Genomic DNA, 40596 nt, shown 5'->3' on the forward strand with positions numbered 1-40596 from the left:
GTGGGTTGACGTGGTCGTACTTGCCGGTGACCCAGGTGAAAGTGTCTTCGGACGCCGCCTGGATCACGGCCTGATAATGCTTCGGCAGGCTGTTCCATTTATCGAGGTTCATGACGTTGTGGCCCTGGCCGGTGCCTTCCCACCAGCCCGGATAATAGTAGAACTTCGCGACCTTCACGAAGCCGAGCTTCTCGTCGTCATAGGGGCCGACCCATTCGGCGGCGTCGATAGTGCCTTTTTCCAGCGCCGGATAGATATCGCCGCCCGCGATCTGCTGCGGCACGCCGCCGACCTTGGCGATGATCGTGCCGGCAAATCCGCCGACGCGGAACTTAAGGCCCTGGAGGTCTGCCGTCGACTTGATCTCCTTGCGGAACCAGCCGCCCATCTGCGCGCCGGTCGAGCCGGTAGGTGCGCCGATGCAGCCATATTCCTTGAGCAGGTCGTTGATCAGATCCTGTCCGCCTCCCCATTGCAGCCACGAGATGTGCTGGCGCGTATTGAGACCGAATGGCAGCGACGTGCCGAACGTGAAGGCCGGGTTCTTGCCCCAGTAATAATAGAGCGCGGTGTTGCCCATCTCGACGGTGCCGTTCGACACGGCATCGAGCACCTGCAGGCCGGGCACGATTTCTCCGGCCGCGAATGGTTGGATCTGGAAGCGGTTATCGGTGATCTCGGCGACGCGCTTGCAGAAAAATTCGCAGCCGCCATAGAGCGTATCGAGCGCCTTCGGCCAACTCGCTGCCAGGCGCCACTTCACTTCCGGCATCGATTGCGCGACCGCGGGCGCAGCGATGGCGCTCGCGGCGAGCGAGATGCCGCCTGCCTTCAAGAACTCACGACGTTTCATGCGTTTCCCCTCTTGCTGGAGTCGATACTCGACAAGGGACAACGATCTTGAGTGTCGTTTTTGGCTTCGTCGGTGACCGACGCTGGATTGTGGTGATTAGGTTCGCAGGCCTTCAACAGGCTCTTGTTATCGGAATTCCGAAGTTTCCGGTTCCGACAGCGAGCATGACCGTTCGGGCACCGATAATCAAGCGCAATGCCTTATCGCAGTTGCGAAGGGCGCGCTGAATCTTCAGGCAGGCACGCGCTCGCCGCCTCCCGCCTTCGTCCCACCAAGCGCAGCTTCCATCGCCTTGCGCGTCTTGACCGTCTCGTTGCCAGTGTCGATCTCGACGTCGCTCCAGCGCACCACCGCGCCATGCGCGATATTGTTCGTCAGCTTCACGCGATGGGCGAGCCCGATCGGCAGCGCGCCGGCGGCAAGGCTCGCCTGCGCCGGCATCAGCTTGCCCCACACCGTGTAGCCGCCCTCGCCGTCGAGCTCTTCGCCCGCGCGCAGATCGCGCTTGGCGACCGCGGCGACGTCACCGCGAAAGCCGTGCGGCTGGCCGGTCGGCTCATGACGCAGTGCCGCCGACAGCACCGAGATGTTCAGCTCGAGCCCGATCAGATGATAGGGCTTGTACATCGCCGCGTAGCGGCCGGAGGCATCGGTCTTCAGCCCGTACTGCTTGAAGCAGTCGGCGGCATAGTCGTTCGGCGCCTCCAGCACGACATAGACGCCCCAGCGCAGGTCGCGGAAGACGGGCCGACCGTCGCGTTCGATCGACGACACCACTTCCACCACGCCTGACTTCTCCAGCACACCGCCTTTCTCACGCGGCCGCAGGATGTGCGGGAGATCGTCGACGCCGCAGGGTGGAAACAGCAGGCCGTCGGAGGGCACATCGAGGCCGGTGGCGTTTGCAATCGCCGCCATCTCGATCGCGGACTTGGTGCCGTCAAGGAACGAGTTGAACATCTGCGGATTCATGCCGGCGGATTGCGCCTCGCCCGCGGTGAGGCCGTAGTGACTCCAGACGCCTTCCGGCGTCACGTCATGATAGGCCGGCAGATACTTGGTGCCCTTGCCGGCGGCGACGACTCGAAAACCGGTTGCGCGTGCCCAATCGACCATCTCTGCCGTCAGTGCCGGCTGGTCGCCATAGGCGAGCGAATAGACCACACCCGCTTTGCGGGCTTCTTCCGCGAGCAGCGGGCCCGCCAGCACGTCGGCCTCGACATTGACCATGACGACATGCTTGCCGGCCGCGATCGCCGCGCGCGCATGCTTGATGCCGACCGCGGGATTGCCGGTTGCTTCCACCACCACATCCATCGCGCCGCCGGCAATGGCGCGCGCGCCGTCATCGGTGAACGTCGTGGCCTTGATCCGATCCTCGTCCCAGCCGACGGTGCGGCACGCCTCGCGCGCGCGATCGCGGTCGAGATCTACGATGATGGGCACCTCCAGTCCCGGTGTGTGCGGCACCTGCGACAGGAACATCGAGCCGAATTTTCCGGCGCCGATCAGCGCCACGCGAACCGGCTTGCCGGAGGCGGCGCGGGCTTTGAGGAGGTGGTGGAGGTTCATGGCGGGATGTCCGATGATCGTTGTTTTCGTCATTCCGGGGCACGCGAAGCGTGAACCCGGAATCCATCGGGCCGCATGCGCGAGCGGAGAAATGGATTCCGGGCTCGACGCTACGCGTCGCCCCGGAATGACAGTGTGACAGACTACTCCGCCGCCTGCCGCGGCGCACGCGCCAGCCGCAGCAGTGCGTCGTCTGCGACCGTCTGGATCGGGGTGAAATCGCGATGGGCAATGTATTCCGGCCGCGTCGGGGTGCGGATGTAGTTCGAGACCGCGTTCAGCGTCAGGTACACGATCTTGCGCGGGTAGGGCGTGATGTTGCCGCTCGATCCGTGCACAAGATTGCCGTGGAACATCAGCATGCCGCCGGCCTTGCCGGTCGGCGCGACAATGCCGCCGTCCTTCACCAGGCGTGTCACGGTCTCCTCGTCCAGCGTCCACAGCGGGTAGGAGGTGGTCTCGAGGTCATGCGCGGCCTTGAGGTCGCCGGCATGGTGGCTCTTCGGCACCAGCATCAAGGGGCCGTTGATCGGCATCACCTCGTCGAGGAAGATCGCGATATTCATCGCGCGCGGCTCCGGCATGCCGTCGTCGCGCTTCCAGGTGCCGTAATCCTGGTGCCACTGCCAGACGTCGCCGGTGAAGGCCGCCTTCGCGTTGATCTTGAACTGGTGCATGTAGACCTTCTCGCCGAAGATCTGCTCGATCGGCTCGATCATGCGCGGATGCGCGCCGAGCGCGCCGAAGGCCTCGTTGTAGAGATGCGCCGCAAAGGCGGTGCGCGGCGCGCCGCTCTTTTCACGCCACACCTCGGGGCGGTTGGCATCGTAGATGCTCACCGCCTCGCGGGCGAGGAAATCAACCTCTTCCTGGCTGAACAATTCGGGCAGAAACAGCCAGCCCTCGCGGTTGAAGAATTCGATCTGCTCTGGCGTCAGTTTCATGCTGCTTCCTCCTTTTGGGTTATCGTTGGTCTCTCGGTCGTGATGACGGAGCGTCACGCGGCGATCGTGGCTTGCCTCAGTCTTTGCTCCGTCATCCGTCCTGCGGTCTGCGCATGCGAAAGTGCTGCGGCTTCGGCCGCCTTCGCGTTGCCGGCAAGGATATGCGCGGCGATCTGCTCGTGCTCAGCCCAGGCGCTTTCGCGATAGTCGAGCTCGGCGAGCACGGTCGCCATCGAGCGGCGCATATGCGCCCATTGCGGCGCGATCATCTCCTCGATCGCGGGATTGCCTGACATCGCATAGATCGCGCCGTGGAAATCGACGTCGCGCGCGATCAGTTCCGAAAGCGGTGTATGTGCGTCGATCGCGCGTCCGGCCGTCAGCGCTGCCTCGAGCCGCGCGCGGCAGGACACGTCGGTCCTGCTGCGCCCGGCGGCGAGCTGCGCCGCCAGCGCATCGATCGCGCCGCGGACTTCGTAGAGCTGGCGGATGCGCTGCGGGTCGAGCTGGGTCACTTCGAAGCCGCGGCGGCCGCTTTCGGCGACCAGGCCCTGGCGATGCAGCAGATGCAGCGCATGCGACACCGGCTGGCGCGACACGCCAAGTTTTTCGGCCAGCTCGTTCTGGGTGATCCGCTGCCCCGGCAGCAGCGTGCGGTCGATGATCGCCTCCAGGATCCGCGCATAGACCTGGTCGATCAGGTTGGGTAGCGGCTCGAGCGGCAGCATGCCGAGCGTTTCCTTCGGAATACGGAATTCCGTATTCGGAAAGGCTACGCCCGGCGCTAAGTGCCGTCAAGGCGAAACCGGAATGCCGCTCGTCCTAATTACCCGGGCGCAACTCGACGTCGAATGCAGCGATGCGCTCGGCATCGGCAATGGCCTCGAACGCGGTGATCCTGTCGCCAGCAATGGTGAACCGCAGCACGATCCGCAATTGTCCCTCGAGGATGACCGCCAGTGCCGGCTCGCCGTCGACCAACGCGGGTTTTGCGGCCTGCGCCCGTCCCTTGAAGGTTTCGGCGACGGCCATCGCGCCGCGGATTTCCGCCAGCGATCCCAATCGGTGCGCCGCCGCATCGGCCCGGAACACGACATCGGGATCGAGCACCGCGAGCAGCCCTTCGAAATCGCCGTCGCGCGAGGCCGCCAGGAATGCCTCCACGATCCTGCGCTGCCGTGGCGCATCGCCATCGGCGGCCTCGCGGGAGCCCTGCACGCGGCGCCGGGCACGGCTCGCCAACTGGCGCGCTGCCGCCGGCGTACGGCCGACGATCGGCGCGATCTCCTCGAACGGAACGGCGAACATGTCGTGCAGCACGAAAGCGAGCCGTTCGGCAGGCGCGAGCGCATCCAGCACCACCAATAGCGCCGCGCCGACGGAATCGGCCATCTCGGCGTCGCGCTCGTGGCTATCGTGCGCGGCGGGCTCGGGCACGTGCGGCCCCATCGGTTCCTCGCGGCGCGCCTTGCGCGCGCGCAGCATGTCGAGACAGACGCGGGCGACCACGGTGGTGAGCCAGCCCGCCAGATTTTCCACCGCGGAGGCATCGGTGCGGCTCAGTCGCAGCCAGGTTTCCTGCACCGCATCGTCGACTTCGCTGGTTGAGCCGAGCATGCGGTAGGCCACCGCGCGCAGATGGCCTCGGTTGCTCTCGAACTGCGCGGCCAGAAAATTTTTCTCGTCCATCGGTCACACTCTTCATCTCGGGTCCGTCATGGACATGACGAAGCAAATCCGGCCGGTGTGACAGCAAATCGGCTGGACTGCGTCAAAGCCAATGGAATGGAGAACAATGATGCAAGCCCGCATGAACCACCCGGTCATGGTCATTCCCGACGCCATGACGACGCTGCAGACGCTCAGCAATCTGCCGCATGGCAGCCTGCCGGAGAAACTGCTCGAACTCGTGCACCTGCGCGCCAGCCAGATCAATGGCTGCAGCGTCTGCGTCGACATGCACCCGAAACTCGCGAAGAGGGCAGGCGAAACCGACGAGCGGCTGTTCTGCGTCGCCGCCTGGCGCGATGCGCCCTACTTCACCGACGCAGAGCGCGCCGCGCTCGCGCTGACGGAATCGCTGACGCGGCTCAGCGACCGCGAGGAGGGGGTGCCGGATGCGATCTGGCGCGAAGCCGACCAGCATTTCAACGAAAAGGAACTGGCGTCCCTGATCCTCGCGATCGCCATCATCAATGTCTGGAATCGCCTCAACGTCGCCGTGCGCCAGCCGGTCGGCGCATGGAAGGTGTGACCGTCGTAACGCGTCTTGCCGGTTAGAGCGTTTTCGAGCGAAGTGGACACCGGTTCGCGGGAAGAAAACGCGTCAAAACAAGAATCTAGAGCTTCGGTTCTGATTCAATCAGAACCGAAAATGCTCGATTGCCGGGGCTCCGGCTGTGCACCAGGGCCGGTGAGGAGCTTCTCTCGAAGCCTCTTTACCGGCCGCATCCAATTTCTGGAACTGTGCTAAGTTCACGGACGCCGATCAGAGGCTTGGTCCAGGTCTCGATCGGCCGCGCTTTTCATTCTCGCATTTGCCCCCGTTCTGACTTCGCAAATCCTGCCTGTCACGCCAGAGCACCTTTTCATGCTGCGACCGACCATCCGAAACCAGATCCTTGGCATCGCCATGGGCCTCATCGTGCTGATGGCCATCACCTCGATGTTGTCGACGGTGATGGCGAGGAGGATCGCCCATCAGCTCGACGAACTGACAACGAAATATGTCGAGGCCTACGGCCATCTGGCGCGCATGAATATCCGTTCGCTCGAGCAGGCCCTGGCCGTTCGCCGGATGGTGATTGCCAGGACGCAATCGCCGCCTGACGAGGCTGCCGTGGCTGAGCAGCAGAAGATTTACGAAACGAAGGGCCAGGACATCGACCAGGAGGCGAATGCAGCGCGTTCTCTCATCAACGCAATCATCACCGATATGTCCACCGCATCCGACGACGCCAGGCTCGGCCGGATCGATGATCGAATCGAAACCCTGAACAATGATCTCCGCCGCTATCTGGGCGAGGAGCACAAACGGCTGCTGCCGCTGCTCGAGGCCGGCAATCTTGCCGAAGTCAGGGCCAGTCTTGCCCGCACCGAGGCGCTGCGTGACGAGCTTAACCAGAAGGTGGACGAAGTCCGAAAGGATATGCTGGCGCAGGTGCGCGCGGATGCTGCGGTGACTGCGAGGGATCAGCAACGGGCAATTCTGATTTCCGTCGTTCTGACGGCACTTGCCGCGATACTGGGGCTGCTGTTCTCGTTCTTCGTCAGCACCGGAATTGCGCGGCCGGTCAGGCGCCTGCTGGAAGGGACCCGCGCGGTCGAAGCCGGCCGGCTCGATGGCTCGATCGACGTCACGACCCGGGACGAGATTGGCCAGTTGACCACGGCGTTCAACAAGATGGTCGAGCAGTTGCGCCATAAGGAGCGGATACGCGAGACCTTCGGCAGATATATCGATCCGCGGGTCGTGGAAGGGCTTATTGAGAAACACTCATTGACCGCGACCGATGGTCAGCGACGCGTCATGACCGTGCTGTTCTGCGACATGAAAGGCTTTACGAGCCTCAGCGAAGGCATGACGCCGCAAGGGCTGGTCAAGGTGATGAATCACTATCTCTCCACCATGTCCGGCCCGATCCGTAGCCATCAGGGCATCATCGACAAATATATCGGCGATGCGATCATGGCCTATTGGGGCCCGCCATTCAACGAGGGTGCCGAACAAGCGCGGCTTGCCTGCCTCGCCGCCATCGACATGGCCGATCGCGGTACCGCATTGCGCACCGAACTGCCCGAATTGCTCGGCGTGCGGTCGGTGCCGAGCGAATGCGACGTTCGCATCGGCGTTGCGACCGGCGAGGTGCTGGTAGGAAGCATCGGCTCGGAATTCATGATGAGCTACACCGTGATGGGTGACGCGGTGAACCTTGCCTCGCGCCTGGAGGGCGCGAACAAGATATACGGCAGCCACGCCCTGGTTTCGGAAGCGACCATGAAAGCGGCAGCCGATACAATCGAGTTTCGCGAGGTCGATCGGCTGGTCGTGGTTGGCCAGACGCGACCGGTCACGGTGTTCGAGGTCATAGGCCGCAAGGGCGACCTCAGCCCGGCGCAATTGACATTGTTGAAAAGATACTCCGAAGGACTTGCCGCTTATCGCGACCGCCATTGGGACCACGCGCTGCAGGCGTTCAGGGAGGCGCTTGAAGCGGTTCCGGCTGACGGGCCGTCGATGGCCTTTGTCAAACGCATCGATGGCTTCAAGACAAATCCGCCCGCCGATGCCTGGGATGGCTCATGGTATCTCGACCACAAATGATGTGGCGAATATGACCGGCCGTCACCCCGCCAGAAAATCCAGCACGATCTCGCAATAGCGCTGCGGGGCCTGCTCGAACATCGGATGCGTGGTGCCCGGGATCATTTCGGTGCGCGAGCCGTTCACATGGGCGGCCAGCGTGTGCAGCACCTTCGGGATCGCGCCTTTGGTATTGGCGCCGCCGATGAACAGTGTCGGCGTCCGGATCGCCTCGGCGTCCGCCTTCGAGAATGGCGGACGCTTGTCGCGCGTCTGGCCGATCAGGGTCGTCGCATTATCGCGCAACGGTTCTTTCACGGCAGCCGGCAAGCGTTTCCAGGCGCCGGGACCCTCCAGCGCGTCGATGAAGATCTGCAGTCCTCCATCGATATCGCCCTTGGCGATGACCTCAGCGGAGGCGGCGATCCGCGCCGCCAGCGGCGAGGGGCCCGGCTTGAAGTCGGGATCGAGCGTTTCATCCAGTTCGCCGCCGGGCTCGGCCAGGATCAATTTGCGCAACAGATCCGGCCGGCGCTGCGCGACGCGGAAGCAAACATGTCCGCCGCGCGAATGCCCCATCAGGTCGACCGGCTTCGGCTCGATCTGCTCGATGAAGGCGATGACGTCTTGGACATGCTGGGCGATCAAATAGGTGTCGCCTGTGCCGTCCCACCGGTCGGGGAAGAAATGCCGCAGGCTGACCGCGATCACGCGGTGGTTGCGCGTGAGCGGCCCCAGCGTCGCGGACCAGATCCGGAAATCGCAGAGCGAGCCGTGCACGCACACGAGCGGCGGGCCGTTGCCGACCTCGAGATAGGCCATGTCGTATCCGTTGACGCGAAGCGTTTGCATGGGGATGCTCTCAAGTTCCCGCGGGATTCGGGTGGATAGCAACATTCTCCAAGCCTAGATTCCATTGCAAGGATAAAGCTCGACGTGTCGAGCCTGAGATATGGAGCAAGCCATGACCGGCCAGCATTTTGCGATCTTCGACACCGCGATCGGCGCTTGCGGCGTGCTGTGGGGCGAGCGCGGTATCACCGGCGTACAACTGCCGATGGGGAGCGAGGAAAACACCCGCAAGCGCATCCGGCAGCGAAGCGGCGAGGTGACGGAAGCCGCACCGCCGGCGGAAGTGAGAAGCGCGATCGAGCGCATGATCGAACTGCTCGCGGGCAAGCCGAACGACTTCGCCGACGTCGTGCTCGATCTCGACGACGTCCCGGAGTTCAACCGCGGAGTCTATGACATCGCGCGCAAGATTCCTCCGGGCAAAACCATGACCTACGGCGAGATCGCCAAGCAGCTCGGCGGCGTCGAACTTTCGCGCGATGTCGGCCAGGCGCTCGGCCGCAACCCGTGCCCGATCGTGGTGCCCTGCCATCGCGTGCTCGCGGCCGGCAACAAGCCCGGCGGCTTCTCGGCGAATGGCGGCGTGGTGACGAAGCTGAAGATGCTCGAGATCGAAGGCGCGATCGTCAACCACACGCCGAGCTTGTTTGATTGAGGGAATTGCAGGGTAGGCAAGCGCGGCGTGCCCACCATCACGGCGGAGTCTCTCACAGTGGGCACGCTGCGCTTTGCCTACCCTGCGCAGCTACGCGACCGTCTCGCACGTGAACCCATCGCCCTTCCGCCGGATCTTGCCAACCGAGGGCGAGGGGAAATGCGCGGTGCAGCAGAGCGTGTCGGTGTCGCAATAGCGCTCCAGGAAATTGCGCCGCGTCTTCGCCGCCTGCGCCTGGTCGACGTCGAACCTCGCCGACAGTTCCGGATAGTGCGTCTGCAGCGGCGAGTGCATCAGATCGCCGGAGAACACGGCGTCGTCCTTGCCGCGCCCAAAGGTGAAGGCGACATGGCCGGGCGTGTGCCCGGGGGTCGGCAGGATGCGCGCATGGTCGCCGATGACGAAATCGTCGGTCACGATCGCCTCGCGCTTCGCCTCCACGACCGGCAGCACACTGTCGACGAAGGGCGGCACAGCAGCCTTCTCGTTCTGCTCAGTCCAGTAATCGAACTCGCCCTTGGCAAAGACGTAGCGCGCCTTCGGGAAGGTCGGCACCCAGCGGCCGTTCTCCAATCGCGTGTTCCAGCCGACATGGTCGACATGCAGATGCGTGCACAAGACGTAGTCGATGTCCTCAACCGAGAACCCGGCCGCGGCGAGGCCGCGCATATAGGTGTCATCGGTCTTCATGTTCCATTTCGGCCGCTGCGGACGCGGCTTGTCGTTGCCGATGCAGCTATCGATCAGGATGGTGTGGTGCGGCGTCTTCACGACGTAGGACTGGAAGCACAGCAGCAGCACGTCGCTGTCGTCGAGCGCGTTGGCCTCGCGCATCCAGGCCCGGTTCTCGGCCAGGACTTCCGCTGTCAAGCCCGGCAGCATGTCCAGCGCCGGCAGGAAGGCGGTCTCCTGCTCGATGATGCGATGGATGGTGAGGTCTCCGATCGAGAAGATGAGGCTCATGGCAGGCTCCACGTCACGCTGGCGGCGGCACCGTGATCTTGACTGATGGCCGCTCCAGCATCTTCTGGTTGAACGCATCAAGGTTCGGATAGGCCTTGCGCCAGCCGCAATCGGGGAAGCGGAAGTCGGCATAGCCAAGTACGCAAACCAATCCGATCTGCGCGACATTGAACGGGCCCGAGAGCACATCGTCGCGCTGCTCGAACCGCTCCATGCCGGCCCAGGCCCGGTTCCAGTGGTCGTCATACCAGGCCTGCCACTGCGAGCCCTGCGGCCGCGCCATCTTCTCGTAGCGGCACAACAGCATGGAATCGAGCATGCCCTGCAGCAGCGAGTGATCGGTCTTCGCCTTCCAGCGCGCCGGCCCGGACGCCGGAATCAATTTGCCGCCGCCGGCGAGATCGTCGAGATATTCGACGATGACATAGGAATCGAGGATGACGTCGCCGTCATCGAGGATCAGCACCGGCAGCTTCTTCAGCGGATTGACGTCGCGCATATAGGCATCATTCGCCGTGCCCGGCGCAACCGTGGTTGGGACCAGTTCGATCCTGTCGATCAGTCCGGTCTCGATCGCGGCAATGCGCACCTTGCGGGCAAACGGCGAGGCGGGCGCGAAGGTAAGCTTCATAAGATGCCTCTAAGTAAATGCCATGTCGTCATTGCGAGGAGCGCAAGCGACGAAGCAATCCACGCCTCAGCAAGGGGCGGCATGGATTGCTTCGCTCCGCTCGCAATGACGTAGAGAGAGCGGTGCAGTTGGACTCACCCTGTTCGGATGAGGACAGAGAACGTTACGCCGCGACGATTTCCTGCCGCTGCTCGCCGAGCCCCTCGATGCCGAGCGTCACGACGTCGCCGACATTGAGGTATTGCGGCGGCTTCATGCCGGTGCCGACGCCGGGAGGCGTGCCCGTGGTGACGATGTCGCCGGGCAGGAGCGTCATGAACTGCGAGACGTAGGAGATGCATTTCGCCATCGAGAAGATCATGGTCGAAGTCGAGCCGGTCTGCCGGCGCTGGCCGTTGACGTCGAGCCACATCGAAAGGCTCTGCACGTTCGGGATCTCGTCCCTGGTGACGAGCCACGGGCCGACCGGGCCGAAGGTGTCGTGCGACTTGCCCTTGGTCCATTGGCCCAGGCGCTCGATCTGGAAATTGCGCTCGGAGACGTCGTTGCAGACGCAATAGCCGGCGACATGGTTGAGCGCATCGGCCTCGGAGACATATTTGGCGCGGGTGCCGATAATGGCGGCGATCTCGACTTCCCAGTCGAGCTTGGTCGAGCCGCGCGGTTTTTCGACCGGATCGTTCGGGCCGGAGAGCGAGGTGTTGGCCTTCAGGAAGAAGATCGGCTCGGACGGAATCGGATTGCCGGTTTCCTTGGCATGGTCGGTGTAGTTCAGCCCGATGGCGACGAATTTCGAGATGCCGGTGACCGGCGCGCCGAGGCGCGGATTGCCGGGAACAGCAGGCAGCTTGGACGGATCGAGCGCGGCCAGCTTGGCAAGGGATTGTGGCGAATAGGTCTCGCCGGTGAGGTCCTTCACATGCGCCGACAGGTCGCGCAATTGGCCGGATTTATCGATCAGGCCGGGCTTTTCCTCACCCTTCGCGCCGTAACGAACAAGCTTCATTTTTGATCACTCCCTAAAGGGGTTTCTTGGGGCTTACGGACTTGGGACGCTTCATGGAACAGCGCGGGGCGAAATTCAACTGCCGAAAGCGCGGGGCGGCTAGGTCGGGTGAGCAAAGGCGCATTTGCGCCGTGCCCGCCATTCACATTCCGCTCGTGATGGTGGCACGCGGAGCCTGTCATCGGGCGCGCGTTCGCGCGACCCGTTGGCTTTGCCCACCCGACACATCAGGGCGCGTCCAGCGCGATGAACTTGAACGCGTCGCCCTCACGTCTGATGTGACCGGCGTTGAAGTGGCCGCCGATCACCAGCGTCGGTGTGTCGGCAAAGCGGGAGAACAATTCGCGCCGCGTCACCGCCGATTGCCTGGGGTCGGAATCCGCCGTCGAGGACCAGTCGAGATGGGCCATCTGGCACGGATGGTGGGCAACGTCGCCGGTGAGCAGCCCTTCCTCGCCGTCGGAGCGGATGTGGACGCTCATATGGCCCGGACTGTGGCCGGGCGTCGGGATCAGGGTGATCTCGTCCGTCAGGCGGTGGTCGGAAGGCACGAGATCGGCCTTGTCGGCATCCGCGATCGGCTTCACGGAGTCGGTGAACACCGCGATGTGGTCAGGCGATTTGCCGTGGTCGCGCCAATGCTCGAATTCGGTCCGGCCGAACACGTAGCGGGCCTTGGGGAAGGTCGGCACCCACTGGCCGTCGACGAGTTTCGTGTTCCAGCCGACATGGTCGACATGCAGGTGCGTGCACAATACGGTGTCGATGCTATCAGGGGGAAAGCCCGCCGCGGTCAGCGTCTCCAGAAAGGGATGCTTGCGGTTGTTCCAGTTCGGCACGTTGCGGCCCTGCTTGTCATTGCCGAGCCCGGTGTCGACGATGATCCGCCGTGCCGGCGTCTCCACCAGGAGCGAATGGATCGACATTTTCAGCCGGCCTTCGTCGGTGGCGAAATGGGGAATGAGCCAGGGCAGCTTCTGGATCTCTTCATTGGTCGCGAGCGGCAGGATGAAGCGGGTATGCCCGACCGTCTCCGATTCGACGACCTTCGTGATCTTGACCCTGCCTACTTTCCACTCCATCCGCCGTTCCTTCTTGTGATGCTTGTTGCCGCGAAGATGCTGGTTTCCGGTTGTCCGCGCAATGGATCATCTCGCCTGATCCGGCGTTATCGGATCGCGAAAACAGGAGCGCGCTATGCCCGAACTGTCGATATCGACCGATAAAGTCGGTTTTTTGATCGAGAAGGCGCGGGAATTCGATGTCAAGGAAGCGGCATCCGATCCGGATTCCGGCTCGAATGCCACTGACGACGAGATGGTCGACGTGCTGGAAGATAACGGTCGCGACCCGGTTGAGCGGGAAATCAGGGGCTTCATCCGCGCGCTTTCCGAAGACGAGCAGATCGATCTCGTCGCCCTGATGCGGCTTGGTCGCGGCGATCGTCCGATCGAGGAATGGGACGACCTGCGGCGAGAAGCCGCCGATCAATACAATAATCGCACCGCGCGCTATCTGCTCGGCGAGCCCATGCTGGGGGATTTGTTGGCGGAAGGCCTCGAAGCGTTCGGCCGTCCGTGGGACGGTGAGCGTACTTCGGCGGATTCCTCCAGCGAGAGCGAGCGCGATACCTAAAGCGTGAGCATGATCTCCGCGCAAACGCTTCGCGTTTGTCGCAGGGAAACCGGTACCCACTTTTCCGGATCACGCTCTAACGAGCGCAATCAACGATGACCGTGCCGAGCTTGTCGCCTTTCTCGACCGCCAGGTGAGCCTGCGCCGTCTCCGACAGCGCAAACTGGCCGGCGACGTTGTGAAGGCGCGGGGCGGCTGCGAGCCATTTCGTGATGTCGGCTTGAGCTGCGGCAAGCAGCGGTGGCGGCAGCGCGAACAGCACCAGCGCGCGCAGCGCGATGCATTTCTCCATCAATTCGCGCATCGGCACGATGGGATTGCGGTTGCCGTTGGTGGCATAGACGGCGATCGTGGAATTGACCGCCATCAGCTTCAGCGTGGTCGCGAGATTGCCGCCGAAATCGACGTCAACCACGCGGTCTACGCCGCGCTGACCGGTGAACGCCATCGTCTTCGCGACGACATCTTCCTCTTTGTAGTTGATCACGAGATCGGCGCCCGCGCGTCGTGCCTGCTCGGCCTTGAGCGAGGAACTGACGGTCGCGATGACCTCGGCGCCGCCCCATTTCGCCAGTTGCACGGCGTAATGGCCGACTGCGCCGGCGCCGCCGGTGACCAGCACCGTCTTGCCCGCGATCGGCCCGTCCGCAAACAGGCAGCACCATGCAGTCATGCCGGGGATGCCGAGCGTGGAGCCTTCCGCGAATGAGAGATGATCCGGCAGCGGCGTCACCAGGTGCTCGGCGAGGGCAATAAATTCCGCAGCGGTACCAAAGGCGCGGCCGTTGCGCTGGCCATTGAAAAGCCAGACCCGGTCACCCACCTTGAACCGCTTCACGCCGTCGCCGAGTTGGTCAATGAAGCCGGCGCCGTCGCTGTTCGGGACCACGCGCGGATATTCCATCGCCCGATAGTTGCCGCCGCGGCGGCCGACATCGGCGGGATTGACGCCCGAAGCTTCCAGGCGGATGCGCACCTCGCCCGCACCTGCCACCGGCGTCGGCATCTCGCCGAAGGTCAGGACCTCCGCCGCCGGTCCCGTCCGCTCGTACCAGACCGCCCTCACGGCGTGACCATCTTCACAGCGTACCTGGGAAGGCGCCGCCGTCGAGCAGGATGTTCTGGCCGGTGATGAAGCCAGCCTTGGCGCCGCACAGGAACGCGCAGGCGTAACCGAACTCCTCGGGATCGCCGAAGCGGCCGGCCGGATTGAGCTTGGCGCGCTCGGCCAGCAATTGCTGGGGCGTGATGCCGCGCTTGTCGGCCTCGGCCTTGGCGGTGCCGAGCAGGCGGTCGGTCTCGAATGGCCCCGGCAGCAGCGCATTGATGGTGACGTTGTTGATGACGGTCTTGCGCGAGAGGCCAGCGATGAAGCCGGTGAGGCCGGCGCGCGCGCCGTTGGAAAGCCCGAGGATCTCGATCGGCGCCTTCACCGCCGCGGAGGTGATGTTGACGATGCGACCGAATTTCCGCGCCATCATGCCGTCGACGGTGGCCTTGATCAGCTCGATCGGGGTCAGCATGTTGGCGTCGATCGCCTTGATCCAATCGTCGCGGGTCCAGTTGCGGAAATCGCCGGGGGGCGGACCGCCGGCATTGTTGATCAGGATGTCCGGCTCCGGGCAGGCCTTCAGCACCGCCTCGCGGCCGGCGGGCGTCGTAATGTCGCCGACGATCTCGGTGACGGTGATATCGGGGTTTGCTTTGCGGATCTCGTCCGCCGTCTTCTTCAGCGCGTCGGCGCCACGCGCCGTCAACGTGACATGGACGCCCTCATTGGCAAGCGCGATGGCGCAGGCGCGGCCCAGACCCTTGCTCGAAGCACAGACGATGGCGCGGCGGCCTTTGATCCCAAGATCCACAGTTTCGCTCCCGTGATGTCAGGTGAGTTTCTGAAAGGTTCGATCCCGGCACTTTAGCCAACGCTGCGCGCCCTGATAAGTCCTGCGGCGTTGCGCCGGTCGAAATCGTAGGTATCAATGCGCGCATATCAGAGTTCTGGGAAAGTCATCATGTCCGATCTGTTCGACGTCAGCCAGGAAACCATCTTGATCACCGGCGCGAGCCAGGGGCTGGGGCGGCAATTCGCCCGCGTCCTTTCCGCGCATGGCGCTGCCGTGGTCCTTGCGGCGCGCCAGGCCGGCAAGCTGAAGAGCCTGGAGGAGGAGATCAGGGGCAAGGGTGGTCGCGCCGCGGCCGTGCAGATGGATGTCACCGACATCGCCGGCATCGGCAAGGCGCTGGACGCCGCGGAAGCCGCATTCGGTCCGGTCAGCGTGCTGATCAACAATGCCGGCATTGCCATCGAGAAATTGTCGACCGAGCAGACCGAGGCCGATTGGGACGCCGTGATCAACGCCAATCTCAAGGGCGCCTATTTCCTGGCGACCGAACTGGCGCGGCGGATGATCGCGCGCAAGCAGGAGGGCAACATCGTCAACATCGCCTCGGTGCTCGGCCTCGGCGTGATGAAATTCCTTTCGCCCTACACGGTCTCGAAGGCCGGCATCATCCAGGCCACCAAGGTGATGGCGCTGGAGCTTGCCGGCAACAACATCCGCGTCAATGCGCTTGCGCCGGGTTATATCGACACCGAGATGAACCACGATTTCTGGGCGACGCCGGCCGGCGAGAAGCTGACCAAGCGGATTCCGCAGCGCCGGGTCGGCGCGGAGTCCGATCTCGACGGTGCGATCCTGCTGCTTGCCTCGAAGGCCTCACGTTACATGACCGGCAGCGTGGTGACGGTGGACGGCGGGTTTCTGCTGAATTGAGCCAAAGTCCGTAGCCCGAAGAAGCAAGGCCGGGGGCAGCACGTGCGGCGCCCGGTTGCGCGGGGACCACGGCATGAGCCTCGGACGAGCCGCTGAGTTCGCTTGCCTGCAGGCCGGTGCGGCGGTTGAGGTCCTGTCCCATTCCGGGAAGCAGGTGCGCTGGCGCGAAATGACCGCCGTTCCCTCGATTTCCCTGCGACGGGCTCCAGTTTTGTAGCCTTTTCGGCAGGTTCGGTTCCGAAAACCGATTTCGCGCACCAATCCTGTCCATTTGGCCGTCATAAAACCTCAAAAAACCTGTGTCGAAGGGCTTTCCAAAGCGGATGAGCATTGATACATACGCGTCGCGCCCGGTTGCCCTCGGCCCCGGGTCGCCTTCTCAGGAAGTTTTCGAACGGATCGAGCGGCGCCCTTTCAAGCGTTGTCCGCCTGACGTTCGGCCTCTCCCCATGCAAGGCGGACATTCGGTTTAACGCGGGGTGGAGCAGCCCGGTAGCTCGTCAGGCTCATAACCTGAAGGTCATAGGTTCAAATCCTATCCCCGCAACCAACCTGCCGCAGACTGCAGCGGCCTAGCCTGCGATCGCTCACGCTGGCCGCGCTGAATCCGAAAATTAAATCTCTACTCCTTGGCGTGCTGTTGAAATCGCTTCACCGGCCGCGCGCGGTTCGTTGGAAACCTTGTGTCCGATTCTCGGGAAGCAAGCGCGGGCGAGCTATGCGTCGGGAGAGCTGGACGCCGCGTCGCGTTCCCAAACGGCAGAACACGGGTGCAGGTGATCTGGACTCTCAGTGTCAAGCCGGTCGATGCGACGCATTGCGAATACACCAACAGCGTGATCGCTCACCCCACGCAGGCCTTTATGGATTTCATCGCTCAGCACGGGATTTTCGTTCGAACAGGCAGCAGCCGCGCGTCAGCGTGACGGCGGCGATCATAACCGATGCGAAACCCCGCTTTTCGCCGAAAGCATCGCACGGCACGCATTGTCGCGAAGCCGCTGAGATTTGCGGGCGGCGGTCAGCCGCTAAAGCGGATTGGCCGGGAGGCCGCCTTCATCCTCGGTTCGATGACATCCTCTGGAGGATGTCCTCGATCGAATGTGGGGAAATGCCAAGCTCGGCAAATCCAGGCATCTCCGGTGACGGCACGGTGTCGATCTGCATCAGCTCCACCTGATTGCGAGTAAGCGGTGGATCAGGGAGCATTTCGGAGGTCCATGCCAGCGCCTGCCAGACGACAAACGGGACCGGAAGCAGGAGAGGCGCGCGGCCGGCTTGACGGGCAATCGTCCTGAGCAGTTGCTCGTAAGAATAGCGGGTCGGGCCGCCGAACTCAAAGACCGTCGGGTGGGTCTCGGCTCGCTCCATGAGCAGCGCAACCGCTTCCGCAACATCTTCGACATAGACCGGCTGCAGTCCGGTCCGGCCGCGGCCGAACATCGGATAGATCGGAAACCGGCGAAGGAGCTTGAGGATCGTGTTGAGAAACGCGTCGTCCGGTCCGAACATCACAGCCGGGCGGACAACAAATGCATCGGGGAATTCCGCGCGGACCGCTTGTTCGCCTTCGCCGCGCTTTCGGACATAGGAGGACGGTGAGGCGGCATCGGCACCGATTCCCGAAACGTGGACGAGTCGTTTGACTCCGGCCAGGCGGGCCTGGGCTGCGACGCGTTGAGCGGCCTCGACGTGAACGGAGTGAAAGGTCTCCGCTCCGCGCTCGCGATAAAGGCTGACGGCATTTATAGCGCCGTAGGCGCCGACCAGCGCATCCGCGACCGATCGCTCGTCGTGAATGTTGGCCGCCATGAATTGAAGTTGCGGCGTCTCGGGATCAGACGAACCGTGTGTCCGGTCCGGATGTCTTGATGCGATCCGGACCGGAAATTCGTGATTGCGCAGATGGCGAACGATGCGGCTGCCGAGAAAGCCGGTTCCACCGAACACCGTGATGGTGCGACCGTTCGTTGCTAGCGTTCGTGGCTCCACGGGAAGAGGGACGCCGGGAAATCAGCCGCATAGCGATGACCTATCGGCGTGCGCGGCTGCTCTTCCAGTGGCGGATTCGGGTCGGGCTCCACCACCTTCCGATAAAGATGCCAGGTGGCATGACCGAGCACCGGCAGCACGACAGCAAGGCCGAGGAACAACGGCAGCGAACCGATCACCAGCAGCGCCGCAACGATCAGCCCCCATGCGGCCATCACGAACGGATTCTCCTTCACGGCCCGCAGCGACGTCCGGACGGCGTCGATCGCAGTGGCATGTCTGTCCAGCATCAATGGAAACGATACGACACTGATGCACAGGGACACGAGGGCGAACAGGAAGCCGACGCCACAGCCGATGATGATGAGCGACCAACCTTCCGCCGTCGTCAACACGCGCGTTGCGAAATCAGGGATGCTCGCGGCCGCGGCATAGCCGAAGATGGCAATGTAGATGGCGTCCGCGGCGGCGATCCAGACCCCGAACAGGACGAGCAGGAGCACGCCGAGGCCGAGAATGGCGCCGAAAGACGGTGCGCTCAGCACGTGCATCGCGTGCCACGCCGCGGCTTCCTCGCCGCGCTCGCGGCGGCGGCTGAGTTCGTAGAGGCCGAGCGCGGCAAAAGGACCGATCAACGCGAAGCCGGCGGCCAGCGGAAACAGCAGCGGCAGCACCGAGTAGCCAAGGACCAGTCTGAACAGGACAAGACCGAGAACGGGATAGATCACGCACAGTACGACGGCGTGAGTTGGTATCGCCTGGAAGTCTTCCCAGCCCAGGCGCAGCGCATCGCGCAAGTCGGAAAGGCCGATCTTGCGAACGACATAAGCGGTGGAAACGCCGAAGAACTGCAGGTGAGGTCTTGCAAAATACTGCGTAGCCATGGCTCCGGTTCTCCTTGCTCGTGTCGCAGGGCAACGGCGCGGCCTTCAACTCGCGCAAATTCGCCTCAAGCGCGAAAATCGCGACCGAGTCCCGGCAAACCAGATTCGACGAGAAGGAGCTTTGCCGGACGACACCTGTCGCGACCGGTAGCGGAAGCTTAGCGCCATGAGTGCGATAAGTGCAAGACAGCACTCACGGTTGGGCGGATTGTGCGTTTGCACAGTTGATTTGCTGCGCTGCATCGCAATCGATGCCCGCCGACGATTGCCGGTTTGCGCGAGCTCGGCGACGCGCCGCGCGGCATACTCCACTATTGACGCCCGGTTCGACGCGTACCATCTTGGTCCTAACGCCCCCAGCTCCTATGAGACTTGCGGTCGTGGCGTGCACACTGCGCCGCGATCGGGTGAATGGGCGAGGCAAGAGGCACGACGACAGCGGATGCGAGTCCGCCATCGCGACAGACGTGAGCTCCGCCCTCCGGTTGGTATCCGCAGCCTTTAGCGGCAAGGATGCATGAGGGATGGCTGTCGCAATCATACTGCTTCTGGTCGCAATCGCCTCGGTGGTGTTTCACCTCTTCAGCCCGTGGTGGTGGACGCCGCTTGCCTCAAACTGGAGCTATATCGACCACACCATCACCCTGACATTCTGGATCACGGGGGCGGTCTTTGTCGCGGTCGTCGCGTTCATGGCCTACTGCGTCTTCCGCTTTCGCCACCAGGAAGGAAGGCAGGCGGCCTACAATCCCGAGAACAAGCGGCTCGAATGGTGGCTCAGCGTCGGGACTGCAATCGGCGTCGCGGCGATGCTGGCACCCGGACTGGTGGTCTGGCACCAGTTCGTCACCGTTCCGGCCGGTGCGACCGAGGTCGAGGTCATGGGACAGCAGTGGCAATGGAGCTACCGGCTTCCTGGAAAGGACGGCCGGCTTGGGACCTCCGATGCCCGCCTCGTCAGTGCCGACAATCCGATGGGGTTGAATCCCGACGATCCCAACGGAAAGGACGACATCGTTATTCAAAACGACGATCTGCACTTGGTGCTCGGCAAACCGGTGAAGGTGCTGCTCCGCTCAATCGATGTCCTGCATGATTTCTATGTGCCCGAGTTCCGGGCGAAGATGGACATGATACCGGGCTCGGTGACCTATTACTGGTTCACGCCCACCCGCACCGGAACATTCGAGGTTCTCTGCGCAGAACTCTGCGGTGCCGCGCACGCGCAAATGCGCAGCAAGGTCGTCGTCGAGGAAGAGAAAGAACATCAGGCGTGGCTGGAGAAGCAGCGGACGTTCGCCGAGTTGTCGGAGCAGGGCAACGTATCGAAGGCGACTTACAGGATAGGTAGCGAATGAACATACCGACGAGGACAGGCCGGATTTCGTGAGGCCAACTCGTCGCTGAACAGAAGACCAAGGAGGCTATTCCGATGGTCGATGTCCGGTTTGATACGATCGCAGGCATTCCGCCCGCCGAGGTTGGTGAGGTCGACCTCTATCATCCGAGGAGCTGGTGGACGCGGTACGTCTTTTCGCAGGACGCCAAGGTTATCGCAGTCCAGTACTCGATCACGGCGATGGCAATCGGAATGGTCGCGCTGGTGCTCTCGTGGTTGATGCGACTGCAACTGGGATTTCCTGGCACATTCTCCTTCATCGATGCCAACCAATATCTCCAGTTCATCACCATGCACGGCATGATCATGGTGATCTACCTGCTCACCGCGCTGTTCCTTGGGGGTTTCGGCAACTACCTCATCCCGCTCATGGTCGGCGCCCGGGACATGGTGTTCCCATATGTGAACATGCTGAGCTATTGGGTGTACCTGCTCGCGGTCCTGGTGCTGGCCTCGACCTTCTTCGTGCCTGGCGGGCCCACCGGCGCCGGCTGGACGCTGTACCCACCGCAGGCGATTCTGTCCGGCACGCCTGGGCAGGATGGCGGCATCATTCTCATGCTGGCTTCCCTGATCCTGTTCATCATCGGATTCACGATGGGCGGGCTCAACTATGTGGTGACGGTGCTGCAGGCGCGCACACGCGGCATGACGTTGATGCGGATGCCCCTGACGGTGTGGGGCATTTTCACGGCCACCGTCATGGCGCTGCTGGCGTTCCCGGCGCTGTTCGTCGCCTCTGTGATGCTGCTGTTCGACCGCCTTCTGGGGACCAGCTTCTTCATGCCGACACTCGTGGAGATGGGCGAACTGACGAAATATGGCGGCGGCAGCCCGATCCTGTTCCAGCATCTGTTCTGGTTCTTCGGCCATCCCGAGGTTTATATCGTCGCCTTGCCGGCCTTCGGCATCATTTCCGATCTGATCAGCACCCACGCGCGGAAGAACATCTTCGGCTATCGCATGATGGTGTGGGCCATCGTGGCAATCGGCGCGCTCAGCTTCATCGTATGGGCGCACCATATGTATGTGAGCGGCATGCACCCGTATTTCGGGTTCTTCTTTGCCACCACGACGCTCATCATTGCCATCCCCACCGCGATCAAGGTCTACAACTGGGTGCTGACCCTCTGGCGCGGCGATATTCATCTCACCATCCCGATGCTGTTCGCGCTGGCGTTCATCATCACGTTCGTGAATGGCGGACTGACCGGCCTGTTCCTCGGCAACGTGGTCGTGGACGTTCCGTTGTCCGATACGATGTTTGTCGTCGCCCACTTCCACATGGTGATGGGCATTGCACCGATCATGGCCGTGTTTGGCGGGATCTATCACTGGTATCCGAAAGTCACGGGACGAATGCTCAACGAGGCGCTCGGGCAATTCCATTTCTGGGTCACGTTCCTCGGTGCCTACGCGGTCTTCTTCCCGATGCACTATCTCGGCCTCCTGGGCATGCCCCGCCGCTATCACGACATCGGCGAAACAGCCTTTATCCCGGCATCTGCCCACGACCTCAACGCGTTCATGAGCGTGGCGGCGCTGATCGTCGGCTTTGCCCAGCTTGTCTTCATATTCAATCTGATCTGGAGCCTGTTCAAGGGCAGAGAGGCGGGCGGCAATCCCTGGCGAGCCACGTCGCTCGAATGGCAGACGCCGGAGACCCCGCCGGGGCATGGCAACTGGGGCAAGGAGCTCCCGATCGTCTATCGCTGGGCCTACGATTACAGCGTCCCCGGCGCGGCGCGGGACTTCATCCCGCAAAATGAACCGCCGGCGAAACTGTCGGCGCAGGGGGCCCATCCGTGAGTGCCATTATCCTGTTCATGGCTGGTATAGCGGCAATCGTGGGATGGTGGCTCTCGCAGCAGCGTCTGACAGCCAAGCCCTGGCTGGAGGAGGGGGTGATCGTCGACCTCCGTGAGGAGAGATCGTCGCCACAGGCGGCGAAGATCGGATTGGGGGTGTTTCTCGCGGTCGTCGGCTCGCTATTCGCGCTCTTCATCAGCGCCTACTCCATGCGCATGACGATGGTGGACTGGCGAACGCTCCCGGTGCCGCCGCTGCTGTGGTTCAACACGGGCGTGCTGGTGTTGAGCAGTGTCGCGCTGCAATGGGCCTATATTGCCGCGCGTCGCGACGATATCGACGGCGTCATTCTCGGCCTGCTCGCTGGGGGAGCATCCGCCGTGACATTCCTGGTTGGACAGCTTATGGCGTGGCGGGAGCTGAGTGTCGCCGGATATTTCGTGGCATCCAATCCGGCCAATTCCTTTTTCTACCTGATCACCGCGGCGCATGGGTTGCATCTGATGGGCGGTCTGGTGGCGCTCGGCAGAACGATCGGCAAGGTTTGGCGTGGCGTTGAGGTCGCGCAGGTGCGCGTAAGCGTGGAGCTCTGCGCTATCTATTGGCACTTCCTGCTGCTGGTCTGGCTGGTCCTGCTCGGCATGCTGACGGGATGGACAGACAATTTCGTCGACATCTGTCGCCAGTTGCTCAGCTAGGGGAGGGCAGGAACCGATGGCAGAAACTGCACTGACAAACGTTGGCGCATCGCCTGCGCTGCTCCCGGGCTGGCGAGGCATCGCCGCCGACTGGTCGTCGGATCAGCGCGCCTTCAAGAATGTCTCCTGGGGGAAGGCCATGATGTGGATCTTCCTCCTGAGCGACACCTTCATCTTCAGTTGTTTCCTGCTGTCATACATGACGGCGCGAATGTCCACGACAGTGCCGTGGCCCAATCCCAGCGAGGTCTTTGCCCTCAACATCGGCGGCGCGCATATCCCGCTCATCCTGATCGCCATCATGACCTTCATCCTGATCAGCAGCAGCGGCACGATGGCGATGGCGGTCAATTTCGGCTACCGCCGCGATCGGATCAGAACGGCAGCCTTGATGCTGGCCACTGCCGCCTTCGGCGCGACGTTCGTCGGAATGCAGGCCTTCGAATGGACCAAGCTGATCATGGAGGGCGTTCGGCCCTGGGGCAACCCGTGGGGCGCGCCGCAGTTCGGCGCCAGCTTCTTCATGATAACCGGCTTCCACGGCACCCACGTGACGATCGGCGTGATTTTCCTGATCGCCATCGCACGAAAGGTCTGGCGAGGCGACTTCGATGTCGAAAGGCGCGGCTTCTTCACAAGCCGGAAGGGAAATTACGAGATCGTCGAAATCACCGGCCTGTATTGGCACTTCGTCGATCTTGTGTGGGTGTTCATCTTTGCCTTTTTCTATCTTTGGTGAGGTCGGCGCATGACAGAAGCCGCAATACATGTGGAAGGCCAGCAATCTTCACTGCACATTCACGCCCATGAGGCCCATGCGCCGGGAGCCACGCAAGCAGTAGGGCAGCAGCACCCGATCAAGCTCTATCTCATCGTCTGGGGATGGCTGTTCGTCCTTAGTGCCTGCTCCTACCTCGTCGACTATTTCGGCATCCACGGCCATCTCAGATGGTCGCTGATTCTGCTGTTCATGATCTTGAAGGCTGGTTTGATCGTCGCCGTCTTCATGCACATGGCCTGGGAGCGGTTAGCCCTGGCCTATGCCATCCTGCTTCCGCCGGCGCTGGTATTGGTATTCGTGGCGATCATGGTGTTCGAATCCGACTACACGCATCTGCTCCGGATCGTATTTTTCGCTCCAACGGCGTAGCTCGCGCACCCGCCGTTTCGGAGAACCGTCGAGGCGTGACGTGGCCGGATGAGCCACCGCGCGGCCGCGGCATCGGCGATACCGCTTTCGATTTCAAGGCAAGAACCGGAGTTCGGCTCAGTCCGGTCAAGCGTAAGCCCTCGTTCAGATCATCGACCGATGTCGGTGATCCTCACGAGGCACAAGGAGCCATTCCAATGAGCAAGGAAGACGATAACAAGGCCGTTGTCGGCCGCTGGTTCACGGAGTTCTGGGGCAAGGACGTCAATCTTGCTGTTATCGACGAGATCGCCGCGCCGAACATGCTGCTCAAATATTCGCTGCATGAGCCCCGCCGCGGCCGCGACGATATCAGGGCGTTCATGACCGATTTCCGTGCCGCATTCCCCGATCTCAATTTCTGGGGCACGGCGGATCTGATCGCGGAGGGCGACTATGTCGTCGGCCAATGGGAAGGGGGTGGCACCCATACGGGTCCTGCCTTCAACGATTTCCTGGTCGGAGGTCTGCCGGCTGCGACCGGCCGCAAGATGCACTTCACCGGCACGACGGTGCTGAAAGTGATCGACGGCAAGATCGTTGAGGAAATCGGTCTCGACGACGGCGTGACGGCGCTGACCCAACTCGAACTGCTCAAGGCCGCCTGATCGGAACAGGCGTCAGCCAATGAGGTCCGCACGCCTCGTGCGGGCCTCATTTTGCCGGGTAGCAGAAATCGGGTGGCGGTGCCCGTCCTCGTCCGCGACAATCGCACAACGCCTCGTTCACGCGCCGCAGGCAACCGAATTCGGGCGCAAGAGCAGGACGTGTGATCGGCGGAAATTGACGACATCGCCGATCCGGCACAAGACAAGGCATGCAAGAAGATGACTGCGACGCGCGCCAAGAGCCCGAAATCAGCGCCCCGATCGGTGGTGGATGATCCTCGTTGGGCGCGCATTGTCGCGCGCGACAAGACAGCCGATGGCCATCTCTGGTACTCGGTTGCAACGACCGGCGTTTATTGCCGGCCGTCCTGCCCCTCGCGCCCTCGCCAATCCCAGGAACGTGCAAATCCACGACAGCCTGGAAAGCGCCAGGGCGACAGGCTTTCGGCCTTGCAGGCGTTGCAATCCGGGCGGCCTTTCGACCGAAGCCGAGAATGCGACCCTGGTGGCGAGGGCGTGCCGGAACATCGAGCAGAGCGAAGAAGAGCCTTCACTGGAACAATTGGCGGCCGCGATCGGCCGGAGCCCGAGCTACTTCCATCGCGTGTTCAGGGCCACGACCGGGCTGACCCCGAAGGAATACGCCGCCGCTCACCGTGCCGGGAAGGTTCGTCAGGGGCTGGCCTCCGGCAACTCCGTCACCGAGGCGATCTACGACGCCGGTTTCAACTCCAGCGGCCGCTTCTACGAGAAGTCGACGGGCATGCTCGGCATGACTCCATCGCATTATCGCGCCGGGGGCACCAATGAGGAGATCAAGTTCGCTGTCGGACAGAGCTCCCTCGGCGCCATCCTCGTGGCCTCGAGCACGAAGGGCGTTGCCGCGATCCTGCTGGGTGAGGATCCGGACGAACTCGTCCGCAATCTCCAGGACCGATTCCCGAAAGCGCATCTCGTTGGCGCTGATCGCGACTATGAGGCGCTGGTTGCCGGGGTCGTCGGTTTTGTTGAAGCGCCGGGTATCGGCCTCGACCTTCCCCTCGACGTCCGTGGCACCGCCTTCCAGCAACGCGTGTGGCAGGCTTTGCAGGAGATTCCTGTCGGCGAAGCCGTTTCCTACGCCGAAATTGCAGAGCGTATCGGCTTCCCAAAAGCCGTGCGCGCGGTGGCGGGCGCCTGCGCGGCGAACAAGCTTGCCGTCGCCATTCCCTGCCATCGCATCGTTCGGAAAGATGGCGCGCTCTCGGGCTATGCCTGGGGCGTTGAACGCAAACGCGCGCTGCTCGAGCGGGAATCCTCGCAAGGCGCTTGACCTCCGAAGGCGCATTTCCCCGATCGTGTTCTGCGAGTTTGAAAGCAATATCCGGAGTGCTCGGGTCGCAGTCTCGTGCGCTTACTTGATCATTCAGGTGGCCGACGCCGATCGATGGCGGAAGGAATGCTTCAGACGATGTTTCCTCGGAGTGCCTTCGGTGCAAAGACGAAGCGCGAAAGGCGCCGCCCGACCAGGACAATGGCCGATGCGATCGCAGGCCCCCTTCACGCCGATCCGGCGAAGGCTCGCGTGATGGCCTATTTCCGCCGGCTCGTCGTCGAAGGCCATGCGGAATGGCACATGCTCGAGAACGGAGATATTCGGCTCCGCTTTCGCACCGGCGAGACCTATCTTCTCGCCAAGACGACGGTCATCCGCATGCGTGAGCCGGCCGAGGTTCCCATGCGCTTGCTTTGCGCCGAGCGTCCAGTTCCTTGAGATCGGCAGGCAACGATCGGAAGCTTTCTCGATTTGAAAGCAAGCACCGGAGTTCGAACGAGCGCCTCGCAGAATATTTAGACCGTGAGGACAGATCAGGAAGCCAAATCATGAACCGCATGATTTCCGACGTCGCGTTGCGGCTTTCATCCACGGCAAAGCGTGCCAATGCCGGGACATCGAGCGCAAACGTGACTTGATCAGGAAGGAGACCATCACATGACAGCCCGTTCGTCCACCATCTCTCGTCCCTCTGCGGCTACGTCGGCGGAAGCACGGGTCGTCGCTTACGACTGGCAGGTGCTCGCAGGCGAGCTCGACAATTATGGCTGCGCTGTCCTGCCAAAGCTGCTTTCGCCCGAGGAATGCCGTGCCATTGCAGGCCTCTATGCCGACGAGAACCGCTTCCGAAGCCACATCCACATGGCGCGGCACGGCTTCGGCAAGGGTGAGTATCGCTATTTCAAATATCCGCTGCCCGATCTGCTCGATGGCCTGCGGACGGCGCTCTATCCGCGCCTGGTAGTCGTTGCCAACGCGTGGAACGGGCGGATGGGAATCCATGAGCGCTATCCAGGCGACCACGCCTCGTTCCTCAAGCAATGCCACGACGCCGGCCAGACACGCCCGACGCCGCTTCTGCTGCAATATGTCCCGGGTGACTTCAACTGCCTGCACCAGGATCTCTACGGCGATCTCGCATTTCCGATCCAGGTCGCGATTCTGCTCTCGCAGCCCGGCGTGGATTTCACGGGCGGCGAATTTGTTCTGACCGAACAGCGGCCGCGCATGCAGAGCCGCGCCGAAGTCGTGCCGCTCGGGCAGGGCGATGCCGTGGCTTTCGCGGTCCACAACCGGCCGGTACAGGGATCGAAGGGCAATTACCGCGTGAACCTTCGCCACGGTGTGAGCCGCGTGCGTTCCGGCATGCGGCACACCGTCGGGATCATTTTTCACGACGCGACGTAGCGCTGCCCTTGCCGGATGGAGAGCGCAATCACGACAAATGCGAAGGAGCGCAAGATGCGCGAAATCATCCGCTTTGCATGGGGGAGCAGTTCCCTCGGTGCAGCGTGACCGCGCGACGCGTCAGGCCGCTTCGTTGGCGCGCTTCCAGGCCGGAAACGGATCGGGCAGGCGGGCCCAGGCCTGCGTATTCATGCCGGGCTTTCCTTTGACGAGGCAGGCGTCAAGGCGTGCACGGATGGCGGCTTCATCCATGCCCGTGCCGATGAAGACGAGCTCCTGCCGGCGGTCGCCGTAGAAATCGTTCCAGCTCTTCTTCACCATTCGCTGCCACTCGGCATCCGCAGGCCATCGCTCGCGCGGAATTGCCGCCCACCAGAATCCCAGGGCCTCGGTCTTGGTGATGGCGCCGGCCTGGCTCATTTCGCCGACCCATTGCGGACGCGTGGCAATCCAGAAATGCCCCTTGGCGCGAATGACCCCCGGCCAGGACTGCTGAAGGAAATCGTGAAGTTTCGCAGGTTCAAACGGCCGCCGGGCGCGATAGACGAAGCTCTTGATGCCGTATTCCTCGCTCTCCGGCACATGGTCGGCAAAGCCGTACAGTTCCTTGAACCACAGCGGATGCTGTTGCGCCTTCTGAAAATCGAAGCGCCCGGTATCGAGGATCCGATCAAACGGAACCTTGCTGTGACTGGCCTCCAGCAGCTCGGCTTCGGGATTGAGCGCCCGGATGATCTTGCGCGCGGCATTGCGCTGCGCGGGCGTTGCGTCATCCATTTTGTTCAGCACGACGACATCGGCAAATTCGATCTGCTCGACGAGCAGATCGACCAGTGTGCGCTGGTCGTTGTCGAGGGCTTCGCCGCGATCGCTGAGGAAGTCGGTGGAGGAATAATCCTTCAACAGGTTCACCGCATCGACCACCGTGACCATGGTGTCGAGCCGCGCGACGTCGGACAGGCTTTCCCCTTGCTCGGTCCGGAAGTCGAACGTGGCCGCAATCGGCAGCGGCTCGGAGATGCCGGTCGATTCGATCAGCAGGTAATCGAACCGTCCGCCTTCAGCCAGCGCACGCACTTCCCTCAGCAGGTCGTCGCGCAAGGTGCAGCAGATGCACCCGTTGGTCATCTCAACCAGCTTCTCGTTGGTCCGGGAAAGATTCGCACCGCCATCGCGAACGAGGTCCGCATCGATGTTCACCTCGCTCATGTCGTTCACGATCACGGCCACCTTCAGGCCGTGGCGGTTGTTGAGCACGTGGTTCAGCAAAGTGGTCTTTCCAGCCCCGAGGAAGCCGGACAAGACGGTGACGGGCAGTTTTTGCATGGAGATCGAACAGCCTTTGCAGCTTGAGGAATTTCCGCCCGGCAATGGGCATCGGGACACCCTTTGTAATGTTATAACATTACATTGTCGGAGCTGTTTTCGATTGTCAAGCTGCATCGACTGCCGTGCCGTACGGTGTTCGCTTTCAAGCTCCTTGCCGTCCGCGTGTCGTAGATGCGCTCGCTGCCTCGATTTTCGGCGTGGCATCTCCCCCGATCGGGTGACGACAATGGCTCATCGGCTGTGTTGATCTGCGTTCACGAACCGCTTCGCACCACTGCAAACGAAGCAATCTTGTGGAATGTCATTCATTAAAACCATTGAGCCGGCTACCGCGGAACGGCTTCTGATGAGAGCGCGCGATGCGATTGGAAGACATCACACTGGCGCTGTTTGCGGCGTGCAATTTCATTCGTCTCTTTGCCTACATCCCGCAAATCCATAAAGCCGCGACCGACAAGAATGGCGCGTCGGCGATCTCCTACACCACTTGGGGTGTGTTCCTGATCGCCAACATGTCGACGAGCGCTTATGCGCTGGTCAATCGTTCCGACTGGTGGCTCGCGGCGTGTTTTGCATGCAATGCGCTCTGCTGTCTGGCGATACTGGCGGTCGCGCACTGGAAAAGCCTTTCACACGCGCGCGCGTCGCAACCGTCTCCGAAGCTGTCCGACCGCAGACGCAGCCTGCTGGACGACGTGAGGCAGTTCTTCCTCGTTCGTATCGGATCGACCAGCGTGGCCGTCCGTAACGGTTCGAGGAGGTAGAGATGCCGCCCTTTTTGCCGGATCAACTCAGCCCCGAGGATCGTGCGATTTATCGGCGACGCGTCAGCGGCCTCTTCGTCGGCTATGCCGTGCTATTGATCATCGCCAGCGTCTATGTTGCTTACCGCGCGCCAGGCGCATCGACGCAAGCGCGGGCACTCGAAGAGCCGGTCTCCATCATTGAATCCAATCGTGCAGGAGGCGATGGCTAGCGCGGGCTCTGGTCGAGGCAAATGCCATTGGTTGCATCACCCGAGCGGGGCGGCGACCACGGGACTGTGATAAACCGGTGGCCAGTACCCGTTCGAGGCCGTGGTTTTCTCACGGGCATTGACCAGAAGACCGGTACGCATTGGCAGGTGGCGCTCGCGCGTCTGCTCTCGGCGTTGCCGAGCTCTGATTGACAGGTTCGTCAATCCGGACGCACGGCGCGGAGCCACACGGCGTGCGCGATGCGTGCAAGCGTTTCCGCGGTGATCCTTGTTCCAGTGCGCGCTTTCGCCGCAATGGCGGCAGCGTCACGCGGGGCTATGCTCGTTCATTATGACATATGCCTTCGACATTGATCCGCGCATCGCGCGGTTCTGTCTGCACGCTGGCCGCCTGCACGCAGGCAATTAGCCGGCCGGCCATCGAGCCGTCCGGAGTTTCTCATCGACAATCTGAATTTGTGGCTTCCGCGCAGGAGCCCGATTTGCGTCGAGTTGAATAAAAATCGCGCCACCGTTTCGCGGGGCCCTGAAACGCAAAGGTGAAGGAATGAGCAACGGTAAGAGCGAACCCGATCTGCCGCCGATCGTGGTGACAATCGAGGAGAAGCGGCGGTTGAGCGGGCTTGCGAACTCCAGCATGGAGCTTTTTCCGCGCGTGGCACACTTCCTTGCGCAGGAGATGGAGCGTGCGAGCATCGCGCCTGACGACGCGGATTTACACGACGTGGTCCGCATGGGCTCCGAGGTCGGCTATCGCGACGACAGCACCGGCGAGACGAGGGAAGTGGTGCTGGTCTATCCGCACGAGGCCGACATCTCGCGCAAGCGCATTTCGGTGCTGACTCCCGTCGGCTCCGCGTTGATCGGCCTGTCCGTTGGCCAGTCAATCGAATTTCAAACGCCGGATCGCCGAACGCGGGCCCTGACCGTGTTACGGGTTTCGCACTGAGCGGGAGCTTTGCGACCATGCGTGACCGTTTGTTTGAGCAAGCCGGGCTGATCGCGATCTGCATCACCATCGGGCTGATCGGGCTCGTCGGCGGTCTGGCTTTCCTCGCGAGACTATTCATGTGAGGGCGCCACGATCCGCATCTGGACGATCCTGGCAGCCGGGTTCGATCCTGCAACGGAACGCGCTATGATTGCGCGTCGTTTCAGGCGAGACGCTTGTCATGTCGCAACAATGGTACTTCGTCTGGATCGAAGGTCCGCGCGGGCCTGTACCGCAGAAATGGTCTTCGGAAGGACTCTGGGGGCAGGTCAATCGTCAGGATGTCATCGTCCGTTTCGCGCTGACGGATCGCGAAGCCGCGTTGTCTCTCGACGAATTGGCCAAGCTGCATCCTGTTCCCGAAGAATGAACCCCAAGGAACTCGCGAATTTAATACGAGCCAGGGGTTGAATAGGCGACCTCGGACCCAATGTTCCGCGCTTCACGTTCGTTGAAACCCGAGCCGAACGGCTCGGATTTGGCGAAGTGCCGGCGACAGGATGGCAATTCAAAGAAAAACATCCAGCGAGGGCACAAGTGAAGCTCCAGCGCGTCGTTGTGTTGGGACGACCGTCCCGCCAACGCAGGCGGCCGTGTGCGGCTTCGGCCGTTGCACGGTGCAACCCTCCAATCCAGAGGAGCGAGGAACATGAAACTGAACTCAACGCAGGTCGAGCGGGCTTTGAGCCAATTTGATGCCCACTGCCTTCCCGACGATCATCCGGCGGTCTCCCAATTGAACCGCCTGTTCGGTGATCACACCTACTTCCTCGATACCAACGGGCTCAACGTTCTCGAGCCCAGCGAATCCACGGAGACGGACACGCAGATCGGCAAGATCGTGAACCTCGCCCATTGGAGCGATGACACCCTGACGAATTTGATGCCGCACGAGCCGGAGCCGACCGGCGTCATCGTCAGCCTCGGCTCCAAGCACTGATCGCTCTTGATTGATCAACGTGAAAGCCCGCCTCTGGCGGGCTTTTGTTTTTGCCGCTTCGTCACGGTGCTTTGGATCGCACGCGCAGGGTTGGAGAGCAGTATCGAAACTTGCTACCTTCCGCGTCCAAATGGAGTGACACACCCATGCCCTATTGGACTTGCGAACAATGCGGCGCGCAGTTTCCCGATAGCGACCGTCCACCGCCCTCGTGCCCGATTTGCGAGGACGAGCGGCAGTTTGTGAACTGGAACGGACAGACCTGGCTCAGCTGCGAGGAACTGGCGAAGCGTCATCATCTCGTCTGGCGCGACGATCTCGGGCTCATTGGCATCGCAGCCGAGCCGCGCCTCGCCATCGGCCAGCGCGCGTTGCTGGTCTCCGATGGCGATGCCCTTGTGATGTGGGATTGCGTCCCGCTCGCGACGCGCGAGGCGATCGACTACGTCAAGTCGCGCGGCGGGCTGAAGGCGATCGCGATATCGCATCCGCATTATTATGGCGCGCTCGCCGATTGGAGCGAAGCGTTCGGCAATGCGCCGGTCTATCTGCATGAGGACGACGCACAATGGATCACGCGGCCGCATCCGTCGATCGTGCCCTGGCGTGGCGAGACGCTCGCGATATCGGATGATCTCGTGCTGGTCCGAGCCGGCGGGCATTTTGCCGGCGCGACGGTGCTGCATTGGCGGAAAGGCGCGGACGGCCGCGGCGCGCTCCTGACCGGCGATATTGCGCAAGTGGCGATGGATCGCCGTCACGTCAGCTTCATGTACTCCTATCCGAACTACACCCCGCTGAACGCCACTGCGGTGCGGCGCATCGCGGAGGCGATCGCGCCGCTCGCGTTCGATCGGATCTATGGTGCATGGTGGGGGCGAAACATCGAGCGCGGCGCCAAGGCGGCGTTCGATGCGTCCGTCGCCCGCTATCTCGCGGCAATCGCCGGATGAGGCAGGCCATAAAAGCGGACTATTCCAGCGTGCGGGTCCACTTGCCGCCCGAAATGATATTGCTATATCAGGGGCTTCCCGCCGTTTCGTTGGACCTGTCAGCCTAGCGATTTGCCATGACCACCACGACCGCCCCTGAATCCCAGCCGTTCCAGGCCGAGGTTGCCGAGCTCCTGCAGCTCATGGTGCACTCGGTCTATTCGGAAACCGATATCTTCCTGCGCGAATTGATCTCGAACGCCTCGGATGCCTGCGACAAGCTGCGTTACGAGGCGATTGCCGCGCCGGATCTGATCGCCGACGGTGCGCCGCCGAAGATCTGGATCAGGCCGGACAAGAACGCCAATACGTTGTCCGTGATCGACAGCGGCATCGGCATGGACCGGCAGGAGCTGATCGACAATCTCGGCACCATCGCGCGTTCCGGCACCAAGTCGTTCCTGGCGCGACTCGCCGAGGCCAAGGACGGCGCCAACCTGATCGGCCAGTTCGGCGTCGGCTTCTATGCCGCCTTCATGGTTGCCGAAAAGATCGTCGTGATCAGCCGCCGTGCCGGAAGCGATGAGGTCTGGACCTGGACCTCGTCAGGCGGCAGCGGCTTCGAGATCGCGCCGGCCGGCGAGGAGGACGCCAAGCGCGTCATCCGCGGCACCGAGATCGTGCTGCACCTGAAGAAGGACGCCGCAAAATATCTCGAGACCTATGAGATCGAGCGCATCGTCCGCGCCTATTCGGACAATATCCAGTTCCCGATCGAACTGGTGCCGGAGGAGGGCGAGCCGCGCCAGATCAATTCCGCGAGCGCGCTGTGGCAGCGGTCGAAATCGGAGCTGTCGGCGGAGGACTACAAGGAAGCCTATAAATCGATCGCCGGCGCCTTCGACGAGCCGGCGATGACCCTGCATTATCGCGCCGAGGGCCGGCAGTCCTATGCCGTGCTGCTGTTCGCGCCCTCGACGAAGCCGTTCGACCTGTTCGAGCCGGCGCGCAAGGGCAGGGTGAAGCTCTATGTCCGCCGCGTCTTCATCGCCGACGATGCCGATCTCCTGCCGGCTTATCTGCGCTTCATCCGCGGCGTGATCGACAGCGAGGACCTTCCGCTCAACATCTCGCGCGAGATGCTGCAGAACAATCCGCAGCTCACGCAGATCCGCAACGCCGTGACCGGCCGCGTCATCGGCGAATTCGAGCGATTGGCGGACAAGGAGCAGGACGCGTTCGCCAAGATCTGGGATGCGTTCGGTCCGGTCCTCAAGGAGGGCCTGTGGGAAGACTACGAGCGGCGCGAGAAGCTGCTCGGCCTGGCGCGCTTCACGACGACCGCGGGCGAGAACCGCACGCTCAAGCAATATGTCGAGGCGATCAGGCCGAACCAGACCGACATCTATTATCTCACCGGCGATAGCATCGAGCGGTTGAAGTCGAATCCAAAACTCGAAGCCGCGAAAGCACGCGGCGTCGAGGTGCTCCTGCTCACCGATCCCGTGGACGCGTTCTGGACCTCGGCGCCGATCGATTTCGGCGGCAAGCCGCTGAAGTCGCTGAGCCAGGGCGACGTCGATTTCAGCCTGATCCCGCTCGTCGACGACAAGGCGGCCGCGAAGGACGAACCGGCGGCGGATGAGGCCACGACGATCGCCGCGATCAAGGAAGCGCTCGGCGAGCGCGTCGCCGATGTCCGCGCCTCGCAGCGGCTGACCTCGAGCGCCTCGTGCCTGGTCGGCGGCGGCCGCGACCGCATGCTCGAGCGGCTGCTCGCACAACAGAACCGCGGGGCGGTGACAAAGCCGATTCTCGAGGTCAATCTGCGCCATCCTTTGGTTGCCGCGATCGTGGGCGAGAAGGATGCGGCGAGGGATCTGTCGTTGCTCCTGCTCGAGCAGGCCCAGATCCTGGAGGGCGAATTGCCGGAAGACCCGGCCGCGTTCGCGAGCCGTCTCAACCAGCTCGTGCTGCGCGGACTGGCGAAGGCGTAGCACGGTCCGCATCCGTCCTTGCGAGCGGAGCGAAGCAATCCATCGTGCCGCGAGTGGAGAAATGGATTGCTTCGTCGCTATCGCTCCTCGCAATGACAGCTACTGCCGCTTGCAACCGATCCCAAAGCCAGCCGTATCTGCTACACAGACTCCGAAAGCGGAGCGGTCCATGGCGGCGGCAGGCGGCAGCGAGATCTTCTACGGCGGCATCCCGGTGTTCCGCGGCTTTGCGCGCCTGATGGAGCCGTCGCTGTATTCGCCGTTGCCTGACGACTGGACCATCGGCGTCGCCGACATCGTGGAATCGACCAAGGCGATCGCCGCACAGCGCTACAAGGCGGTCAACATGGCGGGTGCGGCCGTCATCGCCGCCGTCACCAACGCACTCCAGGGCCGCGAATTCCCCTTCGTGTTCGGCGGCGACGGCGCAAGCTTTGCGGTCGCGCCCGCCGATCTCGACGCCGCGCGCGAGGCGCTGGCGGCGACCGCGATCTGGGTAAGGGATGATCTCGATCTCATCATGCGCGTGGCGCTGGTGCCGATGAAGGACATACGACAGCAAGGTCTGGACGTCCGCGTCGCCCGCTTCGGGCCGTCGGCCAATCTTTCCTATGCGATGTTCTCCGGCGGCGGGCTTGGCTTCGCGGAAGCTGCGATGAAGCGCGGTGAATTCGCGGTCGCGCCGGCGCCGCCGGGCACGCAGCCCGATCTCAGCGGGCTGTCCTGCCGCTTCGAGGAAATTCCATCCGCGCGCGGCGTCATTCTGGCCGTACTGGTGGTGCCGGCGAAGGGCGGCGATCCCCGTGCCTTCCGCAAGGCGATCGAGGAGGTCATAGCGCTCGCCGAACGGAGCCCGGATGCTGGCCGCCCGGTGCCGTCGGACGGGCCGGCGCTGCGCTGGCCGCCGCAGGGCCTCGACTTCGAGGCGCGCACCAGGCGCGGCGGCCCGCTGTTCGCGCGGCGCGTCCTGGTGCTTGCCGTCACGCTATGGGTCGCCACCATCATGCGCTTCGGCATCAGGATCGGCAGGTTCGTGCCGCAGGACTATATGCGTCAGGTGGTGGAAAATTCCGACTTCCGCAAATATGACGACGGCTTGCGGATGATCCTCGATTGCAGCGAGGAACTGGCGCAGGCGCTCGCCGAAGGTCTTGCGCAGGCCGCTGCCAACGGTGTCGTGCGTTATGGCCTGCACCGGCAGGATGCCGCGATGATGACCTGCTTCACGCCGTCGGCGATGCGGAGCGACCACGTGCATTTCATCGACGGCGCCCGCGGCGGCTACGCCTCCGCCGCCACGGCGCTGAAGACGATGCCTACATGAACCACTTCAGCTTCTGGCTCGCTCTCCACCTCGCCTTGAAAAGGGGAGGTCGGTTTGCGCGTAAGCGCAGACCGGGTGGGGATCTCTCTCCACGGGCGCCTGTGCTCGTGGCTTGACCCCCATCCCGACCTTCCCCCTTTCAGGAGGAAGTTAATCCATCGCACTCCACAGTCAGCGTCCCACGCGCGTCCAGGTTTCGCCGCCGCAGAGCGCGCCGACGCAGCCTTCGACCCGCAGCGTATCGGGTCCCGCGAGCGAAACGCTGCTCGCATAGGTGCCGCCATCATCGGCGTTGTAGATCTGGCCAGCCCACTTGCCGCCGTCGGCCGGCCGCATGCCCGAGAACAGCGGCAGCCCGATGATCGGACGCGTGGTGAGCGCCGGATTCGGATTCTTGTTGTCGACCTGGGGCCTGCCGGTCGCGGGGTCGATCGGCTCGCGCAACGAGACGATCACGCCGCAAATGCCGCCGCCGCATTTGCTGATCTTGACGCGGGCGTCGCCCGCCTGCGTCTGCCACACACCGGACGGATCACCTGCGCCTTGCGCGCGCGCCATCGGTGCGGCCAACAATCCCGCCAGCATCGCCGCGACAAACACTGATCTGCAAGCCATGATTCGTTCCCCAGGAAAAGCAGGCCTGCATAGCAACAAATCGGTTTTGTGCAATCTCACTTCCGCGCGTTCGCGCGCGATCATTTGCCCCGGTTCATGATGCGCGTCATTCAGGGGATCACCAGGGCAGGCCGCACAGGTCGATGGTCCCCGTATCGGGCGCGCGCTTGATGTCGAACACGAACGGCGCCATCGCCTCGAAACGGATGCGTCCGTTCGGCTGCTCGCAATAGATATCGCCGGTGAAAGGCCGCCAGCCGCGCGTCTGGTAGAAGGCGAAATTGTGCGGCTCGCAGAACAGCAGGATGAAGCGGGCCGCCTCATTGGCGCGCACGGTCTCGACCGCGGCGTTGAGCGCGATCGAGGCATAGCCGCGGCGTCGGCAGTCCTCGCGGGTCGCTACCCCGCCGATGCCGCCGACATGGATCCGGTGTCCGTTCCAGATGATGGTGCGGAAATAGATGCCGACATGGCAGCCGACACCGCCCTCAGGCGCATCGATCAGGACGCGCAGGTCGGCGTGAGCCCACTTGACATGGCCCCACGGCAATTTGGCGATCGCCTCGCTCGGCCACACCGCCTGAAGCAGCGGTTCGACCGTCTTCCAGGAAGCGTCGCCGTTGAGGACTTCGATCTCGATACTCATCCAAGTCGGTCCTTGCATGCCGCCTGTGCAATCTTACTCGCACCAACAGGGAAAGGCATCCAGCCCTGCATCCCGGCGCGGCGAGTCGATCTTAAGCATTTCATTCCCAACACTATTTTGGAGTTGGTTCGTTGCGCTGACGTTTTGCAAACCGCTTGCGCCGCCCGCATGCCCGCGCCGAAAATGCGGTGTTTAACTGTGATGGAACCTTCTATAAGAGGTCTCCGTTAGTGTCGTCTCCCATCATGTTGGACATCACACCATGACTTTCACGTTACCTGACCTCCCCTACGCCCACGACGCCCTCGCGCCCTACATGTCGAAGGAAACGCTGGAGTACCATCACGACAAGCATCATCAGGCTTACGTGACCAACGGCAACAACGCGATCAAAGGGACCGAATTCGAGGGCAAGTCCCTCGAGGAGATCGTGAAGGGCTCGTACAACAAGAACGCGGCCGTCTTCAACAATGCCGGCCAGCACTACAATCACATCCACTTCTGGAAGTGGATGAAGCCGAACGGCGGCGGCAGCAAGCTCCCCGGCCGGCTCGAAAAGAAGATCAACGAGGACCTTGGCGGCTTCGACAAGTTCAAGACCGATTTCGCCGCTGCCGGTGTCGGCCAGTTCGGCTCGGGCTGGGCCTGGCTGCAGGTCAAGGGCGGCAAGCTCGAGATCTCGAAGACGCCGAACGGCGAGAACCCGCTGGTCCATGGCGCGGTCCCGATCCTGGGCGTCGACGTCTGGGAGCACTCCTACTACATCGACTATCGCAACCGCCGTCCCGACTATCTGAAGGCGTTCGTCGAGAATCTCGTGAACTGGGACTACGTCGACGAGCTGTTCGGCAAGGCTTGAGCTTCTGGCAGCGTCAATCATGCACGGCGTCTCGACCCTCCCCGGAAAGGGGAGGGTCGGTTCGCATGTAGCGAAGCGCAATGCGAACCGGGGAGGGGTCAAGTCTCTCCACTCGGGCACCGTCTCAGCGGAGAGACCTGACCCCGCCCCGCCGCTCACTACATTCGCGTCGACCTCAGAGCGAGCTTCGTCTCGACCCCCTTTCAGGGGAGGGCAAACACACCAGCGGGGGCAGTGGTGGGAACGGCAGCAAGCTATTTTCTGGTCTTCTTCGGTGGCGGCCTCGGCGCGATGCTGCGCCACTTCGTCAATCTGACTTGTGCGCGCTGCGTCGGCACCGCCTTTCCTTACGGCACCTTCATCATCAACATCACCGGTTCGACCGTGATGGGCCTGATCGCGGGCTATCTCGCCTTCAAGGGCGAGGCGTCGCAGCCGTGGCGGCTGTTTTTGATGACCGGCATCCTCGGCGGCTACACCACTTTCTCCGCATTCTCGCTCGACACCGCGTTGCTCTACGAACGCGGCGAACTCGCGCTCGCGGCACTCTACGTGCTCGGCTCGGTCGCGCTGTCGATAGCGGGCCTGTTCGCCGGACTGGCCATCGTCCGCCACCTCACATGATCCTTCCGTCATTCCGGGGCGCGCGAAGCGCGAGCTATGATGTGCGATTGCACATCAGAGAATCCATCGGGCCGCATGCACAGGCGGTGAAATGGATTCCGGGCTCGATGCTGTCGCATCGCCCTCGAATGACGAAATGGAGAGAGCGGCGCACCTGCGCATGGCCATAGCCTGCGCGCGCATGGATGCAGGGCGAGCTTCCGTTTGCGTCGCCTGTGTGACGGGACTAAGCAGGATGAAAATTCTCACCCCGCCGCGGCCCCATTGCCTTGTCAGATGCACCGCTGAAAGACCCGCCGCCGGCCGATGACGCGGAGGCCGAGCCGCGTCCCGGCCGCGTGCGCAAGCCGATCGGCTGGTCGATGATCTCGATCCTCGTGCTGGTCCTGGTTTGCGCCGGCCTGGTGTACCGGCGCGATGGTGTGGATGGCGTGATCGAAATTCTCACCCATGATCTCTCGCTGTTCGGCGGCATCCTGCCGCGCGTGCTCGCGGGCTGCCTGCTCGGTGCATTCATCGCGGAAATTCTGCCGCACGAAAAAGTCTCGCGCTCGCTCGGACCGAAATCGGGATTGAAGGGCCTCCTCATCGGCACTGCCTTCGGCGCGATCCTGCCGGGCGGTCCCTTCACCGCCTATCCGGTGGCGGCGGCGCTGCTCACCGTCGGCGCCGATTTCGGCGCCACCATCGCGATGGTGGTGAGCTGGACCCTGATCGGCTATGGCCGCGCGGTCGCCTGGGAGTTGCCGATCATGGGTACCGAGTTCACGCTGTGGCGGATCGTGATCTCGCTGCCGCTGCCAGTGCTCGCCGGCGCCCTCGGCCGCTTCGTCTATGCCCGGATCTATCCGAACGGCGCGCCGCAATGAGCGCGGCGCTCCTGATCGACATCCTGCTGTGGGGTTCGGTTGCAGGCGTCGGCTACATCGCCTGGCGCCGCGGACGCACGGTGCTGGTGTCGTCCCTGCGCGAAGGTTCGCTCGAATTTGCGGGCATCATGCCGCGGATCGCGATCGGCGTGGTCGGCTCCGGCTATATCGCCGCCGTGATCCCGCAGGAGATCATCACCGGCTGGCTCGGACCGGACAGCGGCTGGCTCGGCGTGCTGACCGCCGTCATCGCGGGCGCGGCGACGCCGGGCGGGCCGGTGGTCGGCTTTTCTATCGGCGCGGTGGCGATGAAGGCCGGCGGCGGTCCGCCCCAGGTGGTCGCCTATGTCGTGGCCTGGGCGCTGTTCGCCTTCCAGAGGGTGATCCTGTGGGAGATCCCGTTCATGCCGGCGCGCTTCGTCTGGTTCCGCGCCGCGGTCTCGGTGCCGTTCCCGTTCCTGGCTGCGGCGATCGCGATGGTGATCGGGAGGCCATGACAATTAGCAAACCCTGTGGCGGGTAATGAGCTGCGCGCCATTTCGCAGCGTTCGGGTAGGAAGCTTCCCTCCGAGCTACCAAAGGCTGTGTTGCCCGATGGGCAAATCACGCCACCGGCAGGTCGAGTCGCAGGCGCGAAAATATTCCTCTTTTGTTCTCGTGCAAATCAGTTCATGAATCCGCGCCGTCCCGCCCGAACGAGGGGCGTTTCGCGATCGTCACAAGCGCGCGGCGGGATGCGGTGGACGTGGTGGATGTGACTGACGAGAACACCCAGCGCGGACGGCGAAGTCGTGTGGTTCTGGCGCCCCGACGCTGGCGCTAAGTTCTGTGGATCGAGTATCTGCGGAGTGACGGTGGCAAGAAAGCCCGGTCACCGAGAAGCAACTGTGTTGTTAGACCGGTGATCGGCCGGGCTCAAGGCTGGCGCTGCGCGCCCCCGCCTCCGGCGGCGTGCGGCCTTGACCCCGTCCGCTCGCCGGTCTTCAGGCCGGGCATGCGCTCGGC

Annotated in this window: 43 protein-coding genes, 1 tRNA gene and 1 pseudogene (1 of these 45 cut by a window edge); 28 read left to right on the forward strand and 17 right to left on the reverse strand. The window is 62.9% G+C overall.

Annotated elements, in window-relative coordinates:
- From I6F35_RS08205 to I6F35_RS08225, 5 genes are all read right to left on the reverse strand, one after another.
- On the reverse strand, positions 1 to 853 hold the 5' portion of the coding sequence (locus I6F35_RS08205; protein WP_225117139.1) for an ABC transporter substrate-binding protein. Its footprint begins 236 nt before the window's first position; only the first 853 of its 1089 coding nucleotides appear in the window; it begins with the start codon at positions 851 to 853; its stop codon lies beyond the left edge, outside the window.
- Between the two features lie 231 nt (positions 854 to 1084).
- The gene (locus I6F35_RS08210; RefSeq protein WP_225117140.1) at positions 1085 to 2425 is read right to left on the reverse strand and encodes a Gfo/Idh/MocA family oxidoreductase; all 1341 of its coding nucleotides are present in this window, start codon (positions 2423 to 2425) and stop codon (positions 1085 to 1087) included.
- A 143-nt stretch (positions 2426 to 2568) separates the two neighbouring features.
- The gene (locus I6F35_RS08215; RefSeq protein WP_225117141.1) at positions 2569 to 3369 is read right to left on the reverse strand and encodes a phytanoyl-CoA dioxygenase family protein; all 801 of its coding nucleotides are present in this window, start codon (positions 3367 to 3369) and stop codon (positions 2569 to 2571) included.
- Positions 3370 to 3422: 53 nt separating this feature from the next.
- Positions 3423 to 4097 carry a GntR family transcriptional regulator gene (locus I6F35_RS08220; protein ID WP_225117142.1) on the reverse strand — a complete coding sequence of 225 codons (675 nt, stop codon included), beginning with the start codon at positions 4095 to 4097 and terminating at the stop codon, positions 3423 to 3425.
- Positions 4098 to 4191: 94 nt separating this feature from the next.
- Positions 4192 to 5058, reverse strand: a complete 867-nt coding sequence (locus tag I6F35_RS08225) for a sigma-70 family RNA polymerase sigma factor (RefSeq protein ID WP_225117143.1) — start codon at positions 5056 to 5058, stop codon at positions 4192 to 4194.
- A 109-nt stretch (positions 5059 to 5167) separates the two neighbouring features.
- Here I6F35_RS08225 and I6F35_RS08230 point away from each other — a divergent pair, with 109 nt between their 5' ends.
- Positions 5168 to 5623: a carboxymuconolactone decarboxylase family protein gene (locus tag I6F35_RS08230; RefSeq protein ID WP_225117144.1), complete on the forward strand. Its 456-nt coding sequence runs from the start codon at positions 5168 to 5170 to the stop codon at positions 5621 to 5623.
- A 336-nt stretch (positions 5624 to 5959) separates the two neighbouring features.
- Entirely contained in the window at positions 5960 to 7693 is a 1734-nt protein-coding gene (locus I6F35_RS08235; protein ID WP_225117145.1) for an adenylate/guanylate cyclase domain-containing protein, read from the forward strand.
- A gap of 21 nt (positions 7694 to 7714) precedes the next feature.
- Here the strand turns inward: I6F35_RS08235 and I6F35_RS08240 are convergent, their stop codons facing one another.
- Positions 7715 to 8524 (reverse strand): alpha/beta hydrolase, encoded by an 810-nt coding sequence (locus tag I6F35_RS08240; RefSeq protein WP_225117146.1) that lies wholly within the window; start codon positions 8522 to 8524, stop codon positions 7715 to 7717.
- Positions 8525 to 8636: 112 nt separating this feature from the next.
- On the opposite strand from I6F35_RS08240, the gene I6F35_RS08245 reads away from it, so the two are divergent.
- On the forward strand, positions 8637 to 9179 hold the full coding sequence (locus I6F35_RS08245) for a methylated-DNA--[protein]-cysteine S-methyltransferase (protein ID WP_225117147.1): 543 nt from the start codon (positions 8637 to 8639) through the stop codon (positions 9177 to 9179).
- A gap of 90 nt (positions 9180 to 9269) precedes the next feature.
- Here I6F35_RS08245 and I6F35_RS08250 read toward each other — a convergent pair whose 3' ends face one another.
- The 4 genes from I6F35_RS08250 to I6F35_RS08265 form a co-directional block, all read right to left on the reverse strand.
- A complete protein-coding gene (locus I6F35_RS08250; protein WP_225117148.1) occupies positions 9270 to 10142 on the reverse strand; it encodes an MBL fold metallo-hydrolase in 873 nt (290 codons plus the stop codon).
- A 13-nt stretch (positions 10143 to 10155) separates the two neighbouring features.
- On the reverse strand, positions 10156 to 10773 hold the full coding sequence (locus I6F35_RS08255) for a glutathione S-transferase (protein WP_225117149.1): 618 nt from the start codon (positions 10771 to 10773) through the stop codon (positions 10156 to 10158).
- A 163-nt stretch (positions 10774 to 10936) separates the two neighbouring features.
- Positions 10937 to 11779: a fumarylacetoacetate hydrolase family protein gene (locus I6F35_RS08260; protein ID WP_225117150.1), complete on the reverse strand. Its 843-nt coding sequence runs from the start codon at positions 11777 to 11779 to the stop codon at positions 10937 to 10939.
- A gap of 227 nt (positions 11780 to 12006) precedes the next feature.
- Positions 12007 to 12861: an MBL fold metallo-hydrolase gene (locus tag I6F35_RS08265; RefSeq protein WP_225117151.1), complete on the reverse strand. Its 855-nt coding sequence runs from the start codon at positions 12859 to 12861 to the stop codon at positions 12007 to 12009.
- A gap of 115 nt (positions 12862 to 12976) precedes the next feature.
- Between I6F35_RS08265 and I6F35_RS08270 the strand changes: the two genes are divergently transcribed.
- Positions 12977 to 13414, forward strand: coding sequence for a DUF3775 domain-containing protein (locus tag I6F35_RS08270; RefSeq protein ID WP_225117152.1), 438 nt, complete (start codon positions 12977 to 12979; stop codon positions 13412 to 13414).
- Between the two features lie 76 nt (positions 13415 to 13490).
- Here I6F35_RS08270 and I6F35_RS08275 read toward each other — a convergent pair whose 3' ends face one another.
- A complete protein-coding gene (locus I6F35_RS08275) occupies positions 13491 to 14480 on the reverse strand; it encodes an NADPH:quinone reductase (RefSeq protein WP_225117153.1) in 990 nt (329 codons plus the stop codon).
- A 13-nt stretch (positions 14481 to 14493) separates the two neighbouring features.
- Entirely contained in the window at positions 14494 to 15276 is a 783-nt protein-coding gene (locus tag I6F35_RS08280) for an SDR family oxidoreductase (RefSeq protein WP_225117154.1), read from the reverse strand.
- Positions 15277 to 15426: 150 nt separating this feature from the next.
- Here I6F35_RS08280 and I6F35_RS08285 point away from each other — a divergent pair, with 150 nt between their 5' ends.
- The 3 genes from I6F35_RS08285 to I6F35_RS08295 all read left to right on the forward strand — a co-directional run bounded on the left by I6F35_RS08285 (position 15427) and on the right by I6F35_RS08295 (position 17114).
- A complete protein-coding gene (locus I6F35_RS08285) occupies positions 15427 to 16188 on the forward strand; it encodes an SDR family NAD(P)-dependent oxidoreductase (protein WP_225117155.1) in 762 nt (253 codons plus the stop codon).
- 473 nt (positions 16189 to 16661) lie between these two features.
- Positions 16662 to 16738 (forward strand) — tRNA-Met (locus I6F35_RS08290).
- 220 nt (positions 16739 to 16958) lie between these two features.
- Positions 16959 to 17114: a hypothetical protein gene (locus I6F35_RS08295; RefSeq protein ID WP_225117156.1), complete on the forward strand. Its 156-nt coding sequence runs from the start codon at positions 16959 to 16961 to the stop codon at positions 17112 to 17114.
- 130 nt (positions 17115 to 17244) lie between these two features.
- On the opposite strand, the gene I6F35_RS08300 is transcribed toward I6F35_RS08295, so the two are convergent.
- Positions 17245 to 18180 (reverse strand): complex I NDUFA9 subunit family protein, encoded by a 936-nt coding sequence (locus I6F35_RS08300; RefSeq protein WP_225117157.1) that lies wholly within the window; start codon positions 18178 to 18180, stop codon positions 17245 to 17247.
- Complete coding sequence (locus I6F35_RS08305) at positions 18162 to 19064, reverse strand: DUF2189 domain-containing protein (RefSeq protein ID WP_225117158.1); 903 nt, start codon at positions 19062 to 19064, stop codon at positions 18162 to 18164. The genes I6F35_RS08300 and I6F35_RS08305 overlap by 19 nt, the downstream gene beginning before the upstream one ends.
- A gap of 524 nt (positions 19065 to 19588) precedes the next feature.
- Here I6F35_RS08305 and I6F35_RS08310 point away from each other — a divergent pair.
- The 9 genes and pseudogenes from I6F35_RS08310 (at position 19589) to I6F35_RS08350 (ending at position 27489) form a co-directional block, all read left to right on the forward strand.
- Entirely contained in the window at positions 19589 to 20422 is an 834-nt protein-coding gene (locus tag I6F35_RS08310) for a cytochrome c oxidase subunit II (protein WP_225117159.1), read from the forward strand.
- A gap of 74 nt (positions 20423 to 20496) precedes the next feature.
- Positions 20497 to 22272 carry a cytochrome c oxidase subunit I gene (gene ctaD, locus I6F35_RS08315; protein ID WP_225117160.1) on the forward strand — a complete coding sequence of 592 codons (1776 nt, stop codon included), beginning with the start codon at positions 20497 to 20499 and terminating at the stop codon, positions 22270 to 22272.
- The gene (locus I6F35_RS08320; protein ID WP_225117161.1) at positions 22269 to 22970 is read left to right on the forward strand and encodes a cytochrome c oxidase subunit 3; all 702 of its coding nucleotides are present in this window, start codon (positions 22269 to 22271) and stop codon (positions 22968 to 22970) included. Before ctaD ends, I6F35_RS08320 begins: the two co-directional genes overlap by 4 nt.
- A gap of 16 nt (positions 22971 to 22986) precedes the next feature.
- Complete coding sequence (locus I6F35_RS08325; RefSeq protein WP_225117162.1) at positions 22987 to 23709, forward strand: heme-copper oxidase subunit III family protein; 723 nt, start codon at positions 22987 to 22989, stop codon at positions 23707 to 23709.
- A 9-nt stretch (positions 23710 to 23718) separates the two neighbouring features.
- Complete coding sequence (locus I6F35_RS08330; RefSeq protein ID WP_225117163.1) at positions 23719 to 24120, forward strand: cytochrome C oxidase subunit IV family protein; 402 nt, start codon at positions 23719 to 23721, stop codon at positions 24118 to 24120.
- Between the two features lie 197 nt (positions 24121 to 24317).
- Positions 24318 to 24767: an ester cyclase gene (locus I6F35_RS08335; RefSeq protein WP_225117164.1), complete on the forward strand. Its 450-nt coding sequence runs from the start codon at positions 24318 to 24320 to the stop codon at positions 24765 to 24767.
- Between the two features lie 219 nt (positions 24768 to 24986).
- Positions 24987 to 26079 (forward strand): annotated as a pseudogene (gene ada / locus I6F35_RS08340) (bifunctional DNA-binding transcriptional regulator/O6-methylguanine-DNA methyltransferase Ada).
- 201 nt (positions 26080 to 26280) lie between these two features.
- The gene (locus I6F35_RS08345; RefSeq protein WP_225117165.1) at positions 26281 to 26520 is read left to right on the forward strand and encodes a hypothetical protein; all 240 of its coding nucleotides are present in this window, start codon (positions 26281 to 26283) and stop codon (positions 26518 to 26520) included.
- A 219-nt stretch (positions 26521 to 26739) separates the two neighbouring features.
- A complete protein-coding gene (locus tag I6F35_RS08350; RefSeq protein ID WP_225117166.1) occupies positions 26740 to 27489 on the forward strand; it encodes a 2OG-Fe(II) oxygenase in 750 nt (249 codons plus the stop codon).
- A gap of 120 nt (positions 27490 to 27609) precedes the next feature.
- Here the strand turns inward: I6F35_RS08350 and zigA are convergent, their stop codons facing one another.
- On the reverse strand, positions 27610 to 28815 hold the full coding sequence (gene zigA / locus I6F35_RS08355) for a zinc metallochaperone GTPase ZigA (protein ID WP_225117167.1): 1206 nt from the start codon (positions 28813 to 28815) through the stop codon (positions 27610 to 27612).
- A gap of 362 nt (positions 28816 to 29177) precedes the next feature.
- On the opposite strand from zigA, the gene I6F35_RS08360 reads away from it, so the two are divergent.
- The 8 genes from I6F35_RS08360 to I6F35_RS08395 all read left to right on the forward strand — a co-directional run bounded on the left by I6F35_RS08360 (position 29178) and on the right by I6F35_RS08395 (position 35978).
- On the forward strand, positions 29178 to 29582 hold the full coding sequence (locus I6F35_RS08360; RefSeq protein WP_225117168.1) for a hypothetical protein: 405 nt from the start codon (positions 29178 to 29180) through the stop codon (positions 29580 to 29582).
- Between the two features lie 2 nt (positions 29583 to 29584).
- Complete coding sequence (locus tag I6F35_RS08365) at positions 29585 to 29794, forward strand: hypothetical protein (RefSeq protein WP_225117169.1); 210 nt, start codon at positions 29585 to 29587, stop codon at positions 29792 to 29794.
- Positions 29795 to 30341: 547 nt separating this feature from the next.
- Entirely contained in the window at positions 30342 to 30743 is a 402-nt protein-coding gene (gene rnk, locus I6F35_RS08370) for a nucleoside diphosphate kinase regulator (protein WP_225117170.1), read from the forward strand.
- 223 nt (positions 30744 to 30966) lie between these two features.
- Complete coding sequence (locus I6F35_RS08375; RefSeq protein ID WP_225117171.1) at positions 30967 to 31155, forward strand: hypothetical protein; 189 nt, start codon at positions 30967 to 30969, stop codon at positions 31153 to 31155.
- Positions 31156 to 31434: 279 nt separating this feature from the next.
- A complete protein-coding gene (locus I6F35_RS08380; RefSeq protein WP_225117172.1) occupies positions 31435 to 31725 on the forward strand; it encodes a hypothetical protein in 291 nt (96 codons plus the stop codon).
- Positions 31726 to 31871: 146 nt separating this feature from the next.
- Positions 31872 to 32678 carry an MBL fold metallo-hydrolase gene (locus I6F35_RS08385; protein WP_225117173.1) on the forward strand — a complete coding sequence of 269 codons (807 nt, stop codon included), beginning with the start codon at positions 31872 to 31874 and terminating at the stop codon, positions 32676 to 32678.
- A gap of 116 nt (positions 32679 to 32794) precedes the next feature.
- Positions 32795 to 34654: a molecular chaperone HtpG gene (gene htpG / locus I6F35_RS08390; protein ID WP_225117174.1), complete on the forward strand. Its 1860-nt coding sequence runs from the start codon at positions 32795 to 32797 to the stop codon at positions 34652 to 34654.
- A 169-nt stretch (positions 34655 to 34823) separates the two neighbouring features.
- The gene (locus tag I6F35_RS08395) at positions 34824 to 35978 is read left to right on the forward strand and encodes a DUF3095 domain-containing protein (RefSeq protein WP_225117175.1); all 1155 of its coding nucleotides are present in this window, start codon (positions 34824 to 34826) and stop codon (positions 35976 to 35978) included.
- A gap of 171 nt (positions 35979 to 36149) precedes the next feature.
- On the opposite strand, the gene I6F35_RS08400 is transcribed toward I6F35_RS08395, so the two are convergent.
- Together I6F35_RS08400 and I6F35_RS08405 are read right to left on the reverse strand one after the other, a co-directional pair.
- Positions 36150 to 36593: a DUF2147 domain-containing protein gene (locus tag I6F35_RS08400; protein ID WP_225117176.1), complete on the reverse strand. Its 444-nt coding sequence runs from the start codon at positions 36591 to 36593 to the stop codon at positions 36150 to 36152.
- A 118-nt stretch (positions 36594 to 36711) separates the two neighbouring features.
- Positions 36712 to 37239: a GNAT family N-acetyltransferase gene (locus I6F35_RS08405; protein WP_225117177.1), complete on the reverse strand. Its 528-nt coding sequence runs from the start codon at positions 37237 to 37239 to the stop codon at positions 36712 to 36714.
- A gap of 262 nt (positions 37240 to 37501) precedes the next feature.
- On the opposite strand from I6F35_RS08405, the gene I6F35_RS08410 reads away from it, so the two are divergent.
- From I6F35_RS08410 to I6F35_RS08425, 4 genes are all read left to right on the forward strand, one after another.
- Positions 37502 to 38098 (forward strand): superoxide dismutase, encoded by a 597-nt coding sequence (locus tag I6F35_RS08410; protein ID WP_225117178.1) that lies wholly within the window; start codon positions 37502 to 37504, stop codon positions 38096 to 38098.
- 237 nt (positions 38099 to 38335) lie between these two features.
- The gene (crcB, locus tag I6F35_RS08415; RefSeq protein ID WP_225117179.1) at positions 38336 to 38722 is read left to right on the forward strand and encodes a fluoride efflux transporter CrcB; all 387 of its coding nucleotides are present in this window, start codon (positions 38336 to 38338) and stop codon (positions 38720 to 38722) included.
- 269 nt (positions 38723 to 38991) lie between these two features.
- Positions 38992 to 39591 (forward strand): permease, encoded by a 600-nt coding sequence (locus tag I6F35_RS08420; protein ID WP_225117180.1) that lies wholly within the window; start codon positions 38992 to 38994, stop codon positions 39589 to 39591.
- Positions 39588 to 40088 (forward strand): permease, encoded by a 501-nt coding sequence (locus I6F35_RS08425; RefSeq protein ID WP_225117181.1) that lies wholly within the window; start codon positions 39588 to 39590, stop codon positions 40086 to 40088. The genes I6F35_RS08420 and I6F35_RS08425 overlap by 4 nt, the downstream gene beginning before the upstream one ends.
- Positions 40089 to 40596: the final 508 nt, after the last annotated feature.

Origin of the sequence: Bradyrhizobium sp. BRP22 (genome assembly GCF_020194175.1) — a bacterium.
Classification (GTDB): domain Bacteria; phylum Pseudomonadota; class Alphaproteobacteria; order Rhizobiales; family Xanthobacteraceae; genus Bradyrhizobium.

Excerpts from the sequence above, each read along its gene's own strand:
- I6F35_RS08210 (WP_225117140.1), bottom strand. The coding sequence starts at position 2,425 with ATGAACCTCCACCACCTCCTCAAAGCCCGCGCCGCCTCCGGCAAGCCG.
- I6F35_RS08215 (WP_225117141.1), bottom strand. The coding sequence starts at position 3,369 with ATGAAACTGACGCCAGAGCAGATCGAATTCTTCAACCGCGAGGGCTGG.
- I6F35_RS08220 (WP_225117142.1), bottom strand. The coding sequence starts at position 4,097 with ATGCTGCCGCTCGAGCCGCTACCCAACCTGATCGACCAGGTCTATGCG.
- I6F35_RS08225 (WP_225117143.1), bottom strand. The coding sequence starts at position 5,058 with ATGGACGAGAAAAATTTTCTGGCCGCGCAGTTCGAGAGCAACCGAGGC.
- I6F35_RS08230 (WP_225117144.1), top strand. The coding sequence starts at position 5,168 with ATGCAAGCCCGCATGAACCACCCGGTCATGGTCATTCCCGACGCCATG.
- I6F35_RS08235 (WP_225117145.1), top strand. The coding sequence starts at position 5,960 with ATGCTGCGACCGACCATCCGAAACCAGATCCTTGGCATCGCCATGGGC.
- I6F35_RS08240 (WP_225117146.1), bottom strand. The coding sequence starts at position 8,524 with ATGCAAACGCTTCGCGTCAACGGATACGACATGGCCTATCTCGAGGTC.
- I6F35_RS08245 (WP_225117147.1), top strand. The coding sequence starts at position 8,637 with ATGACCGGCCAGCATTTTGCGATCTTCGACACCGCGATCGGCGCTTGC.
- I6F35_RS08250 (WP_225117148.1), bottom strand. The coding sequence starts at position 10,142 with ATGAGCCTCATCTTCTCGATCGGAGACCTCACCATCCATCGCATCATC.
- I6F35_RS08255 (WP_225117149.1), bottom strand. The coding sequence starts at position 10,773 with ATGAAGCTTACCTTCGCGCCCGCCTCGCCGTTTGCCCGCAAGGTGCGC.
- I6F35_RS08260 (WP_225117150.1), bottom strand. The coding sequence starts at position 11,779 with ATGAAGCTTGTTCGTTACGGCGCGAAGGGTGAGGAAAAGCCCGGCCTG.
- I6F35_RS08265 (WP_225117151.1), bottom strand. The coding sequence starts at position 12,861 with ATGGAGTGGAAAGTAGGCAGGGTCAAGATCACGAAGGTCGTCGAATCG.
- I6F35_RS08270 (WP_225117152.1), top strand. The coding sequence starts at position 12,977 with ATGCCCGAACTGTCGATATCGACCGATAAAGTCGGTTTTTTGATCGAG.
- I6F35_RS08285 (WP_225117155.1), top strand. The coding sequence starts at position 15,427 with ATGTCCGATCTGTTCGACGTCAGCCAGGAAACCATCTTGATCACCGGC.
- I6F35_RS08305 (WP_225117158.1), bottom strand. The coding sequence starts at position 19,064 with ATGGCTACGCAGTATTTTGCAAGACCTCACCTGCAGTTCTTCGGCGTT.
- I6F35_RS08310 (WP_225117159.1), top strand. The coding sequence starts at position 19,589 with ATGGCTGTCGCAATCATACTGCTTCTGGTCGCAATCGCCTCGGTGGTG.
- ctaD (WP_225117160.1), top strand. The coding sequence starts at position 20,497 with ATGGTCGATGTCCGGTTTGATACGATCGCAGGCATTCCGCCCGCCGAG.
- I6F35_RS08325 (WP_225117162.1), top strand. The coding sequence starts at position 22,987 with ATGGCAGAAACTGCACTGACAAACGTTGGCGCATCGCCTGCGCTGCTC.
- I6F35_RS08330 (WP_225117163.1), top strand. The coding sequence starts at position 23,719 with ATGACAGAAGCCGCAATACATGTGGAAGGCCAGCAATCTTCACTGCAC.
- I6F35_RS08335 (WP_225117164.1), top strand. The coding sequence starts at position 24,318 with ATGAGCAAGGAAGACGATAACAAGGCCGTTGTCGGCCGCTGGTTCACG.
- I6F35_RS08345 (WP_225117165.1), top strand. The coding sequence starts at position 26,281 with ATGGCCGATGCGATCGCAGGCCCCCTTCACGCCGATCCGGCGAAGGCT.
- I6F35_RS08350 (WP_225117166.1), top strand. The coding sequence starts at position 26,740 with ATGACAGCCCGTTCGTCCACCATCTCTCGTCCCTCTGCGGCTACGTCG.
- zigA (WP_225117167.1), bottom strand. The coding sequence starts at position 28,815 with ATGCAAAAACTGCCCGTCACCGTCTTGTCCGGCTTCCTCGGGGCTGGA.
- I6F35_RS08360 (WP_225117168.1), top strand. The coding sequence starts at position 29,178 with ATGCGATTGGAAGACATCACACTGGCGCTGTTTGCGGCGTGCAATTTC.
- I6F35_RS08365 (WP_225117169.1), top strand. The coding sequence starts at position 29,585 with ATGCCGCCCTTTTTGCCGGATCAACTCAGCCCCGAGGATCGTGCGATT.
- rnk (WP_225117170.1), top strand. The coding sequence starts at position 30,342 with ATGAGCAACGGTAAGAGCGAACCCGATCTGCCGCCGATCGTGGTGACA.
- I6F35_RS08375 (WP_225117171.1), top strand. The coding sequence starts at position 30,967 with ATGTCGCAACAATGGTACTTCGTCTGGATCGAAGGTCCGCGCGGGCCT.
- I6F35_RS08380 (WP_225117172.1), top strand. The coding sequence starts at position 31,435 with ATGAAACTGAACTCAACGCAGGTCGAGCGGGCTTTGAGCCAATTTGAT.
- I6F35_RS08385 (WP_225117173.1), top strand. The coding sequence starts at position 31,872 with ATGCCCTATTGGACTTGCGAACAATGCGGCGCGCAGTTTCCCGATAGC.
- htpG (WP_225117174.1), top strand. The coding sequence starts at position 32,795 with ATGACCACCACGACCGCCCCTGAATCCCAGCCGTTCCAGGCCGAGGTT.
- I6F35_RS08395 (WP_225117175.1), top strand. The coding sequence starts at position 34,824 with ATGGCGGCGGCAGGCGGCAGCGAGATCTTCTACGGCGGCATCCCGGTG.
- I6F35_RS08400 (WP_225117176.1), bottom strand. The coding sequence starts at position 36,593 with ATGGCTTGCAGATCAGTGTTTGTCGCGGCGATGCTGGCGGGATTGTTG.
- I6F35_RS08405 (WP_225117177.1), bottom strand. The coding sequence starts at position 37,239 with ATGAGTATCGAGATCGAAGTCCTCAACGGCGACGCTTCCTGGAAGACG.
- I6F35_RS08410 (WP_225117178.1), top strand. The coding sequence starts at position 37,502 with ATGACTTTCACGTTACCTGACCTCCCCTACGCCCACGACGCCCTCGCG.
- I6F35_RS08425 (WP_225117181.1), top strand. The coding sequence starts at position 39,588 with ATGAGCGCGGCGCTCCTGATCGACATCCTGCTGTGGGGTTCGGTTGCA.